51 protein-coding genes and 1 tRNA gene (1 of these 52 only partly in view) are annotated in these 55,740 nt (G+C 70.8%); 23 read left to right on the top strand and 29 right to left on the bottom strand.

Annotated features, from left to right (window positions below):
- Positions 1-44 precede the first annotated feature (44 nt).
- From glpR to galU, 6 genes are all read right to left on the bottom strand, one after another.
- Positions 45-1,298 carry a gephyrin-like molybdotransferase receptor GlpR gene (glpR, locus tag AB0Q90_RS18395; RefSeq protein ID WP_363164091.1) on the bottom strand — a complete coding sequence of 418 codons (1,254 nt, stop codon included), beginning with the start codon at positions 1,296-1,298 and terminating at the stop codon, positions 45-47.
- 184 nt (positions 1,299-1,482) lie between these two features.
- Entirely contained in the window at positions 1,483-2,151 is a 669-nt protein-coding gene (locus tag AB0Q90_RS18390; protein WP_363164150.1) for a GNAT family protein, read from the bottom strand.
- On the bottom strand, positions 2,148-2,696 hold the full coding sequence (locus AB0Q90_RS18385) for a MogA/MoaB family molybdenum cofactor biosynthesis protein (RefSeq protein WP_363164092.1): 549 nt from the start codon (positions 2,694-2,696) through the stop codon (positions 2,148-2,150). Before AB0Q90_RS18385 ends, AB0Q90_RS18390 begins: the two co-directional genes overlap by 4 nt.
- Positions 2,693-3,172 (bottom strand): cyclic pyranopterin monophosphate synthase MoaC, encoded by a 480-nt coding sequence (moaC, locus tag AB0Q90_RS18380; RefSeq protein ID WP_188289784.1) that lies wholly within the window; start codon positions 3,170-3,172, stop codon positions 2,693-2,695. Before moaC ends, AB0Q90_RS18385 begins: the two co-directional genes overlap by 4 nt.
- Before the next feature lie 130 nt (positions 3,173-3,302).
- Positions 3,303-4,625 (bottom strand): gephyrin-like molybdotransferase Glp, encoded by a 1,323-nt coding sequence (gene glp / locus AB0Q90_RS18375; protein ID WP_363164093.1) that lies wholly within the window; start codon positions 4,623-4,625, stop codon positions 3,303-3,305.
- A 5-nt stretch (positions 4,626-4,630) separates the two neighbouring features.
- Positions 4,631-5,533: a UTP--glucose-1-phosphate uridylyltransferase GalU gene (gene galU / locus AB0Q90_RS18370; RefSeq protein WP_363164094.1), complete on the bottom strand. Its 903-nt coding sequence runs from the start codon at positions 5,531-5,533 to the stop codon at positions 4,631-4,633.
- 132 nt (positions 5,534-5,665) lie between these two features.
- On the opposite strand from galU, the gene AB0Q90_RS18365 reads away from it, so the two are divergent.
- Entirely contained in the window at positions 5,666-6,268 is a 603-nt protein-coding gene (locus AB0Q90_RS18365) for a 5-formyltetrahydrofolate cyclo-ligase (RefSeq protein ID WP_363164095.1), read from the top strand.
- A 185-nt stretch (positions 6,269-6,453) separates the two neighbouring features.
- Here the strand turns inward: AB0Q90_RS18365 and AB0Q90_RS18360 are convergent, their stop codons facing one another.
- Entirely contained in the window at positions 6,454-9,234 is a 2,781-nt protein-coding gene (locus tag AB0Q90_RS18360; RefSeq protein WP_363164096.1) for a penicillin acylase family protein, read from the bottom strand.
- Positions 9,235-9,462: 228 nt separating this feature from the next.
- Here AB0Q90_RS18360 and AB0Q90_RS18355 point away from each other — a divergent pair, with 228 nt between their 5' ends.
- The 6 genes from AB0Q90_RS18355 (at position 9,463) to mscL (ending at position 15,288) form a co-directional block, all read left to right on the top strand.
- Positions 9,463-11,013 carry a potassium/proton antiporter gene (locus AB0Q90_RS18355; RefSeq protein WP_363164097.1) on the top strand — a complete coding sequence of 517 codons (1,551 nt, stop codon included), beginning with the start codon at positions 9,463-9,465 and terminating at the stop codon, positions 11,011-11,013.
- Positions 11,014-11,349: 336 nt separating this feature from the next.
- Positions 11,350-12,642 (top strand): MFS transporter, encoded by a 1,293-nt coding sequence (locus tag AB0Q90_RS18350; RefSeq protein ID WP_363164098.1) that lies wholly within the window; start codon positions 11,350-11,352, stop codon positions 12,640-12,642.
- A gap of 67 nt (positions 12,643-12,709) precedes the next feature.
- Positions 12,710-13,012 carry an FmdB family zinc ribbon protein gene (locus tag AB0Q90_RS18345; RefSeq protein ID WP_363164099.1) on the top strand — a complete coding sequence of 101 codons (303 nt, stop codon included), beginning with the start codon at positions 12,710-12,712 and terminating at the stop codon, positions 13,010-13,012.
- Positions 13,013-13,111: 99 nt separating this feature from the next.
- Positions 13,112-13,945, top strand: a complete 834-nt coding sequence (locus AB0Q90_RS18340; RefSeq protein ID WP_363164100.1) for an S-methyl-5'-thioadenosine phosphorylase — start codon at positions 13,112-13,114, stop codon at positions 13,943-13,945.
- A 176-nt stretch (positions 13,946-14,121) separates the two neighbouring features.
- The gene (locus AB0Q90_RS18335) at positions 14,122-14,673 is read left to right on the top strand and encodes a hypothetical protein (protein WP_363164101.1); all 552 of its coding nucleotides are present in this window, start codon (positions 14,122-14,124) and stop codon (positions 14,671-14,673) included.
- A 138-nt stretch (positions 14,674-14,811) separates the two neighbouring features.
- Positions 14,812-15,288: a large conductance mechanosensitive channel protein MscL gene (gene mscL / locus AB0Q90_RS18330; RefSeq protein WP_363164102.1), complete on the top strand. Its 477-nt coding sequence runs from the start codon at positions 14,812-14,814 to the stop codon at positions 15,286-15,288.
- Between the two features lie 52 nt (positions 15,289-15,340).
- Here the strand turns inward: mscL and AB0Q90_RS18325 are convergent, their stop codons facing one another.
- The 3 genes from AB0Q90_RS18325 to pflB are packed head-to-tail and all read right to left on the bottom strand — an operon-like array spanning position 15,341 to position 18,710.
- On the bottom strand, positions 15,341-15,523 hold the full coding sequence (locus tag AB0Q90_RS18325) for a hypothetical protein (RefSeq protein ID WP_363164103.1): 183 nt from the start codon (positions 15,521-15,523) through the stop codon (positions 15,341-15,343).
- 52 nt (positions 15,524-15,575) lie between these two features.
- Complete coding sequence (gene pflA / locus AB0Q90_RS18320; protein ID WP_363164104.1) at positions 15,576-16,400, bottom strand: pyruvate formate-lyase-activating protein; 825 nt, start codon at positions 16,398-16,400, stop codon at positions 15,576-15,578.
- 12 nt (positions 16,401-16,412) lie between these two features.
- Positions 16,413-18,710, bottom strand: a complete 2,298-nt coding sequence (pflB, locus tag AB0Q90_RS18315; protein WP_363164105.1) for a formate C-acetyltransferase — start codon at positions 18,708-18,710, stop codon at positions 16,413-16,415.
- A gap of 228 nt (positions 18,711-18,938) precedes the next feature.
- On the opposite strand from pflB, the gene AB0Q90_RS18310 reads away from it, so the two are divergent.
- The 4 genes from AB0Q90_RS18310 (at position 18,939) to AB0Q90_RS18295 (ending at position 23,806) form a co-directional block, all read left to right on the top strand.
- Complete coding sequence (locus tag AB0Q90_RS18310) at positions 18,939-20,198, top strand: low temperature requirement protein A (RefSeq protein ID WP_363164106.1); 1,260 nt, start codon at positions 18,939-18,941, stop codon at positions 20,196-20,198.
- An 8-nt stretch (positions 20,199-20,206) separates the two neighbouring features.
- Entirely contained in the window at positions 20,207-21,244 is a 1,038-nt protein-coding gene (locus AB0Q90_RS18305) for a P1 family peptidase (protein WP_363164107.1), read from the top strand.
- Positions 21,245-21,681: 437 nt separating this feature from the next.
- Positions 21,682-22,902 (top strand): Ig-like domain-containing protein, encoded by a 1,221-nt coding sequence (locus AB0Q90_RS18300; RefSeq protein WP_363164108.1) that lies wholly within the window; start codon positions 21,682-21,684, stop codon positions 22,900-22,902.
- Positions 22,903-23,059: 157 nt separating this feature from the next.
- Entirely contained in the window at positions 23,060-23,806 is a 747-nt protein-coding gene (locus tag AB0Q90_RS18295; RefSeq protein WP_363164109.1) for a DUF6227 family protein, read from the top strand.
- 20 nt (positions 23,807-23,826) lie between these two features.
- Here the strand turns inward: AB0Q90_RS18295 and AB0Q90_RS18290 are convergent, their stop codons facing one another.
- The 5 genes from AB0Q90_RS18290 to AB0Q90_RS18270 form a co-directional block, all read right to left on the bottom strand.
- Positions 23,827-24,081: a hypothetical protein gene (locus tag AB0Q90_RS18290; RefSeq protein ID WP_363164110.1), complete on the bottom strand. Its 255-nt coding sequence runs from the start codon at positions 24,079-24,081 to the stop codon at positions 23,827-23,829.
- Positions 24,082-24,194: 113 nt separating this feature from the next.
- Positions 24,195-26,345: a fructose-specific PTS transporter subunit EIIC gene (locus AB0Q90_RS18285; RefSeq protein WP_363164111.1), complete on the bottom strand. Its 2,151-nt coding sequence runs from the start codon at positions 26,343-26,345 to the stop codon at positions 24,195-24,197.
- 223 nt (positions 26,346-26,568) lie between these two features.
- Complete coding sequence (gene pfkB, locus AB0Q90_RS18280) at positions 26,569-27,516, bottom strand: 1-phosphofructokinase (protein ID WP_363164112.1); 948 nt, start codon at positions 27,514-27,516, stop codon at positions 26,569-26,571.
- Entirely contained in the window at positions 27,513-28,274 is a 762-nt protein-coding gene (locus AB0Q90_RS18275; protein WP_363164113.1) for a DeoR/GlpR family DNA-binding transcription regulator, read from the bottom strand. Before AB0Q90_RS18275 ends, pfkB begins: the two co-directional genes overlap by 4 nt.
- Before the next feature lie 229 nt (positions 28,275-28,503).
- Positions 28,504-30,054, bottom strand: coding sequence for an MFS transporter (locus AB0Q90_RS18270; RefSeq protein WP_363164114.1), 1,551 nt, complete (start codon positions 30,052-30,054; stop codon positions 28,504-28,506).
- A gap of 62 nt (positions 30,055-30,116) precedes the next feature.
- Between AB0Q90_RS18270 and AB0Q90_RS18265 the strand changes: the two genes are divergently transcribed.
- The gene (locus AB0Q90_RS18265) at positions 30,117-31,082 is read left to right on the top strand and encodes a YafY family protein (protein ID WP_363164115.1); all 966 of its coding nucleotides are present in this window, start codon (positions 30,117-30,119) and stop codon (positions 31,080-31,082) included.
- An 87-nt stretch (positions 31,083-31,169) separates the two neighbouring features.
- Here the strand turns inward: AB0Q90_RS18265 and AB0Q90_RS18260 are convergent, their stop codons facing one another.
- Together AB0Q90_RS18260 and AB0Q90_RS18255 are read right to left on the bottom strand one after the other, a co-directional pair.
- Positions 31,170-31,790, bottom strand: coding sequence for a TetR family transcriptional regulator (locus AB0Q90_RS18260; protein ID WP_363164151.1), 621 nt, complete (start codon positions 31,788-31,790; stop codon positions 31,170-31,172).
- A gap of 496 nt (positions 31,791-32,286) precedes the next feature.
- Positions 32,287-33,285 (bottom strand): sigma-70 family RNA polymerase sigma factor, encoded by a 999-nt coding sequence (locus AB0Q90_RS18255; protein WP_363164116.1) that lies wholly within the window; start codon positions 33,283-33,285, stop codon positions 32,287-32,289.
- A 167-nt stretch (positions 33,286-33,452) separates the two neighbouring features.
- Here AB0Q90_RS18255 and AB0Q90_RS18250 point away from each other — a divergent pair, with 167 nt between their 5' ends.
- The gene (locus tag AB0Q90_RS18250) at positions 33,453-33,983 is read left to right on the top strand and encodes an N-acetyltransferase family protein (protein ID WP_363164117.1); all 531 of its coding nucleotides are present in this window, start codon (positions 33,453-33,455) and stop codon (positions 33,981-33,983) included.
- Between the two features lie 26 nt (positions 33,984-34,009).
- On the opposite strand, the gene AB0Q90_RS18245 is transcribed toward AB0Q90_RS18250, so the two are convergent.
- Entirely contained in the window at positions 34,010-34,795 is a 786-nt protein-coding gene (locus AB0Q90_RS18245; RefSeq protein ID WP_363164118.1) for a class III extradiol ring-cleavage dioxygenase, read from the bottom strand.
- 108 nt (positions 34,796-34,903) lie between these two features.
- Between AB0Q90_RS18245 and AB0Q90_RS18240 the strand changes: the two genes are divergently transcribed.
- The gene (locus AB0Q90_RS18240) at positions 34,904-35,419 is read left to right on the top strand and encodes a MarR family transcriptional regulator (RefSeq protein WP_363164119.1); all 516 of its coding nucleotides are present in this window, start codon (positions 34,904-34,906) and stop codon (positions 35,417-35,419) included.
- 106 nt (positions 35,420-35,525) lie between these two features.
- On the opposite strand, the gene AB0Q90_RS18235 is transcribed toward AB0Q90_RS18240, so the two are convergent.
- Both AB0Q90_RS18235 and AB0Q90_RS18230 read right to left on the bottom strand, forming a co-directional pair.
- The gene (locus AB0Q90_RS18235) at positions 35,526-37,064 is read right to left on the bottom strand and encodes an MFS transporter (RefSeq protein WP_363164120.1); all 1,539 of its coding nucleotides are present in this window, start codon (positions 37,062-37,064) and stop codon (positions 35,526-35,528) included.
- 156 nt (positions 37,065-37,220) lie between these two features.
- Positions 37,221-37,871: a TetR/AcrR family transcriptional regulator gene (locus AB0Q90_RS18230; RefSeq protein WP_363164121.1), complete on the bottom strand. Its 651-nt coding sequence runs from the start codon at positions 37,869-37,871 to the stop codon at positions 37,221-37,223.
- Positions 37,872-38,123: 252 nt separating this feature from the next.
- Between AB0Q90_RS18230 and AB0Q90_RS18225 the strand changes: the two genes are divergently transcribed.
- From AB0Q90_RS18225 to AB0Q90_RS18210, 4 genes are all read left to right on the top strand, one after another.
- Complete coding sequence (locus AB0Q90_RS18225; RefSeq protein ID WP_363164122.1) at positions 38,124-39,401, top strand: M6 family metalloprotease domain-containing protein; 1,278 nt, start codon at positions 38,124-38,126, stop codon at positions 39,399-39,401.
- A 251-nt stretch (positions 39,402-39,652) separates the two neighbouring features.
- Entirely contained in the window at positions 39,653-41,212 is a 1,560-nt protein-coding gene (locus AB0Q90_RS18220) for a helix-turn-helix domain-containing protein (protein ID WP_363164123.1), read from the top strand.
- 57 nt (positions 41,213-41,269) lie between these two features.
- A tRNA-Arg gene (locus AB0Q90_RS18215) sits at positions 41,270-41,342 on the top strand.
- Positions 41,343-41,748: 406 nt separating this feature from the next.
- Positions 41,749-42,489 (top strand): class I SAM-dependent methyltransferase, encoded by a 741-nt coding sequence (locus AB0Q90_RS18210; RefSeq protein ID WP_363164124.1) that lies wholly within the window; start codon positions 41,749-41,751, stop codon positions 42,487-42,489.
- 46 nt (positions 42,490-42,535) lie between these two features.
- Here AB0Q90_RS18210 and AB0Q90_RS18205 read toward each other — a convergent pair whose 3' ends face one another.
- Entirely contained in the window at positions 42,536-43,069 is a 534-nt protein-coding gene (locus AB0Q90_RS18205; protein ID WP_363164125.1) for a hypothetical protein, read from the bottom strand.
- A 141-nt stretch (positions 43,070-43,210) separates the two neighbouring features.
- Between AB0Q90_RS18205 and AB0Q90_RS18200 the strand changes: the two genes are divergently transcribed.
- Positions 43,211-43,420, top strand: a complete 210-nt coding sequence (locus tag AB0Q90_RS18200; RefSeq protein ID WP_363164126.1) for a hypothetical protein — start codon at positions 43,211-43,213, stop codon at positions 43,418-43,420.
- Positions 43,421-43,442: 22 nt separating this feature from the next.
- Here the strand turns inward: AB0Q90_RS18200 and AB0Q90_RS18195 are convergent, their stop codons facing one another.
- The 3 genes from AB0Q90_RS18195 to AB0Q90_RS18185 all read right to left on the bottom strand — a co-directional run bounded on the left by AB0Q90_RS18195 (position 43,443) and on the right by AB0Q90_RS18185 (position 47,921).
- A complete protein-coding gene (locus tag AB0Q90_RS18195; protein ID WP_363164127.1) occupies positions 43,443-44,783 on the bottom strand; it encodes a ferredoxin reductase family protein in 1,341 nt (446 codons plus the stop codon).
- 346 nt (positions 44,784-45,129) lie between these two features.
- On the bottom strand, positions 45,130-46,170 hold the full coding sequence (locus AB0Q90_RS18190) for a helix-turn-helix domain-containing protein (protein ID WP_363164128.1): 1,041 nt from the start codon (positions 46,168-46,170) through the stop codon (positions 45,130-45,132).
- Positions 46,171-46,271: 101 nt separating this feature from the next.
- Positions 46,272-47,921, bottom strand: a complete 1,650-nt coding sequence (locus AB0Q90_RS18185; protein WP_363164129.1) for a cellulase family glycosylhydrolase — start codon at positions 47,919-47,921, stop codon at positions 46,272-46,274.
- A gap of 154 nt (positions 47,922-48,075) precedes the next feature.
- Here AB0Q90_RS18185 and AB0Q90_RS18180 point away from each other — a divergent pair, with 154 nt between their 5' ends.
- Positions 48,076-48,522 carry a MarR family transcriptional regulator gene (locus AB0Q90_RS18180; RefSeq protein ID WP_363164152.1) on the top strand — a complete coding sequence of 149 codons (447 nt, stop codon included), beginning with the start codon at positions 48,076-48,078 and terminating at the stop codon, positions 48,520-48,522.
- On the opposite strand, the gene AB0Q90_RS18175 is transcribed toward AB0Q90_RS18180, so the two are convergent.
- Both AB0Q90_RS18175 and AB0Q90_RS18170 read right to left on the bottom strand, forming a co-directional pair.
- On the bottom strand, positions 48,512-49,702 hold the full coding sequence (locus AB0Q90_RS18175; protein ID WP_363164130.1) for an FAD-dependent oxidoreductase: 1,191 nt from the start codon (positions 49,700-49,702) through the stop codon (positions 48,512-48,514). The genes AB0Q90_RS18180 and AB0Q90_RS18175 overlap by 11 nt on opposite strands.
- A gap of 61 nt (positions 49,703-49,763) precedes the next feature.
- Positions 49,764-50,957: an MFS transporter gene (locus tag AB0Q90_RS18170; protein WP_363164131.1), complete on the bottom strand. Its 1,194-nt coding sequence runs from the start codon at positions 50,955-50,957 to the stop codon at positions 49,764-49,766.
- A 111-nt stretch (positions 50,958-51,068) separates the two neighbouring features.
- On the opposite strand from AB0Q90_RS18170, the gene AB0Q90_RS18165 reads away from it, so the two are divergent.
- The 3 genes from AB0Q90_RS18165 to AB0Q90_RS18155 are packed head-to-tail and all read left to right on the top strand — an operon-like array spanning position 51,069 to position 53,497.
- On the top strand, positions 51,069-52,058 hold the full coding sequence (locus AB0Q90_RS18165) for an ArsR family transcriptional regulator (protein WP_363164132.1): 990 nt from the start codon (positions 51,069-51,071) through the stop codon (positions 52,056-52,058).
- 10 nt (positions 52,059-52,068) lie between these two features.
- On the top strand, positions 52,069-52,575 hold the full coding sequence (locus tag AB0Q90_RS18160) for a glutathione peroxidase (RefSeq protein ID WP_363164133.1): 507 nt from the start codon (positions 52,069-52,071) through the stop codon (positions 52,573-52,575).
- A gap of 55 nt (positions 52,576-52,630) precedes the next feature.
- On the top strand, positions 52,631-53,497 hold the full coding sequence (locus AB0Q90_RS18155) for a MerR family transcriptional regulator (protein WP_363164134.1): 867 nt from the start codon (positions 52,631-52,633) through the stop codon (positions 53,495-53,497).
- 257 nt (positions 53,498-53,754) lie between these two features.
- On the opposite strand, the gene AB0Q90_RS18150 is transcribed toward AB0Q90_RS18155, so the two are convergent.
- The 3 genes from AB0Q90_RS18150 to AB0Q90_RS18140 form a co-directional block, all read right to left on the bottom strand.
- Entirely contained in the window at positions 53,755-53,961 is a 207-nt protein-coding gene (locus AB0Q90_RS18150) for a DUF397 domain-containing protein (RefSeq protein WP_363164135.1), read from the bottom strand.
- A gap of 230 nt (positions 53,962-54,191) precedes the next feature.
- On the bottom strand, positions 54,192-55,049 hold the full coding sequence (locus AB0Q90_RS18145; RefSeq protein WP_363164136.1) for a helix-turn-helix transcriptional regulator: 858 nt from the start codon (positions 55,047-55,049) through the stop codon (positions 54,192-54,194).
- A 316-nt stretch (positions 55,050-55,365) separates the two neighbouring features.
- Positions 55,366-55,740, bottom strand: the end of a protein-coding gene (locus tag AB0Q90_RS18140) for a GPP34 family phosphoprotein (protein WP_363164137.1). 381 nt of this gene lie beyond the right edge of the window; 375 of the gene's 756 nt are visible here — the last part of the coding sequence; its start codon lies beyond the right edge, outside the window; it ends in the stop codon at positions 55,366-55,368.

The raw sequence follows: 55,740 nt of genomic DNA, 5'->3' as shown, positions 1-55,740 counted from the left end.
CAGTCACGCCGCCGGCACGCCACGGGAGGGGGCGCCCCGGACGCCTACTCGTTGGCGGCCCGCGGCCGCCCCCCGTCCTCGTACTGGTCGAACAGCGGCGTACGCCCCCGCTCCCGCGCCCGCCGGGCAGACGCCGCCCGACGGGCGTCACTGCGCCCGCCGCCGTCCGCCCTCTCCTCGGCCTCTGCCCCTTCACCCTGCTCGCCGGATGCGGCCCGGTCGCCTCCGTGGGCCTCCCGCCCGTCGGCAGCGGCCCCCGCCTCCTGCTCCGGCGCCACCGAACTGGACCGCGCCGAACTCCACGCGTCCGGCGCACCAAGATCCACATCCGCGGTCGCCCGCGGCGCGACCGGCGCGGTCACATACGTCGGCAACGGCACCGGCACCGGATCCCAGCTGTCCCCGCGCCCCGGCCGCCGCTGCCGCTCACGCTGCTGGTCGACCCACTCGGCGTGATCGGTCTGCTCGACGAGCGCCCGCCGGTCCGCGGCGAGCGCCGACAAGCCAGGGTCGGTCTCCGGTTCGGGCCCTTCGTCGGGCTCGTCGCTGTCCGCGCCGGCGTCCGCGGGTACACGCCGGCGCGACTGACGCGCCGCGCGCTCCCGCAGCCGCTGCGCTGCTGCCTCGGCCCGGCGGCGGTCCATCTGGTAGGCGAAGCGGCGGCGCTCCTGGGAGCGCAGGTACACGATGTAGGCGCTGAGCAGCACGGCGGGCACGCCGGGCGCCCACAGGAACGTGAGCCCCCCGACGGCGGCGACGATCGCGCCGAGCGTGAAGGCGAGGAAGAGCAGCACGGTGGTGCGCCGACGGCGCGCGAGCACCTTCGTGCGCCGGGCGCGCGCTGCTGCCGCCTCTTCCGCGGGTGTGGGGGGCGTGCGCCGCGCGGCGGGCACCCGTTTGCGCGCCTTCTGCGCCGACGCGGGACCGGGCTCGCGCTCCGGCGCGGCCGCCTGTGCGCGCGCCGGTTCGGGCCGCTCCTTCTCCTCCGGGCGCGCCGGCACCACCGCCTGCGTCTGCGGACGGGTCGGAGGCATGGCGAAGGCCCGGACGTCCACCGATTCGGTGACGCCGTCCGGGTCGTCGGCGCTGGGCTCCCCCTCGTCGGCGGAGCGTGCGCGGAGGTCCTTGGCGTACCGGCGCTCCATCCCCGCCCGTCCGGACAGCAACCGGATGGCTGTGCTGAAGCGTTCCGTCGGACGGGCCTCGTTCAGCTCGTCCTGCCTACGGAGCCACATCGGCACCAAGTAGGCGGCCCAGGCCCCGACAATGACTGCGTAGATGAGGCCGCTGCTGCTCACGCCTCACACGGTAGAGGGGTTTGCGTGAGGCCATCTGCCAATTGAGCCGGTGTGTCGCACGATCTGGCTGATATTTCGAGCTTTTTTTGTGACCGATGCGATCAGCTGGCCACACAGGCCCCGAATTCAACGCTCCGAGACGGTCACGAGCCGATCAATTTCGAACACTTATTCAATTCCGGGGCTACGCGGGATTCCCCGGCGTGTTCTGCGGGTTCCGCGGACCGTCGTGCGACCTCCCCTGGGAGCGTGCCCGGTGCCAGCGGCTCAGCAACCCGTCGGGCACTTCTTCCGCGGTGAGCGCGAAGACGAGGTGGTCGCGCCAGGCACCGTCGATGTGGAGATAACGGGGCCTGAGCCCCTCCTCACGGAATCCGAGTTTCTCCACCACCCGGCGGCTGGGCCCGTTCTCCGGGCGAATGCAGACCTCGATGCGGTGCAGCCCGACGGTGCGGAAACAGTGGTCCACGGCCAGCGCCACGGCCGTCGGCATCACTCCCCGGCCGGCCACCGCCTCGTCCACCCAATAGCCCACGTGCCCCGAGCACATCGAGCCCCACGTGATCCCGGCAACCGTCAACTGACCGACCAGCCGCCCCTGGTACTCGATGACGAACGGCAGCATCCGGCCCGCGTTCGCCTCGGACCGCAGGTGGCGGACCATCTGGCGGTAGGTCGGCCGGTGCGCGATCGGCCCACTGGGCGTGGGCGGCGGAATGGTCGCCTCCCACGGGCGCAGCCAGTCCCGGTTGCGCCGGTTGACCTCGCGCCAGGCCCGCTGGTCGCGCAGCTTTATCGGCCGGAGGACGACATCGCCGTCCGCCAGTACGACGGGCCAGGATGGGCTGTTCAGCTCGCACCCCCACTGCTGGCGCCGGGTCTCGGGTGGTCACCGCCGCGAATCTGGTCGACGGCGTGCACCAGCAGGGGCTCCAGGACGGCCAGCCCGTCCTTCACCCCGCCGGTGGAACCCGGCAGGTTGACGATCAGCGTGCTCCCCGCCACCCCGGCCAGTCCCCGGGAGAGCGCGGCGGTCGGCACCTTCTCCCGTCCGAACGCCCGGATCGCCTCCGCGATGCCCGGCACCTCGTGGTCGATCACCTTGCGGGTCGCCTCGGGCGTGCGGTCGGTGGGCGAGATGCCGGTGCCCCCGGTGGTGACGACGACGTCGTACCCGGCCTCGACGGCGGCGCGCAGCGCGGCCTCCACCGGGTCCCCGTCGGGCACGATCTGCGGCCCGTCGACGGCGAAGCCGAAGCCCTTCAGCCCGTCGGCGATCAGCGGGCCGCCCTTGTCCTCGTAGACGCCCGCGGAGGCGCGGTTGGAGGCGGTCACGACGAGGGCGGCGTACGGCCCCACGAGGGCGCCCCCGAGCGGCGGCTCGACCGGCGCCGTCATGCCCGGCTCCAGTCGCCCGACTTGCCGCCCGTCTTCTCCTCCACACGTACGTCCGTGATGACCGCTCCCTTGTCGACCGCCTTGACCATGTCGATCACGGTGAGCGCGGCGACGGAGACCGCGGTGAGGGCCTCCATCTCGACGCCCGTGCGGTCCGTGGTCTTGACGGTGGCCCGGATCTCCACGGCGTCGTCCGCGACCGACAGATCCAGTTTCACACCCGACACCGACAACGGGTGGCACAGCGGGATCAGGTCCGGGGTGCGCTTGGCGCCCATGATGCCCGCGATCCGCGCGGTGGCCAGGGCGTCGCCCTTGGGGACCCCCTCGCCCCGCAGCAGCTCGACCACGCGGGGCGAGACCAGGACACGGCCGCTGGCGCGGGCGGTGCGCGCGGTCACGTCCTTGTCGGATACGTCGACCATGCGGGCGGCGCCCGCCTCGTCGATGTGCGTCAGTCGGTCCTGCGTACTCATGCTGTGTGGCGCTCCCGGTCCGGGCCCGTCGCGGTGCGGCGCATGGGCCTGCTGTGCGCGACACGGTACCGCCAAGTCGGCGCGCGCACCGGCGCAGGACCGCCCCGCGGACCGGCACGCGCGCGTGCGCTCAGCCGAGCAGGACGACCTCGACGTCGGTACCGGGCTCGACGGCCTCGACGTCCTCGGGTACGACGATCAGCGCGTCGGCGTGCGCGAGGGCGGCGACCAGGTGCGATCCGGCGCCCCCGACCGGCGTCACGGTGCCCTCTGCGTATGTCCCGCGCAGGAACTGTCTGCGGCCCTTCGGCGAGGTCAGCGCCTTGTCCGCCGTGAGGGTCGCGGTCGTGCGCGGCCGGTGGACGTCTTCGAGGCCCATGAGGGTGCGGATCGCGGGGCGCACGAAGAGTTCGAAGGAGACGTACGACGACACGGGGTTGCCGGGGAGGGCCAGCAGCGGGGTGTGGTCGGGGCCGATGGAGCCGAAGCCCTGGGGCTTGCCCGGCTGCATGGCGAGCTTGCGGAAGTCGATGCCGCTGCCCGCCTCGTCCTCGTCGGCGACGGATTCGAGCGCCTCCTTGACGACGTCGTACGCGCCGACGCTCACGCCGCCCGTGGTGACCATGAGGTCGGCGCGGACCAGCTGGTCCTCGATGGTGGAACGGAGGGTCTCGGCGTCGTCGGCGACGGCACCGACCCGGTAGGCGATGGCGCCGGCGTCACGGGCGGCCGCGGTGAGGGCGAAGCTGTTGGAGTCGTAGATCTGTCCGCTGCGCAGTTGCTCGTCGGGCTGGACGAGTTCGCTGCCGGTGGACATCACCACCACGCGCGGGCGGGGGCGTACCCGCACGGTGCCGCGGCCGATCGCGGCGAGCAGGGCGATCTGCGGCGGACCGAGAACGGTGCCGGCCTCCAGGGCGCGATCGCCCGCCTTCACGTCGCTTCCCTTGGCCCGCACGTGCGCGCGTGCCTCGGCCGGGCGGTACACGTGCACCTGCCCGGAGGCACCCTCGGGGGCGAGGCTGCGGGCGCGCATCCCCGTCGCGGGGCCCTCGCCGAGGCCGCCGTCGGTCCACTCCACGGGCACGACGGTCTCGGCGCCGGGCGGCAGCGGGGCGCCGGTCATGATGCGGGCGGCCTGGCCGGGGCCTACGTGGAGCAGCTCGGCCTGGCCCGCCGCGACGTCCCCGACGACCTCCAGGACGGCGGGGAACTCCTCGCTCGCGCCCGCGACATCGGCGACCCGCACCGCGTACCCGTCCATGGAGCTGTTGTCGAACGGCGGCAGGGACACCGGCACCGTGACGTCGTCGACCAGGACGCAGCCCTGGGCGTCGAGCAGTTGCAGCTCGATGGGTTCGAGGGGGCGGACGGTCGCGAGGATGTCCTCCAGGTGTTCGTCCACCGACCAGAGGTGGTCCTGGCCGGTGGTGCGGGGCGCGGCGCTGCTCAAAGTGGCTACATCTCCTCGGCTACGTAACTGCGAAGCCAGGTCCGGAAGTCCGGGCCCAGGTCTTCACGTTCGCATGCGAGTCTGACAATGGCACGCAGATAGTCGCCACGGTCGCCGGTGTCATAGCGGCGGCCCTTGAAGACGACGCCGTGCACCGGGCCGCCGACCTTCTCGTCCGCCGCGAGCTGCTGGAGGGCGTCGGTGAGCTGGATCTCGCCGCCGCGGCCGGGCTCGGTCTTGCGCAGTATGTCGAAGATGTGCGGGTCGAGGACGTAGCGGCCGATGATCGCGTAGTTCGACGGGGCGTCCGCCGGGTCGGGCTTCTCGACCAGGCCGGTCACCTTGACGACGTCACTGTCGTCGGTGACCTCCACGGCAGCACAGCCGTAGAGGTGGATCTGCTCGGGCGCGACCTCCATGAGCGCGATGACACTGCCGCCGCGCTGTTCCTGGACCTCGACCATGCGCTGGAGCAGCGGGTCGCGCGGGTCGATCAGGTCGTCGCCGAGGAGGACGGCGAAGGGCTCGTGCCCCACGTGCGGAGCGGCGCACAGCACGGCGTGGCCGAGGCCCCTGGGGTCGCCCTGGCGCACGTAGTGCATGGTCGCGAGATCGCTGGACTCCTGCACCTTGGCGAGCCGACTGGCGTCGCCCTTCTTCTGAAGGGCGGACTCCAGCTCGTAGTTGCGGTCGAAGTGGTCCTCCAGCGGGCGCTTGTTGCGGCCCGTGATCATGAGGACGTCGTCGAGCCCCGCGGACACGGCTTCCTCGACCACATACTGGATCGCCGGCTTGTCGACGACCGGCAGCATCTCCTTGGGAGTGGCCTTGGTGGCCGGCAGGAACCGGGTGCCGAGACCTGCTGCGGGAATGACAGCCTTGCTGATCCGAGGGTGCGACTGAGTCATGCCCGCAACCTTATCCGGTGCCTTTGTAGGGAATCTGTGGCTCCGGTTAATTGGCTCTCATATGAGCGTATTGAAAGGGTACGGGTACGACCATTGAGTCACATCGGACGTCCGGCAGAGCCTGACAAGCGAATGTTGCGGCGAGAGTTCCTCGCGGTGAGGAACAGGTTGACGGACGATGACGTGCGGGGGGCCGCCGTCGCACTGGCCGGGCGCGCGCTCGACCTGCCCGAGCTGGCACAGGCGCGCACGGTGGCGGCGTACGTCTCGGTGGGGAGCGAACCCGGCACGCTCGCGCTGCTGGACGCGCTGCGCGCGCGGGGCGTGCACGTCCTGCTCCCCGCGCTCCTGCCCGACAATGACCTCGACTGGGGCGCGTACACCGGCGAGGACTCCCTCGCGCGGGTCCAACACGGCGGAAAGATGGCCCTCTTCGAGCCGGCCGGCGAGCGCCTCGGACCGGATGCCGTGACCACCGCCGACGCGGTGCTGCTGCCCGGCCTCGCGGTCGACGCGCGCGGCATGCGCCTGGGGCGGGGCGGGGGTTCGTACGACCGCGTGCTCGCCCGCCTGGAGCGCGCGGATGCGCACCCCGCGCTGGTGGTGCTGCTGTACGACTCGGAGGTCGTCGCGCGCGTGCCGGCGGAGGCGCACGACCGGCCGGTGCACGCGGTGGTGACGCCGTCGGGCGTACGCCGCTTCCGAACAGCGCCCGAGCGGCGAACGGGAGCCTGATCCGCCGAAGGGGCGGCCGAACACCAAGGGGGCGCGCGGAACATCCCGCACGCCCCGCACCTGCACGTCCCGCCCAGCGCGCACAGCCGCCTCTCCTTCCTCATGAGAAAGGGGCCCTCCACGCGCGTGCGTGCAGGGCCCCTTTCAAACGACGGTCCGAAGCGCTCGCCTCAAGCGCCCGGCTGCTACGGCTTCAACACCAGCGTGTCGCTCGTGCTCTTCTCCACAGCGTCGTCGGAGAAGGACCAGTCGAGCAGCTCGCCCTTGGCCCACTTGCTCGTCTGGTCGGTGTAGTGGGCGCTGTAGGCGTGCCCGGAGGCTCCCGTGAGGTTGATCCACTTCGACTTGTCGAGGTCGCCGAGGTTGACCACCATCCGCATCGACGGCACCCACACGACGCCGTAGCCGCCGGCGGCGTTCCAGCCGGAGGCGTTGACGGTCGCCTCGCCGCCGCTGAGCTTCCAGGGGCCGCGGTTGAGGATGTACTGCAGGAAGCCGGGGCCTTCGGTTCCGAGGGTCTGGTTCTTCAGGAACAGGCGGTGCAGCCGGCCCCAGCTCCAGGTGTCGATGTCCTTGCCGAGCTTGGCGGTCAGCTCCCAGCGGGCGTCGATCATGGCGCGCTTGAACAGCTCGTCACGGTTGTCGGCGCCGGGACGGGTGCCCGACTTGGGCGTCTGCCACCAGTCGCTGTCCTCGTCGTCCATGAGCGTGCGCACGACCTCGAACCAGCGGTCGCCGCCGTCCGGCTGCGCCTGGTCGGCGTCGCGCTGGCCGCACTCGCGGACCTCCTCCACCTCGTCGGCGGGCCCGGTGGTGTTGACCGGGTCGACCCACAGGCACTGACCCTTGACCCGCAGCTCCTTGGGCAGCTTGTTGCCGAAGGCGAGCTTGAGGATGTTGCGCCAGACCGAGTTGAAGTAGGCGGCGGCCGCCGAGTCCGCGTCCTGGGTGTAGTCCCAGCCCTCAAGCAGCTTCTGCGCCTCGCGGACGTCCTTGTCCTCGATGTCGATCTTCAGCAGCTTGGGCACGATCAGCTTGGCGATCTCACTGCTGTTGTCCAGCTGCATCTGGCGCATGTCGTCGGTGGAGATCTTGCCGCCGTCGTCGATCTTCGACTTGATCAGGTCGGTGATGCGCTGGCTGCGCGTGCCGTAACCCCAGTCCGCGGTGAGGGTGTAGGGGTATTTGTCCCCGTCTATCACGGCCTGGTTGGCGGTGACGATGTACCCGCGCGCGGGGTCGTACTCGTAGGGGAGCTTGTTCTGCGGGATGTAGCCGGTCCAGCGGTACTTGGAGTCCCAGCCCGGCTGCGGGACCGAGCCGTCGACTCCCGCCGCGCGCGTGGGGATCTTTCCGGGGAGGGTGTAACCGATGTGGTCCTTGGTATCGGCGTAGATCAGGTTCTGCGAGGGCACGTCGAACAGGGCGGCGGCCTCGCGGAAGTCGTTCCAGTCGGTCGCCTTGTCCATCGCGAAAACGGCGTCCATGGAGGTGCCGGGTTCCAGGGCGGTCCAGCGCAGGGAGATGCCGTAGCCGTCGCCGCGGTCGGGGGCGGCCGTGTCGACGGAGGCCTTCTTGCCGACCTTCACCAGTTCGTCGCTGCGGTCGGACAGCAGGGGACCGTTGTTGGTCTCGCGGACGACGATGGTCTTGGACTTGCCGCCGGCGACCTCGATGGTCTCGTCGCGCGTGGTGAACGGCTTGACCTTGCCGTCGTACAGGTAGCCGTTGCCGGTGAGCTTCTCCAGATAGAGGTCGGTGACGTCGACGCCGGAGTTGGTCATGCCCCAGGAGATGTCCTGGTTGTGACCGATGATCACACCGGGCATGCCCGCAAAGGTGTACCCGGAGACGTCGTACTGGCACTTGCTGGAGATGCTGCGGCAGTGCAGGCCCATCTGGTACCAGACGGACGGCAGCGACGCCGACAGGTGCGGGTCGTTGGCCAGCAGCGGCTTGCCGGTGATGGTGTGGTCGCCGGAGACGACCCAGGAGTTGGAGCCGATGCCGTTGCCGTTCACGCCGACGGCCGCGGGAAGGTCCTCCAGAACCTCGTAGAGGCCCGACAGCTGGCTCTGGAGGGCCGTGGTGCCCGAGGCGGACGCGGTGTCCGTGGAGCCGCTGGTGGCCGTGCCGGCCGCCCCGGCGGTGGACGTGCCCGTGCCCGACGTGCCGTCGCCCTGCTCGAACGCCTGGGTGAGCTCGTCGTACCGGCCCTCCTGGACGATCGTCTTGTTCCGGTCGTACGGGTAGTCCGGGTACAGGTCCTCGATCTGCTTCGGCCCGAGGCGGCTGGTCATCAGGGCGCGGTCGATCTCGTCCTGCATGTTGCCGCGCAGGTCCCAGGCCATCGCCTTCAGCCAGGAGACCGAGTCGACCGGCGTCCACTGCTGCGGCTTGTAGTCGTTGCTGAAGCCCAGGGCCGCGTACTCCAGGGAGATGTCCTCGCCTTCCTTGCCCTTCAGGTAGGCGTTGACTCCCTTGGCGTACGCCTGGAGGTACTTCTTCGTGGAGTCCGACAGCTTGGTGTCGTACTCCTCCTTCGCGATGCGGTCCCAGCCCAGGGTGCGCAGGAACTCGTCGTTGTCGACCTGCCCCTCGCCGAACATCTCCGACAGACGGCCGGAGGTCATGTGCCGGCGCACGTCCATCTCGTAGAACCGGTCCTGCGCCTGGACGTAGCCCTGCGCCATGAACAGGTCCTCGTCGGAGGAGGCGTAGATCTGCGGGATGCCGTAGCCGTCGCGTTTCACGTCGACCGGGCCCGACAGGCCGTCGAGCGTTATCGATCCCTTGGTCTGCGGGAAGGAGGCGCGGACGGTGCTGATGGACCAGTACGCCCCGTACGCGACGCCACCGATGATGGCCAGGACGAGCACGAGGACGATCAGACGGGCTCTGCGCCCCTTCTTCCTGCCGGACTTGCCGGGCTGCTGACCCGTAGAGGCGGTGGTGTTGGGGGGCATCGCTGTCCTTGCTGTCCTAACGCGAGCGGCAGGCGGTCCTGGAGTGCTGGAGCAACCATAGGCGCAGGGCCCCTCGCCACTTGACGCGGAGTCGGGAACCAGCGCGCACGAGCGTTCGATCATGCCTGGAGAAGCGTCAAGAAATCGTCAAGAGTTAGGTAAGGTAACGAAGTAGTTGGGTGCGGAGAACCGCCACTTCGTGTCCTATGTACGTGAGCTCACGCGCGCGTGCCCGTGAGCCAGGGAAGGGAACGGCCGCTGACTGTCCACCACCTCAACCAGCTTCTGCTCGTCTGCTCGCTCGTCCTGCTCGTCGCCGTCGCAGCGGTCCGGATCTCCTCGCGCAGCGGGCTCCCCAGCCTGCTCGTGTACCTGGGGATCGGCGTCGCCATGGGCCAGGACGGCATCGGCGACATCAAGTTCGACAACGCCGAGCTGACGCAGGTCATCGGATACGCGGCCCTGGTCGTGATCCTGGCCGAAGGTGGTCTGGGCACGAAGTGGAAGGAGATCAAGCCGGCCCTGCCGGCCGCCTCCACCCTGGCGCTGGCCGGGGTCACGGTGAGCGTCGGGGTCACGGCCACTGCGGCGCACTACCTGACCGGGCTGGAGTGGCGCCAGGCGCTCATCATCGGGGCGGTCGTCTCCTCCACGGACGCGGCAGCCGTCTTCTCGGTCCTGCGGAAAATCCCCCTCCCCGCGCGCGTGACGGGCACCCTGGAGGCCGAGTCCGGCTTCAACGACGCCCCTGTGGTCATCCTGGTGGTCGCCTTCTCGCACGCGGGTCCCGTCGAGCACTGGTACGTGCTGCTGGGCGAGATAGCGCTGGAACTGGCCATCGGCGCCGCCATCGGCCTCGCCGTGGGCTGGCTGGGCTCCTGGGGGCTGCGGCATGTGGCGCTGCCCGCCTCCGGCCTGTATCCGATCGCCGTGATGGCGATCGCCGTCGTGGCGTACGCGGCGGGCGCCCTGGCGCACGGCAGCGGCTTCCTGGCGGTCTACCTCGCCGCGATGGTCATGGGCAACGCCAAGCTGCCCCACTGGCCGGCCACACGCGGTTTCGCCGACGGACTCGGCTGGATCGCCCAGATCGGCATGTTCGTCCTGCTCGGCCTCCTGGTCACGCCGCACGAGCTGGGCGACGACATCCTGCCCGCCCTCCTCATCGGCCTGGTGCTGACCATGGTGGCGCGCCCGCTGAGCGTCACGCTGTGTCTGACCCCGTTCCGGGTGCCGTGGCCGGAGCAGACGCTCATGTCCTGGGCTGGCCTGCGCGGCGCCGTCCCCATCATCCTGGCGACGATCCCCATGGTGAACGGCGTCGAGGGCAGCCGCCGGATCTTCAACATCGTCTTCGTCCTGGTCGTCGTCTACACCCTCGTCCAGGGCCCGACCCTGCCGTGGCTCGCCCGCAAGCTGCGGCTCGGCGGGGACGCCGAGGCCGCCGCCGACCTCGGCATCGAGTCGGCCCCACTGGAGCGGCTGCGCGGACATCTGCTGTCGGTGGCGATCCCCGAGGGGTCGAAGATGCACGGCGTCGAGATCAACGAGCTGAGGCTGCCGCCCGGGGCCGCCGTCACCCTCGTCGTGCGGGACGGAAAATCGTTCGTGCCCCTGCCCACGACGGTGCTCCGGCGCGGCGACGAGCTGCTCGTGGTGGCCACGGATCCCGTACGGGACGCGGCGGAACGGCGGCTGCGCGCCGTGGGACACGGCGGCAAGCTGGCCGGGTGGCTCGGGACCAACGGAGAGGGCGCGGCCCCGGACTCGGGGCGCTGAGCGGGACTCGCGAGCCGGGCCGTGGGTGGTGCGCGACCCGTACCAGGGGCGCGCATGGTCGTTAAGGGAGCGTTTCTTACCGTTCACACCCCCTGCAATCGCAGGCGCCGCACCGCACGGTGCTCGTTTTCACAGGCGCACCGGACTTTGATCCCTGTACGATAAAGGCGCACGTTGATCGAACCAACTCTGCCTGACGCAGAGCTGGCGCGACCGTATGGCGGCCGGGACGCCTCTCCCGCAGTGGGCGCCGGTATCTACCGCAGTTCCGCGCAAGAGGACAGCTCTCGGCGCCCCCGCACGGGCGCGCTACCAGGCGGCAGAAAGGCACGGGCCGTGGAATCCACGGTCACCACCGAGCCGTCGAAGACCTCGCCGGCTTCCTCCCGCCCGGGATACGGACAGCTGCTGCGCACCCGCGGCGCCTGGACGTTCCTGCTCCCCGGTTTCGCGGCGCGCCAGCCGTTCGCGATGCTCACCATCTCCATCGTGCTGCTCGTGCAGCACACCACCGGCTCGTACGGCGCCGCGGGCGCCGCCGCGGCCGTCACCGGCGTCTCGATGGCGCTGTTCGCGCCGTACAGCGGCCGCCTCGCCGACCGGTACGGGCAGCGCACCGTCCTGATCCCCGGGGTCCTGCTGCACACGGCATCCGGCCTGACCCTGACGGCGCTCGCGCTGGCGGACGCGCCCCTGTGGGCGCTGTTCGCGGCGGCCGTGCCCACCGGCGCCTCGGTCCCGCAGGTCGGGCCCATGGTCCGTGCGCGCTGGGGCGTGAAGCTCCAGGGCTCTCCTCTGATGACCACCGCGGCGGCCTTCGAGTCCGTCACCGACGAGCTGACCTTCGTCGTCGGCCCGCTGCTCGCCACCGCCCTGTGCACCGCCGTCGACCCGGCCGCGGGCCTGGTCACGGAGGCCGCGCTGACGTTGATCGGCGGCCTGCTCTTCGCCGCGCAGAAGAGCACGCAACCTGCTGTCGCCGTCGACGGGCACGCGCGCGTGGAGCACGCGTCCGCGCTGCGCATCCCCGGCGTGCGCGTGCTGATCGTCACCTTCCTGGGCATCGGTTCCGTCTTCGGCGGCATGCAGGTCTCGCTGGCCGCGTTCACCGAGTCGATCGGCGAACCGGGACTCAACGGCGTCCTGTACGGCGTCTTTGCCGCCGGCAACATGCTCTCCGGCATCGCCTGCGGTGCCATCGCCTGGAAGGTGGCCCCGCAGCGGCGCCTCGTCCTCGGCTACGCCGCCCTCGCGCTGGCCGCGTCCGGACTGTGGGCCGCGCACTCCGTGCTCGTCCTGGCCGGCCTCGGACTCCTCGTCGGCATGTGCATCGCGCCCGCGCTGATCACCGGCTACACGCTGGTCGAGAGCCTGGTACCGGCCGGCGCCCGCACCGAGGCCTTCACCTGGCTGACCGGCGCGGTGGCGCTGGGCCAGGCGGCCGCCGTCACGGTCGCCGGACAGCTGGAGGACCGCTTCTGGGACGGTGCCGGATTCCTGGTCCCCCTGGGCGGCACACTGCTCGCCCTGGTCACCTTGCTGGCGCTGCGCTCGCGGCTGGCGGCGCGGCCCCACAGCCGTACCGTCGCACGTGGCGTCGGTCACCGCGTGCCGGTGACGGTGGACTGATCCCGAGGAATACGTCACTATGGACCGTCGTTAGCACTCATCGAGTGAGAGTGCCAGGAGGAAGACAGTGCCGACCTACCAGTACCAGTGCACCGAGTGCGGCGAGGGCCTTGAGGCGGTGCAGAAGTTCACCGACGACGCCCTCACCGAGTGCCCCAACTGCAGTGGCCGCCTGAAGAAGGTGTTCTCCGCGGTCGGCATCGTCTTCAAGGGCTCCGGCTTCTACCGCAACGACAGCCGCGGCTCCTCGTCGAGCAGCTCGCCGGCATCGTCGAAGCCGTCGACGTCCTCCTCGGCGTCCTCGACCTCGACGTCCTCGGACTCGAAGTCGTCGGGCACCAGCACCTCCAGCAGCAGCTCCGCCGCGTAACCACGCGCTCACGGGACCCTGACGTCGTACGACGTCGGGGTCCTCGGTGTTTTCCGGAGCCGGTCTCTGCGCCGCTCGGCCGCCGGATACTGTGACGGCATGGCGAACGCAGAGATCGGTGTCATCGGCGGTTCCGGCTTCTACTCGTTCCTCGACGACGTGACCGAGATCCAGGTCGACACCCCGTACGGGCCGCCCAGCGACTCGCTCTTCCTCGGCGAGATCGCGGGCCGACGGGTGGCCTTCCTGCCCCGGCACGGACGCGGCCACCATCTGCCGCCGCACCGCATCAACTACCGGGCCAACCTGTGGGCGCTGCGTTCGGTCGGCGTGCGCCAGGTCCTGGGCCCCTGTGCGGTGGGCGGCCTGCGGCCCGAGTACGGCCCCGGCACCCTGCTCGTCCCGGACCAGCTGGTCGACCGTACGAAGTCCCGGGCGGGAACGTACTTCGACGGTCTGCCGCTGCCCGACGGCACCGTGCCGAACGTGGTCCACGTGTCGCTGGCCGACCCGTACTGTCCCGCCGGGCGGGCGGCCGCGCTGAAGGCGGCGCGCGGGCGGGACTGGGAGCCGGTGGACGGCGGAGCGCTGGTCGTGATCGAGGGGCCGCGCTTCTCGACGCGTGCTGAATCGTTGTGGCACCAGGCGCAGGGCTGGTCGGTAGTGGGGATGACGGGCCACCCCGAGGCGGCGCTGGCCCGCGAACTCGAACTCTGCTACACGTCGTTGACGCTGGTCACGGATCTCGACGCGGGCGCCGAGACCGGCGAGGGCGTCTCGCACGACGAGGTGCTGCGGGTGTTCGCGGCGAACGTCGACCGCCTGCGGGATGTGCTCTTCGACGCGGTGGCCGCACTGCCCGCGAACGCGGAGCGGGACTGCCTGTGCACGTCGGCTCTGGGCGGGATGGACCCGGGTTTCGAGCTGCCCTAGCGCCGGGACGGGGCCACACCTGTGGACGGGCGACGTGGAGCCAAGGGGCGGAACTTTCCGTTCGAGTGAGGGAGTTGTCCACAACCCCGAGGTGGTCCACCGGCCTCTGCGGGCGGCTGCGAGAAGCCTCATCGTGGGTTCGCAAGCCGATCCCTCGATTCAGGTGGTGGTTCCCCGTGTCCGTTCTTCCGTCCCCGTTCCCGCCCGCATCCTCCTCGCCCCTTGTTCCACACCCGCGGGCGGACACTCCGCCCACGTGCGAGGTGCCGCACTTCGCACCGGTGCGTGTGCGCGGCGGCCGCTATCAACTGCGCCGGCTCGTACGGCACCGACGGCGGGCCGTCGCCGTGGGTCTGGCGGTCACCGCGGCCGCGCTCGCGGCGGCGGGCCCGCGGGACACCGATCGGGCACGCGGGCATCCGACGGCGGAGCCCGTACGGGAGCAGCGCGCCGTTCGGACGGTGTCCGCGCCGGTGCGGATCGCCGACGGGGCCACGGTGCGGCTGTTGCGCCCCGGTGACCGAGTGGACGTCATCGCGGCCGAGGCGACGGCGACGGGCGGGGACGCTCGTGTGATCGCGCGCGGGGCGCGGGTGGCGAAGGTGCCCGAGCCCGTGGACGACGCGGTCGGCAGCGGTGCGCTGGTCGTGCTCACGGTGCCGCGCTCCACCGCGGCTCGTCTCGTGGGCGCGAGTGCGACGGCTCGGCTGGGGGTGACGCTGTGCTGAGCCGGGTGATTCGCCTCCTGCGTGACTGCCTGTCAAGTCCCTCGTTCGAGCTACCTGATTGGACAGGGCGGCCCAGCGCTGACGTAGGTTGCGGAGCGGTTTGTTCCACAACTGGCGCGTGTGAGGAGAGTCCCCGAGGTGAGCGAGAAGAAGGAGCCGGGCGTCTGGCAGGGCTTCAAGGCCTTCCTGACACGCGGGAACGTCGTCGATCTGGCAGTTGCGGTGGTGATCGGCGCCGCCTTCACCAACATCGTCAACTCGGTGGTGAAGGGCGTCATCAACCCGCTCGTCGGAGCGATCGGGACGAAGAACCTCGACAGCTACAGCTCGTGTCTGAAGGGTCCGTGCGAGAAGGCCGCGGACGGCACGGTCACGAGCGGAGTGATGATCCTTTGGGGCTCCGTCCTGGGGGCGACGCTCAGCTTCGTGATCACCGCGGCGGTGGTGTACTTCCTGATGGTGCTGCCCATGTCGAAGTACCTGGCGAGGCAGGCTGCCCGGGAGAAGGCGAAGGAGGGCGCGCACGAGGTCATCGAGGTGACCGAGCTGGAGGTCCTCAAGGAGATCCGCGACGCGCTGGTCGCGCAGCGGGGCTCCGGCCACGACGAGCGGTAGCGCAAGCGCTGAGCGGGGCCTGGCAGGCGGCGGCCGGCTGGGCCCGTCGGGCTCAGAGGTGGTGGGGCGGCTTCTCGTCGAGGAAGCGCTTGAGGTCGGCCGCGCTGTCACTCGTGGCGCTCGGCCGCTCGCCCCACCCGTGGTCCGTGTCGTCCGAGGACTGCTGGTCCAGCGGGTCGTCGAAGATCAGCGCGGCCTTCGGCTCGCGCGGCTCGGGGTCGGGGGCGGTGCTCATGCGTCCAGGGTACGGGCCCCCGGCCGAACCTGGCGCCGGGCCGGCCGAGGACTCACACCGCGTACAGACCGTGGGCGGTGAAGACGCTCCTGGCCAGGGCGGTCTGCTCCGGGGTGGGGCAGGGGGTGTCGTGCAGGGCGAAGGGCCGGCCGAGCGCCTGCCACTTCGCCTCGCCCAGCTTGTGGAAGGGCAGGACGTCGACGCGCGAGACGTTGCCGAGCGAGGCGGCAAAGGCGGCGACGCCATCGATGTTTGCCGGGTCGTCGGTGAGGCCGGGAACGAGCACGAAGCGGACGTGGACCTCCTTGCCGAGGTCGGCCAGACGTCGTGCGAAGTCGAGGGTCGGTTCCAGGGGGCGGCCGGTGACCTTGCGGTAGGTCGCGCGGTCCCAGGACTTGATGTCGAGCAGGACCAGGTCGGTGTCGCGCAGCAGCGCGTCGGTGGCCCGGACGCCGAGGAAACCGGAGGTGTCCAGGGCGGTGTGCAGGCCGAGTTCGTGCTTGAAGCGGTGCAGCAGTTCACCGGTGAACACCGGCTGCAGCAGGGGCTCTCCCCCGCTGACGGTGGCGCCGCCGCCTGCCGCCGCGATGAACCGCGTGTACTTGGCGGCTTCGGCGACGACTTCGTCGGCCGTGGTGCGCTTGCCGTTGCGCATCCGCCAGGTGTCGGGGTTGTGGCAGTACAGGCAGGTCAGCGGGCAGCCGGACAGGAAGGTGACGAACCGGGTGCCCGGGCCGTCGACGCCGGTCGACAGGTCCCACGAGTGGACCGACCCCACGGCCGGGCGGCGGGTCGCCGCGGCGGCCGGGGTGGTCGCCGTAGCGGCGGGGCGGCCCCGCGCCGGCGTGGCCGGCGCGGGCGGAAGAAGCGTGGTCATCGCCCCTCCCCCTTACAGCGATCCGTGGAAGGTGCGGTTGATGACGTCCAGCTGCTGCTCGCGCGTGAGCCGGACGAAGTTGACCGCGTAGCCGGAGACCCGGATGGTCAGCTGCGGGTACTTCTCGGGGTGCTCCATCGCGTCCTCCAGGGTCGCCCTGTCGAGCACGTTGACGTTCATGTGGAAGCCGTCGCTCGCCATGAAGCCGTCCAGGACGCCGGAGAGGTTGGCGATGCGCTCCTCGGGGGTACGGCCCAGGGCGTCCGGGGTGATGGTGTTGGTCAGCGAGATGCCGTCCTCCGCGTCGTCGTACGGGAGCTTGGCGACGGAGAGCGCCGAGGCGATGTAGCCGTGTTCGTCGCGGCTGTTCATGGGGTTGGCGCCGGGTGCGAAGGGGGCGCCGGCGCGGCGGCCGTCGGGCGTGTTGCCGGTCTTCTTGCCGTAGACGACGTTCGAGGTGATCGTCAGGACCGACTGGGTGTGCACCGCGTCGCGGTACGTCGGGTGCTGCCGGACCTTCTCCATGAAGTCGTGGACGATCCAGCGGGCGAGCTCGTCGGCCCGGTCGTCGTTGTTGCCGTACGCCGGGTAGTCGCCCTCGACGACGTAGTCGACCGCGAGGCCGCTCTCGTCGCGGATCACCTTCACGCGTGCGTGCTTGACGGCGGAGAGGGAGTCCGCGGCGACCGACAGGCCGGCGATGCCGCACGCCATGGTGCGCAGGATCTCCCGGTCGTGGAGGGCCATTTCGAGGCGCTCGTAGGCGTACTTGTCGTGCATGTAGTGGATGACGTTGAGCGCGTGGACGTAGGTCTTCGCGAGCCAGCCGAGCATGGCGTCGTAGCGGGCGAGGAGGGTGTCGTAGTCGAGGTACTCGTCGGTGATCGGCTCGAAGCCCTCGACGACCGTCTTGCCGGAAACCTCGTCGCGGCCGCCGTTGATCGCGTACAGCAGGGCCTTGGCGACGTTGACGCGGGCGCCGAAGAACTGCATCTGCTTGCCCATGGCCATCGCGGAGACGCAGCAGGCGATGGCGGTGTCGTCGCCGTACTTGGGCCGCATCAGCTCGTCGGACTCGAACTGCAGGGCGCTGGTGTCGATGGCGACCTGGGCAGCGTACTTCTTGAAGGCCTCGGGCAGGCGCGGGGACCAGAAGACGGTGAGGTTGGGCTCGGGGGCGGGGCCGAGGTTGTAGAGGGTGTTGAGGGCGCGGAAGGAGGTGCGGGTGACCAGGGGGCGCCCGTCCTCGCCGAGGCCCGCCATGGACCAGGTGACCCAGGTGGGGTCGCCGGAGTAGAGCTCGTTGTACTCGGGGGTGCGCAGGAAGCGGACGATGCGGAGCTTGATGACGAAGTCGTCGATGAGCTCCTGGGCCTCGGACTCGGTGAGCAGGCCGCGCTCGATGTCCCGCTGGAGGTAGATGTCGAGGAAGGCGTCGATGCGGCCGATCGACATGGCGGCGCCGTTCTGTTCCTTGACGGCGGCGAGGTAGGCGAAGTACAGCCACTGGACGGCCTCGTGGCCGGTGCGGGCGGGGCCGGAGATGTCGAAGCCGTAGGAGAGGGCCATGACCTTGAGTTCCTCAAGGGCGCGGATCTGCTCGCTGGTTTCCTCGCGTTCCTGGATGACCTGCACGGAGGGCCATTCGGCGTCGAGGAGAGCCTTGACCGCCTTTTTGGCCGCTATGAGCCGGTCGACGCCGTAGAGGGCGACGCGGCGGTAGTCGCCGATGATGCGGCCGCGGCCGTAGGCGTCGGGAAGGCCGGTGATGATGCCGGAGGAACGGCAGGCGCGGATCTCGGAGGTGTAGGCGTCGAAGACACCGTCGTTGTGGGTCTTGCGGAGCTTGGTGTAGATCTCCCGGACGGCCGCGTCGGCTTCGTACCCGTAGGCGTTGAGGGCGCCCTCGACCATCCGCCAGCCGCCGTTGGGCATGATGGCGCGCTTGAGCGGAGCGTCGGTCTGGAGGCCGACGATCAGGTCGAGGTCGCGGTCGACGTAGCCGGGCGCGAAGGCGTCGATGCGCGACGGGGTGGTGACGTCGACGTCGTAGATGCCGCGCTCGATCTCGGTGGGGAACATCGAGAGGAGCTTGTTCCAGACCTGGATGGTGCGCTCGGTGGGGCCGGCGAGGAAGGAGCCGTCGCCCCCGTAGGGGATGTAGTTGCTCTGGACGAAGTCGCGGACGTCGATGGCGTCGCGCCACAGGCCGCCGCTGAAGCCCGCCCAGGCGTCCGTCTGCACCGACGCTTCCGGGGCCGTTCGGGCAACAGGAGTGGCGGTCGTGGTCTCCGCAGGGCTGGCAGTCATGGCGCGCACCTTCCGCTTGGCTTCGCCGGTTCGACTCCATTGCACGCCCGCGGCGCGGATGCCGGGCCCCGCGTTGGTCCTCGTTTGCGGGCCGAAGGTCCCGGCGGTACGCGGCCACACGGGCGGAAGAGTCGTCTGACCTGCCGTTTTCATCGAGTCTTCGGACCCTCGCGGATTTGTGAATCCGTTCACAAGAAATTGGGCGCGGTATCTGCTGTGCTTGGACGCATGACGTCCAGTTCACCGTCCCCCAGCGCGTCCGAAAACCGTGGTCCCCTGCGCAGACTCACGGCACGCGGCCGCGACGAGGCCCACCGGGCCGCCACCCCGCTCGAACTCTTCTTCGACCTGTGCTTCGTCGTGGCCATCGCCCAGGCCGGGGTGCAACTCGTGCACTCCGTCGCCGAGGCGCACACCGGCGAGGGCATCCTCAACTACGCGATGGTCTTCTTCGCCATCTGGTGGGCGTGGATGAACTTCACGTGGTTCGCCTCCGCCTACGACAACGACGACGTCCTCTACCGGGTCGTCACCCTGGTCCAGATCGCCGGCGTGCTGGTGCTGGCCGCCGGAATCTCCAGGGCCTTCGAGGACCACGAGTTCCTGGCCGTCTGGCTGGGCTACGCGATCATGCGCCTCGCGATGTCGGCGCAGTGGCTGAGAGTCGCCCGATCGAGTCAGGGCCCCGAGAGAACCATGGCCCTGCGCTATGTCGCCGGCGTGCTCCTCTGCCAGGTCGGCTGGCTGGGCCTGCTGTTCCTGCCCGAGGACGCCCGGCCGTGGGTGTTCCTGGTGATGGCGGTGCTGGAGATGTGTGTGCCGCCGTATGCGGAGAAGGACCACCCGACGCCCTGGCATCCGCGACACATCGCCGAACGGTACGGACTGTTCACGATCATCGTGCTCGGCGAGACGATCGCCGCCGCCACGGTCGCCGTGAAGTCCGGCATCGACGAGAACGACGCGCTGGGCGAGCTGGTGCCGATCGCCGCGGGCGGGCTCCTGATCATCTTCGCCGCTTGGTGGATCTACTTCGTGGTCCCGATCCACGGACATCTGCGCTCCAACAAGCAGGCCTTCCTGTGGGGCTACGGCCACTACCTGGTCTTCGCCTCGGCCGCCGCGATCGGCGCGGGCCTGGAGGTGGCGGTCGAGCAGGCCGTCGGCAAGGCGCACATCTCCACGCTGTCGGCGTCGGCCGCCGTGACCCTGCCGACCGCGCTGTATCTGCTCACCGTCTGGGCGTTGCACTCACGGCACTTCAAGGTGGGCATCGCCCAACAGCTGGTCCTGCCCACGACGGCGCTGCTGGTCATCGCCTGCACGTTCCTGGGCGACTGGGCAGTGCTCGCGGCGGGAATCGTCTCGGCACTGGCGGTGGCGACCGGGACGACGCTGACCTCGCGCATGGTCGCCCGGGAGAGCAGGACGACAAATCGCAGCGACAACGACCGTCTGACGTCGCCGGACGGCGTCGACTGGACATGATTGGCCTCATGACAGTTGACGCTTTGACCGACGTCGCCGGTGTGCGGGTGGGGCACGCGACGCGCATCGGCGACGGTTGGCGCACCGGCACCACCGTCGTCCTCGCTCCGGAGGGCGGGGCCGTTGCCGCGGTCGACGTGCGGGGCGGCGGCCCCGGTACCAAGGAGACCGACGCCCTCGACCCGCGCAACCTCGTGCAGAAGGTCGAGGCGATCGTCCTGACCGGCGGCAGCGCGTACGGGCTCGACGCCGCCTCCGGCGTGATGGCCTGGCTGGAGGAGCAGGGGCGCGGAGTGCGCGTCGGGGCCGACCCGGCGCACGTCGTCCCGGTGGTGCCGGCGGCCTGCGTCTTCGATCTGGGACGGGGCGGCGACTTCCGGGCCAGGCCGGACGCGGCCACCGGGCGGGCCGCGGTCGAGGCGGCCGCGGCGAGCGCGTTCGGCGCCCGCGTGCAGGAAGGGTGTGCGGGTGCGGGTACGGGAGCGGTGGTCGGCTCCCTGAAGGGCGGAGTCGGCGCCGCGAGCGCCGTCCTCGAATCAGGTGCCACCGTGGGCGCGCTGGTGGTGGCGAACGCGGTGGGCGATGTGATGGATCCGGAAACCGGCGTTCTCTACGGCGAGTTGTTCCAGGGGCGCGTGGACTACCCGCCGGCGCACACCCATGAGGCCGCGCGCCGGCGCCTCGCCGAGACCACCGCGAAGAACGCGCCTCCCCCGTTGAACACAACGCTCGCGGTGGTCGCCACCGATGCAGACCTCTCCAAGGCGCAGGCGCAGAAGCTGGCGGGCACGGCGCACGACGGCATCGCGCGCGCCGTGCGGCCGGTGCACCTGCTGCACGACGGGGACACGGTGTTCGCGCTGGCGACGGGGGCGCGCCCGCTCGACCCCGATCGCCCGCTCGCGCTGAACGAGATCCTCGCCGCGGGCGCGGATGTGGTCACGCGCGCGATCGTCCGGGCGGTGCGCGCCGCGGAGTCCGTGGACGGGCTGGGTGGAGTGTGGCCGTCGTACGGGGAGTTGTATGGGGGCGGCGCAGGGGCCTGAGAACGGGGGCGGGGGTGTAGTCGGCGCGCGTCGTGTGTGGGGTGGTGGGGTGGCGCGCGGTTGTCGGCTGCCGCCGGGGGCGCACGTATGCACCGAGCTGCGAGCCGGGCGCCGGTGCCGACGTCGTGTGCCGGGTGGCGCCCGCCGACAACCGGTGCGCGGGGTGCGGGCTTTGCGCACCCGGCTGGCCGTGCGCCACGCTCCTCAGCCTCCGCGCTGCCCGCCCAGGCAGGCCCGGCCCCGCCCCCTCGTGCACCACACGCGCCCCTGCCACCGCACGCCGCGTCCACTCCCCGCGGGCGATTGTCCCGGTTCTGTCACGTGATGGCGTTCACCGGAAACGGAGGGAACCCGACCTGTCGGGGACTCCCTCTTTCTGCACGGATTCAGCACGGACCACAGCGGATCACGCACATCACGCGAACATGGAGCAGACTGTGACAACGCCGAACAAAACAGCACGGCGCACACTCGGGGCCTGTGCCGTCCTGATGGTCGGCGCCCTCACCCTCAGCGCCTGCAGCGGCAGTGCCAGCGCCGACAACGACGACGACAAGGGCGGCACCGGCTCCGCCAAGACCTCCGCCGCGAAGATCCTCATATCGGCGAAGGACGGCTCGACGGGCGCGTCGATCAACACGACCGGTGTGAAGGTGAGCGACGGCAGGCTGACCGACGTGAGGATGACGGTGGCCGGGACGGGTGAGGCCGTACCGGGGGCGATTTCGGCGAGCGGCAGCAGCTGGAAGCCGAAGGAGCAGCTGGAGCGCGGGACGAAGTACGAGATATCGGCGACCGCGAAGGATGGAAACGGCAAGACCACGGCCGCCGACTCCACCTTCACGACGGTCACGAAGGCGAACAGCTTCATCGGGACGTACACGCCGGACGGGGGCACGACGGTCGGCGTCGGGATGCCGGTGTCGTTCAACTTCGACAAGGCGATCAGTGACAAGAAGGCCGTGCAGTCGCACATCACGGTCACGTCGAGCAGTGGGCAGGAAGTGGTCGGGCACTGGTTCGGGGAGCAGCGGCTCGACTTCCGGCCCGAGGCGTACTGGAAGGCCGGCTCCAAGGTCACGATGAAGATCGACCTGGACGGGGTCGAGGGCGCGAACGGCGTCTACGGGGTGCAGCAGAAGACCGTCACCTTCACCATCGGGCGTTCGCAGGTCTCCACGGTCGACGTGAGCACGCAGACCATGACGGTCCAGCGCGACGGGAAGACCATCAGGTCCGTCCCCATCTCGGCGGGCAGCGCGGAGTTCCCAACGTACAACGGGCAGATGGTGATCTCCGAGAAGCTGATCGAGACGCGGATGGACAGCCGGACGGTGGATCTGGCCAACGCGTACGACATCCCGGACGTGCCGCACGCGATGCGGCTGACGCAGTCGGGGACGTTCATCCACGGCAACTACTGGTACAACAAGGGCAACCCGCCGTTCGGGCAGCAGGGCACCAGCCATGGCTGCGTGGGCCTGCAGGATGTACAGGGCGCGCAGGGCGACACGACCGCCAAGTGGTACTACGACAACTCCCTTGTCGGGGACGTGGTGATCGTGAAGAACTCGCCCGACAAGTCGGTGACGCCGGACAACGGGCTCAACGGATGGAACTTGCCGTGGAGCGAGTGGATCTCCGGAAGTGCTGCCTGATCAGCGGATTTTGACGGTTCGTCGGGTCGCGCGGGAACCATCCGCGCGGCCCGCGCGTTTTACGTGCGTACGTTTTCTCGGTTCCCGGACATGATGTCCGACCGAGGGGCTACGGTATGCACCCACAAGGTGACATGCAGCAACGCCGGGAGAAGCCTTGAGCGTTCCGTACGAGACGACAGCGTACGAACCCCACGAGTCGCCCGAGTCTCCGGAGGAGCACCTCGCGCGACTGCTCGGCCGTGCCCTGAACTCCTTCGAGCTGCCCGACGAGGCGATACGGCGCCTCGACTGTGCGCTGGCGCACGACAGTTCGCTGCACTCCGCGCACCACAGCGCGGGCCTGCACCGCGAGACGTACCGGCACACGTGGCTGCTTTCCGACGGCTCGGCGCTCACCCTCTGGGAGCTCGTCCACAACACCGCGCCGGGCAGCGCCCCGCAGCACGAGGTGTACGTCGACGAGGAGGAGCTGCGGGCGGCCACCGCACGCCTGCCGTTACCGCCGGACGCGCCGGACTTCGAGCTGCCGGTGACGGTGCAGCTGTCGCCGATCCACGCGCCGCGCCACGCGTACGTGCCGGACGACTCGGCGGACCACGCGCGCCGGCTCCTGCGCCGGGCGGAGAACGCGGACCGGCCGGGCACGGAGACGGCCGCGCTGCTGAGCACGGCGTTCGCCCACCAGATCACGCAGGCCTTCGGCCGTCCCTGCCGTGCGGGGCGCAGCGGGCTGTCCTACGCGCTCTACGAGCACGCGTTCCTGCTGCGCGACGGCGAGGAGATCTCCCTCTGGGAGGTCGAGCACACGGCGACGCCGGACGGACGGCACATGTGCGAGGTGTACGTCAGCGAGGACGCGGCCCGGGAGGCGATGGAGAGGCGTGCGGCGGGGGTGTCGTGAGGTGAGCCGGCGCGGCGCGCTCAGCGGCCGTCGACGAGCTGTCGTACCAGGCCCGCGAACGCGTCCTGTTCGGCCGGAGTGAGCTGTACGGCCTCCAGTTGCGGGCCGGCCTGACGCTGGTGCGGGAGGGCGGACAGGGCGGGGTCGGCGTGCCACAGGGCCGCCCCGGGGCGGCTGCGGCGCAGGACACGGGCCAGGCCGACCGCCCAGGCGACGGTCACCAGGGCGAGAACGGCCACGCCCAGCAACTGGAAGATCGAGACGTGCTCAGGCATGCGCCCCAGTAGACACCACGGTCCGGGACTTTGGTCCCGGACCGTGACGTATCTCGCAGGTGCCGTGAACTACTCACAGCTCCTCAATAGGACACCGCTGGCGTCTCTGGGTATTACGCCGCCACCGGCTGCTTCGACTCCGCCGCCGGGGCCGCCGCGCCCGCGCCGCCGTCCGTGGGCATCGCGCCGGGGACCGGCTTGCGCAGACCCTTCAGGACGATGACCAGAGCCGCGGTGACGCACACGCCCGCCGCGATGGCGACCAGGTAGAGGAACGGGTTGCCGATCAGCGGGACCACGAAGATGCCGCCGTGCGGGGCGCGCAGGGTGGCGCCGAAGGCCATCGACAGGGCGCCGGTGACCGCGCCGCCCGCCATGGACGCCGGGATGACGCGCAGCGGGTCGGCGGCCGCGAACGGGATGGCGCCCTCGGAGATGAAGGAGGCGCCCAGCACCCAGGCGGCCTTGCCGTTCTCGCGCTCGGTCTGGGTGAAGAGCTTGCCGCGGACCGTGGTGGCCAGGGCCATCGCCAGCGGCGGGACCATGCCGGCGGCCATCACGGCGGCCATGACCTTCATCGCGGAGTCGCTGGGGTCGGCGACCGCGATGCCGGCCGTGGCGAAGGCGTACGCGACCTTGTTGACCGGACCGCCGAGGTCGAAGCACATCATCAGGCCGAGCAGGATGCCGAGCAGGATGGCGTTGGTGCCGGAGAGGCCGTCGAGCCAGTCCGTCATGGCCTCCTGGGCCTCGGCGATGGGCTTGCCGATCACGACGAACATCAGGAAGCCGACGATCAGCGTGGAGATCAGCGGGATCACCACCACCGGCATGATGCCGCGCAGCACCGGCGGGATCTTCACCCGTTGGATCGCCATCACCACGCCACCGGCGATCAGACCGGCCGCCAGACCGCCGAGGAAGCCGGCGTTGATGGTCAGTGAGATCGCGCCGCCGACGAAGCCGGGCACGAGGCCTGGCCTGTCCGCCATGCCGTAGGCGATGTAGCCGGCCAGGACCGGGACGAGGAAGCCGAAGGCCACGCCGCCGATCTGGAAGAGCAGGGCGCCCCAACTGTCGACCTGGGTCCAGTCGAAGTGCTCCATGACCGAGGGAGCCTTGTTGATCTCCCAGCCGCCGATGGCGAATCCGAGGGCGATCAGCAGACCACCCGCGGCGACGAACGGGACCATGTAGCTCACGCCGGTCATCAGCCACTTGCGGAGCTTGGTGCCGTAGCCCTCGCCGGGCTCACCGGCGCGCTCCACCGGCGTGCCGGAGGCCGCGGGCGCTCCCGCGCTCACCTCTCCGCGTGCCGCCTTCGCGCGGACCTCGGTGATGAGTTCGGCGGGGCGGTTGATGCCCGCCTTCACGCCGACGTCGACCGTCGGCTTGCCGGCGAAGCGGTCCTTGTCCCGTACGGGCACGTCGTGCGCGAAGATCACGCCGTCCGCGGCCGCGATGACGCCCGGGTCGAGGCGGGTGAAGCCGGCCGAGCCCTGCGTCTCGACGACGATCTCGATGCCCGCGTCGCGGCCGGCGTTCTCCAGGGACTCGGCCGCCATGTACGTGTGGGCGATGCCGGTCGGGCAGGAGGTGACGGCTACGACACGGAAGGGGCGCTCGGCGGTGGCGCCCGGCGCCGGGGCGGTTGCGCTGTCGGCGTCCGCGCCCGGCGCCGGGGCCGTGCTACCCGCTGCGGCGTCGGCGGAGGCCGCCCCCGACACCGCAGCGGAGTCCTTGGCGGCGCTCTGCGCGCCGTGCGCGCTCCCGGAAGCGCTGCCAGAAGCGTCGTGCGCCTGCGCGCCGCCCGCCCCCGGCACCTCGTCCCCGCGGATCAGCGCCGCCGCCGACGCCGCGTCCCCCACCGACCGCAGCGCGTCGGTGAACTCGGCGTTCATCAGCTGCCGCGCCAGCGACGACAGGATCGTCAGGTGGGCGTCGTCCGCACCGGCGGGCGCGGCGATCAGGAAGATCAGGTCGGCGGGGCCGTCCGCCGCGCCGAAGTCGATCCCGGCGGCACTGCGCCCGAAGGCGAGCGTCGGCTCCGTGACGTGCTCGCTGCGGCAGTGCGGGATGCCGATGCCGCCGTCGAGGCCGGTCGGCATCTGCGCCTCGCGGGCGGCCACGTCGGCGAGGAAGCCCTCCAGGTCGGTCACCCGGCCCAGTGCGACCATGCGCTCGGCGAGGGCACGCGCCGCCGCTTCCTTGGAGTCGGCGGACAGGTCGAGATCGACCAGGTCCGCGGTGATCATGTAGCTCATCGCGGGCTCCTTCGCACGCGTATCGCCCGGCACGTGGGGTGGGCGGAAAGGGGGACGGGGGTGCAGTGGGGGGTGGAGACGGAGGTGGAGGAGGCGGGGCCGGGGAAACCCCGCCTCCCCTGGGCGGCAGGGCGGCTCATGCGGCCCTGCCTCCCTTCGGCCGCGGCGAGTAACGGGGAGGCTCGCCGCGTGAGGTCCGGTGCAACAGGAACAGCGGGGTGGGTCATGACACCGGCTCCTTCAGTACGCGGTCCACGGGCACCTCGGCCGTGACCGTCACCGCCGACGGGTCCAGGTCGGCCGGCGTCGGCATCACACTGCCGGGCAGCTGGACGGCCGCCGCGCCGTGCGCGACCGCCGAGGCGAGCGCGTCCGGGCCGCTGCCGCCCGCGATCAGGAAGCCGGCCAGGGAGGAGTCTCCGGCGCCCACGTTGGAGCGCACGGCGTCCACGCGCGCCCCGGCGAACCAGGCGCCCGCGTCGTCCACGAGCAACTGCCCGTCGGCGCCCAGGCTCGCGAGCACGGCGCGCGCGCCCATCGTGCGCAACTCCTCGGCCGCCTTCAGCGCGTCGCCCACCGTCGCCAGGGGGCGCCCGACGGCCTCCGCGAGCTCCTCGGCGTTCGGCTTCACCACGTCGGGCCGCGCGCGCAGCGCCTCCAGGAGCGCACGCCCCGAGGTGTCCAGCGCGATCCGCGCGCCCCCAGCGTGCGCCCGCGTGACCACATCGGCGTACCACGACGGCTCAAGCCCCCGCGGCAGGCTCCCGCAGCACGCGATCCAGTCCGCGTCGCGCGACTGCTCGCGCACCGTCTCCAGAAGGAGCTCCTGCTCCTCGGCCGACAGCTCGGGGCCCGGCGCGTTGATCTTCGTGAGCACCCCGTCCGGCTCCGCGAGCGCGATGTTGGAGCGGGTGGCTCCGGCGACCGGTACCGGCGCGACCTCGATGCCCTGCGCGTCGAGCAGATCCGCAACGAGCGCCCCCGGCGCACCACCCAGGGGCAGAACCGCGACCGTGCGCTGCCCGGCGGCCGCGACGGCGCGCGAGACGTTCACACCCTTGCCGCCCGGGTCCATGCGCTCGCCGGTGGCGCGGATGACCTCGCCGCGGTCGAGCGAAGGGACCTCGTAGGTGCGGTCCAGCGACGGGTTGGGGGTGACGGTGAGGATCATGCGCGCACTACTTCCGTGCCGCCGCGCTCGATGGCAGCGGCGTCTTCAGGGCTCAGCCCGCTGTCGGTGATCAGCAGGTCCACATCGCTCAGGTCGCCGAAGCGGGCGAAGTGCTCCTGGCCGTACTTGGAGGAGTCGGCGAGCAGCACCACGCGGCGGGCCGCGGCCACGGCCGCGCGTTTCACCGCGGCCTCGGCAAGGTCGGGGGTGGTCAGGCCATGGTCGGCGGAGAAGCCGTTGGCCGCCACAAAAAGGACATCGGCCCGGATCTCGCCGTATGCCCGGAGCGCCCAGGCGTCCACGGCGGCGCGCGTACGGTGCCGTACGCGCCCCCCGACGAGATGGAGCTGGATGCCGGGGTGGTCCGCGAGGCGGGCCGCGATCGGCAGGCTGTGGGTGACGACGGTGAGCGAGGCCTCCAGCGGGATGGCTCCCGCGACGCGTGCCACGGTCGTACCGGCGTCGAGGATCATCGTGCCCTCGCTCGGCAGCTCGGCGAGAGCGGCCTTGGCGATGTGGTCCTTCTCGTCGGCGGCCGTGGACTCGCGTTCGGCGAGGTCCGGCTCGAAGTCGAGGCGGCCGACCGGGATGGCTCCGCCGTGCACCCGGCGCACCAGGCCGGCGCGGTCGAGGGCCTTCAGGTCACGGCGGATGGTCTCCGCCGTCACCTGGAACTCCTCGGCGAGGGACAGCACGTCCACCCGGCCGCCGTCACGCGCGAGTCGGAGGATCTCCTGCTGCCGCTCCGGTGCGTACATGTCCGTTCGCCTCCGACCTGTGCCCGAACTTGTGGTTTCGCTTGGAGGCTACGCCTGCATTTCTGGAAAGTAAACAGGTTCGGGCTTTATTCGGGCATGAACGGACGTAGGTCCCGGACCCAGGCAGACATGAACGGACTTCCGTCCCAGGTGGGAGGGGCAGGCGGAGCACGACGAAGGGCCCGACGCCAGAAGCATCGGGCCCTTCGATCAGCACACTCAGGCTCACTCAGGCAACGGACACCGGCTCCCGCCCCTCGGCCTGGAGCCCGGACGGCTCGTCCGCCCCCTCCACATGCTGGGCCGGCCGCCGCGGCAGCGCGAACATCAGCAGGAAGATGACGGCCATCACCGCGGCCACCCAGCCCAGCGCGTGCTGGAAGCCGTCCACGAAGGCCTGCCCCACGCCGGCCCGCGAGGCGGCCCCGCCCTCGGCGAGCCGGTCGTCGACGACACCGAAGAAGACCACCGACACCAGCCCGAGCCCCAGCGCATTGCCCATCTGCTGCACGGTGTTGATCAGCCCGGACGCCGAACCCGCGTGCTCACGCGGCACCTCGGAGAGCACCGCGTCCGTCAGCGGGGCGACGATCAGGCCCATGCCCGCGCCCATCACGACCAGCGGGAGCGCCATCTGCCAGGGGGCGATGTCGAGGCCGTAGTGTCCGGACTCCCAGATGTAGAGCAGCACGCCCGCGGCCAGGACCAGCGCGCCCGTCTGGAGCACCTTGCGGCCGAAGCGGGGCACGAGCTTCTGCACGGAGATGCCCGCCGCCGTCGAGACGGCGATCGAGAACGGAATCCCGGTCAGCCCCGCCTTCAGCGGCCCCCAGCCCAGCCCGATCTGCATGTACATCGTCCACACCAGGAAGAAGATGCCGAGCCCGATGCCGAAGACGGTCTGTACGGCGATACCGGCGGCGAAGCTCTTCACCTTGAACAGCGACAGCTCGATCAGCGGGGAGCCGTCCCGCGCGGTCTTGCGCTTCTCGTACACCACCAGCGCCACCAGGATGACGAGCGCGCCGGCCATCGACAGGTACCCCCACAGCGGCCAGCCCAGCTCACGGCCGCGGGTCAGCGGGTAGAGGAGCATCAGCAGGCCGAGCGTCACCAGCGCCACGCCGACCAGGTCCAGCTTCGGGGCGCGCGGGGCCTTGGACTCGGCGATGAAGCGGCTGCCCAGGATCAGTCCCGCGATGCCGACCGGCAGGTTGATGAGGAAGATCGGGCGCCACTGGAGGTCGAACAGGTTCCACTCCGTCAGCAGTGCGCCGAGCAGCGGTCCGGAGACCGCGCCGAGCCCCACGACGGCGCCGAACAGACCGAACACCTTGCCGCGTTCGTGCGCCGGGAAGGTGGCGTGCACGATCGACAGGACCTGCGGCACCATCAGCGCGGCCATCGCGCCCTGGAGGATGCGGGAGGCGACCAGCATCTCCGGGTTCGCGGCGAAGCCGCACAGGGCGGAGGCGAGGGTGAAGCCGCCGATGCCGATGAGGAAGAGCCGCTTGCGGCCGTGGATGTCGCCGAGACGGCCACCGGTGATCAGGCCGGCGGCGAAGGCGAGGGCGTAGCCGGCCGTTATCCACTGGATCTGGGTGTCGGAGGCGCCCGCGTGCTCCTGCATCGACGGGATCGCGATGTTGACGATCGTGACGTCTACGAGGTCCATGAAGGCCGCGGTCATCACGATGGCCAGAGCGAACCAGCGGCGGCGGTCGCCCACGGCGGGCTGCGCGTCGTTGGCGCCCGAAGAAGTGGTCTCGGTGGAGGTCATGATCTGAAGTTAGACCTCAACTAGGTCAGATCGCGTCCTATTTCTGCGGCATCCTCGAACTCATGACGACGGACACACCGGCCCGGCTCCTACAGCTCCTCTCCCTCCTCCAGACGCCCCGTGAGTGGCCCGGCGGCGAGCTGGCCGAGCGGCTCGGGGTGTCGCGCCGTACCGTGCGGCGGGACATCGACCGGCTGCGCGAGCTCGGCTATCCGGTGCAGGCGACCTTGGGGGCGGACGGCGGCTACCGGCTGGTCGCGGGCAAGGCGATGCCGCCGCTCGTCCTGGACGACGAGGAGGCGGTGGCCATCGCGGTCGGCCTGCGCGCGGGCGCCGGGCACGCGGTGGAGGGCGTGGAAGAGGCCTCCGTACGGGCGCTCGCCAAGCTGGAACAGGTGCTGCCGAGCAGGCTGCGGCACCGGGTGTCCACGCTTCAGGCCGCGACGACGCCGCTGACCAGCGGGGACGGGGCGAGCATCGCCCCGGAGACGCTGACCGTGATGGCGTCCACGGTGGCCGGGCAGGAACGGCTGCGGTTCGCCTACCGCGCGGGGGACGGTACGCAGTCGCGGCGGCTGACGGAGCCGTATCGGCTCGTCTCCACCGGGCGGCGCTGGTACCTCGTCGCGTACGACCTCGACCGTGAGGACTGGCGGACGTTCCGGGTCGACCGGGTGAGCGAGCCGTTCGCGACGGGGGCGCGGTTCGCGCCGCGGGAGCTGCCGACGGGGAGTGCGGCGGAGTATCTGCGGCAGTCGGTGTACCGGCGGCAGGAGACGTACGAGTTCTCGGTGACGTTCGCGGCGCCCGCCGTCTTCATCGCGGCCCGGCTGCCGGCGTGGCTGGGGGCGCCCGAGCCGCTCGACGAGCACACCTGCCGGATGCGGGCGACGACCGCGGACTCCGTGGAGTGGCTGGCGGTGCGGCTGGCCATGATGGACTGCGAGTTCACGGTGCACCATCCGGAGGAACTGGTGCGCTGCGTACGCGACTTGGGCGGACGGCTGAGCCGGGCGGCGGGCGGCTGAACCGAGCGCGAGGGCGCTTCTACGTCCCCACCCGGCGCCCCCGGCGAGCTCCTACGCCCCCACCCGGCGCCGCCTCCCACAGCACCCTCACCCCGCCACTTCCCCCCAAGGAAAGTCCCGCAGAGCCGACAGGTTCCGCAGGGCCAGCGCGGCCGGCCCCTCCGGTCCCTCCGGGCGGGCGTCTCCCGCGGCCCATGCCTCGACCGCCACCCGCACGGCCGCGCTCGCCGTGGCCGCGGCGAACCGCACCTCGGAGCTCAGGGCGCCGTCGGCACTGGCAACGTTGTCGCCTTTGCCTTCACCCTCACCGCCGAGCCGCCCGACCAGCACCTCCCCCAACGCCCGCTCCGACGCATGACACACCTCCGCCCAGACCTTCCCCAGCGCCGGGCTGGCGTCGGCAAGGCGGATCAGCGTCCGCACCCACTCCCAGGAGGCCGCCGAAACACCCGCGCCCGGCGTCAGCGTGTGCCGTACCGCCTGCTCCAGCGCCTCGGGAACGGTCAGGTCGGCGGCGGCCTCGTGCACCGCCTGCATCCAGCGCTCGGCGCCCGCCGCGTAGAGCGGGGCGACGGCCTCTTCCTTCGTGGCGAAATACCGGTAGAAGGTGCGCGGCGCGATGCCCGCGGCCTGGGCGATGTCCTCGGCTCGGGTGGCCCGCAGGCCCTGCTTCACGAAGAGGCCGGCCGCGGAGCGTGCGATCTGCATCCGCGTCTCCGCCTTGCGCCGCTCGGTCAACGACAGCGGTGCGGAGGAGGCGGAGGAGGCGGCAGAGCTTGGTACTGGGGTGGGGCTACTCACGTTCGGCAGGCTATGCCCATGTGACAGAATCTGCCATCCGGCGGGCCACCCCGGGGTTCAGGTACGGGGTGGCCCGCCCTCCAACATGCCCCGAACCGCGCTCCAACGTGCCCCCGAACCGCCCACCTGCGGCTACGAAGAGGCCGGGCCCCGGCGCCCAGGGGGGGAGGGCGCCGGAGCCCGGCTCGGGGAGAGTCCCGGCGCCGGGGGGGATTGCGTCGGGACTTGGTTCAGGCGGGCCTGCGAGGGGGGGATTCGCAGGCCCGAACTCCTGGACCCTGAAGGTTTGTTCCCAAGGGTCCGTCGGTTGAAGCGGCGTTACACCGCCATGTTTGCGCGGTCTTTCGCCACCCGGCGTACGCGGCGGGGGCGTTCGCACGCCCCCGGGCTCACGCCCCCGGACTCACGCCGCCGCGTCGAACCCGGTCTGGTGGGCCAGCTTCTTCAGCTCCAGCAGCGCGTGCTTCTCGATCTGCCGGATGCGCTCACGCGTCAGGCCGTGCTCCTTGCCGACCTCGGTCAGCGTGCGCTCGCGGCCGTCCTCGATGCCGTACCGCATCTTGATGATCGAGGCCGTGCGCTGGTCGAGACGGCCGATCAGGTCGTCCAGCTCCTCGCTGCGCAGCAGGGTCAGCACCGACTGCTCGGGCGACACGGCCGAGGTGTCCTCGAGCAGGTCGCCGAACTGAGTCTCGCCCTCGTCGTCCACCGACATGTTCAGCGAGACCGGGTCGCGGGCCCAGTCGAGCACGTCGGTGACACGCTCCGGCGTCGAGCCGAGCTCGGCGGCGATCTCGGCGGGCTCCGGCTCGCGGCCGTGCTCGCGGTTGAACTCGCGCTGCACGCGCCGGATCCGGCCGAGCTCCTCCACCAGGTGGACGGGGAGCCGGATGGTGCGGGACTGGTCGGCTATCGAGCGGGTGATCGCCTGACGGATCCACCAGGTCGCGTACGTCGAGAACTTGAAGCCCTTGCGGTAGTCGAACTTCTCCACCGCGCGCACCAGGCCGGCGTTGCCCTCCTGGATCAGGTCGAGCAGCGGCAGACCGGCACGCGGGTAGCGGCGCGCGACCGCGACGACCAGTCGGAGGTTGGAGCGGATGAAGACGTCCTTGGCCCGCTCGGACTCGGCGACCAGCGCCTCAAGCTCCTCGCGGGAGGCGTCCGCCTTGGACTCCTCGTACCCGTCGAGGACCTGCCGCGCGAACACACCCGCCTCGATGATCTGGGACAGCTCGACCTCCTTGGCGGCGTCGAGCAGCGGTGTGCGCGCGATCTCGTCGAGGTACATGCCGACCAGGTCGCGATCGGCGATCTCGCCGCCATGGGCGCGAACACTGCTTGCCGCGGCGTCCGTCTCGCCGGTGGCGGACTGACGACGGGCGACGGCACGGGTTGCCATGCGTGCTCCCTTGCGATTGGGCTGGCGGGTGGTCCTGGATGCCGGGAACTCTGCTCGGGTCCCCTGCATCCGATGGAAACAACGACTGGAATCAGGACAGAATTCCCAACCCGCACCCCTATTTTTCTGATCATGCAGTACCCTGTGCCGCCACACGAGGAGGACCGATGCCTGCGGAACGTACAGAGGTGCAGGTCAGGCCGGGAGTCGAGAGTGACCTCGAAGCCCTCACGGACATCTACAACCACTACGTACGTGAGACGCCGATCACATTCGACACCGCGGTCTTCACGCCGGAAGAGCGCCGCCCTTGGCTGCTCTCCCACCCTGAAGACGGACCGCACCGGTTGATGGTTGCTGTGGAGAGTGGCCTCGAAGGGAACTCACAGCGAATCCTGGGCTACGCCACATCCAGCGCCTTCCGGCCGAAGCCGGCCTACGGGACCTCCGTCGAGGTCACGATCTACCTCGCGCCGGACGCCGGCCGCCGCGGCATCGGCACGCTCCTCTACAAGGCCCTGTTCGAGGCCCTGGCCACCGAGGACCTGCACCGCGCCTACGCGGGCATCGCCCAGCCGAACGAGGCCTCCGCCCGCCTGCACGAACGCTTCGGCTTCCGGCACGTCGGCACCTACCGCGAGGTGGGCCGCAAGTTCGGCCGCTACTGGGACGTGGCCTGGTACGAGAAGGAGTTCTGAGCCCAGGCTCCATGCCCCGCCGAGCCTCAGCCGAACTGCACCGACCGCTTGGCCAGCCCCATCCAGAACCCGTCGATCACCGACTTCTGCGTGTCCAGCTCGCCCCCGGCCTCGGCCGCGCCCATCGTCACGAACAGCGGGGCGAAGTGCTCGGTGCGCGGATGGGCGTAGCGGCCGGCCGGGGACTTGTGGAGGAAGTCCAGCAGGGCGTCCCAGTCCTGGTTCTCCAGCGCCCGGCGGCCCCAGTCGTCGAACTCCGCCGACCAGGCGGGGATGCCGCCCTGGCGCAGGGCGGCCAGGTTGTGGGTGAAGAAGCCGGAGCCGACGATCAGTACTCCCTCGTCGCGCAGCGGCGCGAGCCTGCGGCCGATCTCCATGAGCCGGACCGGGTCGAGGGTCGGCATGGAGATCTGCAGGACGGGGATGTCGGCGGCCGGGAACATCTCCACCAGCGGGACGTAGGCGCCGTGGTCGAGCCCGCGGTCCGGGATGTCCTGCACGGGCATGCCGGGCGCGCGCAGGAGTTTGCGTACGGAGTCGGCGAGGCCGGGGGCGCCGGGAGCGTCGTAGCGCACCTGGTAGTAGTGCTCGGGGAAGCCCCAGAAGTCGTAGACCAGCGGGACGGTCTCCACCGCGCCGAGCGCCAGTGGGGCCTCTTCCCAGTGGGCGGAGACCATGAGGATCGCCTTGGGGCGCGGCAGTCCGGCGGACCAGGCCGCGAGTTCGCCGGGCCAGACCGGGTCGTCCGCCAGGGGCGGGGCGCCATGGCTGAGGTAGAGCGCGGGCATGCGTTCCTGGGTGGCGGCGGACATGGCGGCGACTCCCTCCGGGCGGCTACTTGAAGTCTAAAACTTCTGGATACGAGTGAGCATACGCATCCATTGTTTAAACTTCAAGGACACCTCTCGTACAGTGGACGCATGAACACGGCACCCGCGTCCGCGCCCACCGAAGAGCCCCGCTGGCTCACCGACGAAGAACAGCGCATCTGGCGCTCGTATCTCCAGGCGACCACGCTGCTGGAGGACCATCTCGACCGCCAGCTCCAGCGCGACGCGGGCATGCCGCACATCTACTACGGCCTCCTCGTCAAGCTCGCCGACTCCCCCCAGCGGCGGCTGCGGATGACCGAGCTGGCCATGGACGCGAAGATCACCCGCTCCCGGCTGTCGCACGCCGTCGCCCGGCTGGAGAAGAACGGCTGGGTACGGCGCGAGGACTGCCCCTCGGACAAGCGGGGCCAGTTCGCGGTGCTGACGGACCAGGGCACGGCGGTGCTGGAGCGCACCGCGCCGGGCCATGTGCGCGCCGTGCGCGCCGCGCTGTTCGACCGGCTCACCCCGGAACAGCAGAAGTCCCTCGGCGAGATCATGCAGATCGTCGCCGAGGGACTTCAGCCCAACGAAGCGGGTGCGGACCTGCCCTGGCTCCGCTGAGCCGCTCACTCAGCGAGGCCAGGGCAGATCCTGGGGTCGTACGTACGGGCGTCCCCATCCGCGTACGTACGAGTCGGAGTCGTCCCGAAGAGGTACGCGGTCGTCGTCAGTGGGCGACGACCGGCACCGCCAGGTCCTGCTCGGCGCCCTCTTCGGAGGAGGCGACCGCGCCGACGTCGGGCTTGCCGGCGTTGACGAGGGTCACGACGATCACCGCGGCGAGCACCAGCATGCCGACGGCGAACCAGATCGCGTTGGTGTAGCCGTGCACCTGGCCCTGCAGCTGGACCAGCTGCTGCTGCGACTTGGAGGTCGCGGAGCCGATGTGGTCGGCGATGTAGGAAGTGGTGGCCGACGCGGCGATCGTGTTCAGCAGGGCCGTACCGATCGCGCCGCCCACCTGCTGCGAGGTGTTGACCATCGCGGAGGCGACACCGGCGTCCCGGGGCTCGACGCCCAGGGTGGCCAGGGACATGGCGGGCATGAACGCCGTACCCATGCCGAGACCGAGCAGCAGCATCGCCGGCAGGACGATGGAGTTGTACGACGAGTCGATCTCCAGCTGGGTCATCAGGAGCATGCCGATCGCGGCGACCAGGAAGCCGGGACCCATGAGCATGCGGGCCGGCAGGCGGGTCATCAGTCGGGTACCGATCTGGGTCGAGCCGACCATCATGCCGACGATCATCGGCATGAAGGCGAAGCCGGTCCTGATCGGCGAGTAGCCCTTGACGATCTGGAGGTAGTAGGTCAGGAACAGGAACGTGCCGAACATCGCGATGATCGCGATACCGAGCGAGAGGTAGACACCGCCGCGGTTGCGGTCGGTCACCACGCGCAGCGGCAGCAGCGGGGCCTTGACCTTGGCCTCGGTGACGACGAAGGCGAGCAGCAGGACCGCGGAGGCGACGAACATGCCCACGGTCACGGAGTCGCCCCAGCCGTCGGACTCGGCGCGGGTGAAGCCGTAGACCAGCGCGACCAGGCCCAGGGTGGAGAGCAGGACGCCGGGGATGTCGAGCGGGTTGCGGTTGCGGCCGCCCTCCGGCTCACGGATGACGAAGTACGCGCCGAGCGCGGCGACGATGGCGAACGGGATGTTGACGAAGAACGTCCAGCGCCAGTCCATGTACTCGGTCAGCACACCGCCGAGGATGAAGCCGACGGCGCCGCCGCCACCGGCGATCGCACCGTAGATACCGAACGCCTTGGCACGCTCCTTGGCGTCCGTGAACATCACGGCGAGCAGGGAGAGCGCGGCGGGCGCGAGCAGGGCACCGAAGACACCCTGGAGGGCGCGGGCGCCGAACATCATCGTCTGGTTGGTGGCCGCGCCGCCCAGCGCGGAGGCGAGGGCGAAGCCGATCAGGCCGACGACGAAGGCGTTCTTACGGCCCCACAGGTCGGCTATGCGGCCGCCGAAGAGCAGCAGACCACCGAAGGCGAGGGCGTAGGCCGTGACGACCCACTGCCGGTTGCCGTCGGAGATGCCCAGGTCGGTCTGGGCGGAGGGCAGTGCGATGTTCACGATGGTCGCGTCGAGGACGACCATCAGCTGGGCGAGCGCGATGAAGACGAGCGCTTTCCAGCGGTTGGCGTCGCCGGTGTTCTCGGCGGCGCGAGCCTTTGAGGCTGTTTCAGACATGGGGGTACCCACTTCGGGACTTCGTGACGGAAAAGACGTGGAAAAGACGTGGAAACGGTGTGCCAGTGGGGACTGGTCCAGGGCGCTGGACTAATCGGTCAGTCGGTCAGTCGGTCAGTCGGTCTCAGTCGGTCAGTCGGCGAGACGGTGAATCGGTCATTGGCAGGGCTGACGCAGCTCCTCCAGGTTCACGGCCGTGCCCGGCAGTTCGGAGCGGGCCGGGGCCCGCAGTCCGTCCAGGAACAACTGGATGTGGCGGTGGACGAAGCGGTCGGCGCTGAGGCAGGCCGTGCCGGCCGGGGGCCGGCTCAGCTGGGACGCGGCGACGAGGACATCGCCGACGCCGACATCGGCGCGGAGCTGCCCGGCCGCCTTGGCCCGGTCCATGACCTCCGTGACGATCTGCTCGACCCGCTCGCGCGCGGCCTCCAGATCCGGGTGGTGCTTGTCGAAGGTGCTGGAGACCATCGGGCACAGCGCGCTGATCCGCTCGTCGGCGGAGACGTGCACGAAGCGCTCCAGCGCCTCGAAGGCGTCCCCGTTCTGTACGAGCGCGCGCTCGGCCGCCTGCACCATCCGGTCCAGGACGGAGCAGACGACCTCGCGGACCAGTGCGTCGCGGTCCGGGAAGTTGCGGTACACCGTGGCGTTGCCGACACCGGCCCGGCGGGCGATGTCGTCGAGCGGTACGTCGGGACCGTGCTCGACGAACATCTCCCGGGCGGCGGTGACGATCCGCTCCCGGTTGCGCAGGGCGTCGGCGCGCGGCCGGGTCACCTTGCGCTGCACAGGGGCTGCGGTCTGCACGGCGTACTCCTCGAAGACGTGAGATGCGATCCGGGGAGACGTTCCCCGTTTCGCGCGAACACAGGTCTAAACGGGGAGACGCTCCCCGGTTATTTCGGGTTGAGGGAGAATCTTCATGTGACCTGAGTCACAAGCCTCTGAGCAGGAAACCCACGTTCGGGCTCCTCCAGCGCGCGCCCGCGCTCCCCTCGGCCGAGGGTGATCGCAAGGGTGCAGCCAGACCGGCGGCTGCCGCGGACGAAGGGCCCCTGCATGCAGCCGTCCAGCCGTCGGATACGCCCCCGCCGAGTCGCCGCGCTCGCCTCCGTGACCGCGCTGACCCTGGCGGTCAGCACCTCGGCCGGCACCGGGCACCTCACGGCGGGCGGTACGACCGCGAAGGCCGGACCGATCGCCCTCGCGCGCACCTCCGCACTCGCCCCCTGCATGATCAGCGGCGGCCCCGCCGTCCAGATGTCGGAGGGCGTCCCCACCCCCGGCGGCTACTCCCGCTCCACCGGCACCGTCCGCGCCCTGACCCTGATGGTCGACTTCTCCGACGCCCGCAGCCAGGGCAGCGCCATGGCCCGCTTCCACGAGTTCTTCCCACAGACCCAGGACTGGTTCCGCACCAGCTCCTACGGCCGCCTCGACTACCGCGCCGAGACCCCGCTGCGGAACTGGCTGCGCATGCCGAAGCCGTTCGAGGACTACGGCATAGAGCGCGGCGCCCCCTTCGACCCCGGCTACCACGACCTGGTCCAGGACATCGTGCGCGCGGCCGACCCGAAGGTGGACTTCCGGGCCTACGACTTCCTGAACGTGCTGGTGACACCGAACGCCGGCCCCTCGGCCCTGGACACCGTCCTGTCGGTGACCTTCGCGGGCAACACCGACGCCCCGGTCGCCGACGGCGTCCCCGTCGCCAACGCCTCCTTCGTCTATTCCCGCCAGGACGACGGCTCCGGCTCCTACGACCTCACCGGCTACCGGGTACTCCCCCACGAGAACGGCCATGTCTTCGGCCTGCCCGACCTCTACACCCAGGAGGGCGGCGGCGCGGTCGGCCACTGGGACATCATGAGCGAGGACTGGGGCGCCAACAACGACCTGCTCGGCTGGCACAAATGGAAGCTCGGCTGGCTCGACGCCTCGCAGATCGCGTGCGCCGCCGCCCCCGGCACCACCGAGTACACACTGACGCCGCTGGCCCGCCCCGGCGGCCCGAAACTGGTCTTCGTCCCGCTGAACGGCCGCACCGGCTACGCCGTCGAACTGCGCACCCGCGAGGGCAACGACGAGACCGTGTGCCGCCCGGGCGTACTGATCTACAAGGTCGACGCCGACATCGACACCGGCCAGGGCCCGGTGAAGGTCTACGACTCCCGCGACGACAGCGGCGGCTGCACCCGCAGCCCCAACGTCCACGCCGAACTCTCCGACGCCCCCTTCACCCCCGGCGAGGACTTCAAGGACCCACGGCACGGGCTGCGGATCGCGGTGTCGGCGGATCTTTCGGGGGATCATGTGGTGCGGGTTACTCGGGGGTGAATGGGGTCTCGGGGGCGGGGGGTGGAGGGCGCCCGCCTGCGGTGTCCGGCAGGCGCTCGGTCCCAGAACACCCCGCCCGCAGCGTCCGGCAGGCACCGAGCCCGAGGACACCGACACCCCGCCCGCAGCGTCCGACAGGCCCCTGGTCCCAGGCCCCCTCAGCGTCCGACAGGCACCGGGCCCCGAATCCAGGGACACCCACCCGGCATTACGGTAGGCCTGCCGAGATCGCCGTACCGGAGAACCGACCGATGCCCGCACAGACCACGACCGCCGCACCCGCGTCCGAGGTGGTCGCGCCGTTGATGCGCGGGGTCGCCGTGCTGCGGGAGCTGACGGAGGCCGGCGGGACGATGAGCCCGAGCGGGCTGGAGCGGGCCACGGGCCTGGCCCGTTCCACGGTCGACCGGATCACCGCCACCCTCGCCCGCATGGGGTACGTCCGGCTCGACGGCCGGGACGCGGTCCTGACCCCCCGTCTGATGGAACTCGGCAACGCCTACCTGGCCTCCCTGCGCCTGCCCTCCCTCCTGCGCTCGCACGCGGACGCGCTGGCCGACGAACTGGACGAGTCGGTGTCGCTCGCGGTCCCCGACCTCGACGGCATCCGCTTCATCCACCAGGCCACCCGCCGCCGCGCGATGTCCCTGAGCTTCCGCATCGGCGACCTCCTCCCGGCCGAACGCACCGCCCCCGGCCCGCTGTTCGCGACGCAGTGGACGGACGAGGAGTGGCGGGCCTGGCGCGCACGCCGGGCGGCGGATCCGGAGGACCGGGGCTTCCCGGCCGTACCGCCACGGGAAAAGGCGGCCGCAGAACGGGAGTTCACCCAACAGGTCGAACGGGCCCGCCAGAGCGGCTGGGCGTTGGACGACCAACTGATCGAACCTGGCCTGGTGGCCCTGTCCGTCCCCGTAAGGGAACCCGGCACGCACCACATCACCTGCGTGGCGAGCGTGGTGAGCCACACCAGCCGGCACACCGCGGCGGACCTGCGCAAGGCGCTGCTGCCGCGGCTGCGGACGGCGGTGGCGGCGATGGAACGGGAGCTGCGCGAGGCGCCGGCCCCCGAACCGTCGGCACAGCCCTCGGGCCTCGCCGCCTGGACGGGCGCGTCGAAGCAGGAGCTGGGCAGGGGTTTCATCGAGTCCCTGGCCCGCGGTCTGACGGTCCTCACGGCCTTCGACGAGGGCAGGGCGCACCTGACCCTCACGGCGGTCGCCGAGGCCACCGGCCTGGCCCGGGCGACGGCCCGCCGCGCGCTGATCACCTACGAGCACCTGGGCCTGGTACGCCGCCTGCCCGACGACCGCACCTTCGCCCTCACCCCCCGGGTCCTGTCCCTCGGCTTCCCCCCGCTCTCCCGCACGACGCTCTCCCAGCTGGCGACCCCGCACCTGACGGCCCTCACCGCCCGGATCCACGAGTCGACGGCGCTGGCGGTCCTCACCCCCTCCGGCGACGAGATCCACTGCACAACCACGGTCACGGCCCCCCGCGTGATGAGCGTCCACATCCCACCCGGCACCCGCCTCCCGGCCCCCTCGACCTCCCTGGGCCGCGTCCTACTGGGCCACACCCCGCACGTCCTCCTAGACGAGGAACGCGAACAGGGCCTACGTACCCTTGCCGTCCCGATCCACGACCGCAGAGGCCGCGTGATCGCCGCGGCCGGCACAGCCATGCACGCCGCCCGCCACACCCCCGAGGACTGCGAATCCCACATCCTCCCGGCCCTCCAGTCCACGGCAACCGCCATCACCTCAGACCTCCACGCAGCATCCCGCTTCACCCACGTCCCCATGTCCTGACCCCGCACCGAACAGATCCGGTACGCTGACGCCTGTGGCCTCACGGGGCCACCGTCCGCCTTCGTAGCTCAGGGGATAGAGCACCGCTCTCCTAAAGCGGGTGTCGCAGGTTCGAATCCTGCCGGGGGCACACGTTGAAAGGGCCAGTTCAGGGGCATGATCCCCTCGAACTGGCCCTTTGCCGTAGTCACGGCCGTTGACCACGTGCTGGTGGATCAGGGCAGCTCGGGGTGTGCTGTGGCCCATCCTGGTCATCGGCTCACGCAGGCTCGCGCCGGACGCGGCGAGGGTGTTCCCGGTGTGTCGAAGATCGTGGAAGTGACGTCTGCGGTGATGCCTGGGAAGACGTGAACATCGCGGCCGGCTCCGGCGCAGGCGAGGCGTCGAGGTGGTGCTTCACGTCCGGCAGGAGTTCGGACGGGAAGGCCACCGGGCGGACGACGGCACTGGGCCGAGCCAGGGCCGGACCGAGGCCCGGGCCGGCCGGTGCCCTAATCGTGTTGACCGCCCCCGGCGGGCAGTGCTGGAGTCGGCACGTGGACAGCATCCCCGCCAACCGGCGGCTCTGGAACAGGATCAGCGGCGCCTACCAGGACAAGCACGACCCGCAAATCGGCGCCGCACCCCGGCTGTGGGGCATGTACTCCATCCCCGACGCGCACCTGCACGCCCTGGGCGACGTCGCCGGCAAGCGGGTCCTCGAACTCGGCTGCGGGGCCGGCCAGTGGTCCAGGGTGCTCGCCGCCGAGGGCGCCAGCGTGGTCGGGGTCGACCTGTCCGAAGCCCAACTCGCCGCAGCGGCCGGCGCGATGGGAGCGGCCCACTACCCGCTGGTGCAAGGCGCCGCCGAACAACTCCCCTTCGCCGCCGGCAGCTTCGACCTGGTGTTCTGCGACTTCGGTGGGCTCAGCTGGGCGCCCCCGCACCTGGCCGTCCCGGAGGCCGCACGTGTCTTGGGCCGAGGCGGGCGCCTGGTGTTCAACGTCGCCAGCCCATGGTTCGAAGCCTGCTACGACGAAGCCGCCGGCCGCGTGACCACGACGCTGCAGCAGGACTACTTCGGGCTGAGCACCATCGCCGAAGGCGACGGCGCGACCAGCTATCAGCTCACCTACGGCGACTGGGTCAGGGTTCTGCGCGGCGCGGGTCTCGTCATCGACGACCTCATCGAGCCGCGGCCCGAACTCGGAACGCCCAACGGCTACAACGAAACCGACCCACCCGACTGGGCACACCGCTGGCCGGCGGAACTGCTCTGGGTGACCCACAAACCGTAAGTTCCGCCTCGCTGGGCAGGCCTGGGGCCTGCCCGGCGGATCGGGCTTAAAGGGCCACGGTCAGGGTGATCGGGCCGCCTACGGACGTCAGTCCCTCCGGGGTGAGGCAGGCGGTCAGGTCTGTGTTCAGGAGGACCTTCGTCTGTACGACGGTGGCGCCGGTGAACAGGCCCGACTCCACCGTGCCGGTGAGCACCAGGACGGTGACGCCGTTCGGCTTCACGTTGATCGCGGCGGTGCCTGCGACCGTGCTCGTCTGCCCGTTGCTCCAGTGGTATGTGGTCCGGTTGGAGACACCGCCGGCGAGGCAGCTCGCCGTACCGCTGCCACTGGCCGTGAACGAGGCACCGGCGATGCCGTTCCCGCTGAGGTCCACGCAGCCGGACACATTGCCCGACGCGGTGAATGACACCTGGCGCGGCTCGTACGTCAGGCCCGGGGCGTAGGTGCCGACCTGGCTGCCGACCGGGCAGCTGATGTCGACCGGATCAGCGGCCGAGGCGGTCGACACGGGAACAAGTGCGCCGAGAAGGACTCCGAGGGTGACCAGGGCGGCATCCCGCAGGCGGGGAATCATCATCGACTCGCTTTCTGTGGAGGGGCTGTCCGTGCCGGGGAATCCGTAGCGGACGGGATTCCGCATAGGGCTTGACCCCGTATCCCGGTCTCAACCTCCAGAACCCCAAGTGCACCTGATCGAGTGGACGCATCCCGGCCATCCATGGCCGCACCGTCACGCAACCCCGGGAAGTCAGGGCCCGGCACTGCTGTCACTGGCCCTCGCTACTCCGGCCGGTTCGGCCCCGACCCGCAGCACAGCGCGGCGCCCGGGCAGCCACAGCAGTGGACGTTCCTGGACTTCGCCGCCGAGGAAGCCGACGCCGAGCGTCTGTCCGAGCAGCTGGCTGCCTACCTGGCCCGAGATGCGTGAGCGGCGTTGCCCCCCTTCCAGGTCAGGCCAGGCCGAAGTTCTCGGTGTGGATCTGGCGGGCGGGGACCCTCAGGTGTCGCAGGGCGGAGAGGGCGGCCCTGGTCATGGCGGGTGGGCCGCAGACGTAGACGTCGCGTTCGGTGAGGTCGGGGACCAGCTGGTGCAGGTTGTCCGGGGCAAACGGAGGGGTGCTGCACTCGTTGGTTCTGCCGGTGAGGAGGTGGAGGCGGCCGCCGCGGAGCGCGACCAGGTGGCGGACTTCGTTCAGCAGCACCGCGTCGGACTCGCTGCGTACCCGGTACAGCACGACGACGTCGCCGGTCGTCTCTTCCTCCAGCATGGCGCGTACGGGGGTGATTCCGACGCCGCCGGCGATCAGCAGGGTGCCGGGGCGGCTTCGGTGCAGCGAGGTGAACGCTCCGTACGGTCCCTCGACGAAGGCTCGGCTGCCGACCGGGACGTTGCGCAGGCCCGCACTGGTGGCGCCTGCCGCCTTGGCCGTCAGGCGCAGCCCTTGTCCACCCGGTGCCGCCGACAGGGAGAAGGGGTTGGCCAGCCACCAGTGGTTGTGCCCGGGGAACCGCCAGATGCAGAACTGCCCTGCCCGGGCCGGGAGTTTGTCGAGGTGTCGGCCGGTGACGTACACGGAGACGACGTTGTCCGACTCCGGTACGACGGCCGCCACGCGGAATTGGTGGTAGGCGTTGCGCCACAGCGGTACGGCGAGACGTCCGGTCAGCAGGGCGCCGAAGGCGAACAGCCAGAGGATCCACCAGTAGGCCGTGGCGAACGCGGAGGACGTGAACGTCGTGGTCTCCTGCAACTGGTGGACGAACGACAGGCCCAGGGCCACGTAGAGCATCAGGTGCAGGCCGTGCCAGACCTCGTACCGCAGTCGCCGCCGCAGGGGCCGGGTGGAGATCGCGCCGATCACGACGATGACGGCCGCGGCGAGCATGCCCAGCAGGGAGGCCGGCACCCCGCTCAGTGCGACGAACGTCTTCCCCATGGACGTGTCGTCGAGCGTCGCGTACCCGAGCACCACCAGCGTGGCGTGGGTGAGGACCGTCCAGAGCAGGGTGAAGCCGACCCAGCGGTGCCACACCGTGAGCCGGTCCATCCCCGTGCGCCGGTCCAGCCAGGGCAGCCTGGCCACCAGCAGCAGTTGGAACAGCATCAGCAGGGCCGCGTGCAGTCCGAAGAACTTGGCGGTCGTCAACACCCCGTTCTTGCCCGAACCGGCGCTGAGGAACAGCGCCTCGACGATCACCGCGTTGACGGTGACGAAGGTCCACATCGCCCAGCGCGCCGCGTCCACCGGAAGTACGGCGCCTCTGCGCACCGTGTTGCTCGCCGTCGCCATGGTCGTCGCCTCACATCCCCCGGGGCCGCTGCACTCGCGACCCGTATGCCCAAACCCCATGAAGATCGAGCGGTTCGTCCGGATACGCGCCTCGATCGGGTAGATAGACATACGGAGCGACGGTCCGATCCGTTCACGCTCGAATCGTCGAATGTGGTGAAGGTCGACCAGTACGCCACGACAGGCATCGGCTTCGGCATGAGCCGGATCGTGAAAGGCCCCGGACCGGGTGAGGTCCAGGGCCCTTGCGCACGGCACCCCAGCACATCAGCTCCCCCCCGACGGTGCCTCTGAGGTCACTGGGGTGCCGTGATCTCACTGTCGCCCGGGGCGGGCTGTCGGGTCGTTAGCCGGGCGTGCGGGGTTTCTTTGCAATCGGTGCAGCCGTGCGGAGTTCGCTCGGCGGGATGCCGTAGGTGTTGCGGAAGGTGCGGCTGAAGTCGGCGGGGTGGCGGAAGCCCCAGCGGGCGGCGATCTCGCCGATGGGCAGGTGGCGCAGGGCGGGGTTGGTGAGGTCGGCCCGGCAGTGTTCCAGGCGGCGGTGGCGGATGGTGGTGGCCACGGATTCCGGTTCGTCGCGGAAGAGCTGGTGGAGGGTGCGTACGGAGATGTGGTGGTGGGCGGCCAGGGCAGCCGGGCGCAGCTCCGGGTCGGCCAGGTTGTGGTCGATGAAGGCGTTGATACGGGCGAGGAGGGTCGCCCGGCGGGTTTCGGCGGGCAGGCGGTCCGTGGCACCGAGGTGCGCGGCCAGGAGGGAAGCTGCCAGGTCCAGGCCGATGGCGCCCAGCCGGGACAGCTCCGGCGGGTCGCAGCCGCGGACGGCCTGGGCCAGGCCCGTCAGGTAGGGGGCGAGCAGGGCACCGGAGCCGGTCCGGGTGGAGAGCGGGACTGACAGCAGGCCGTCCGCTCGGCCGGCCGCGAGCGGCAGGAGGGTGCGGGGCAGTCGCATCTGCGTCGTTCGGCAGGGGGTGCCGTGGTCGATGAACTCGCAGGTCATTGGGTGAGAGGAGGAGAACAGGGCCATGTCGCCGGCATCCAGGCAGGCAATGCCGCGGCCCTGCTCCAGCCGGATCGAGCTGCCCTCCCCGACCATGACCAGGAAGAAGTCCTCCGGGTCCTCGCGGCGGATCTGGACCGGGGTGCGCCAGGCCGACATCGGGGAGTAGACGTAGGCGCCCACCTGGGTGTGCGGCAGTTGTACCGACTGTGCCCGTCCCTTGAAGTGGGGCGCGTGCGGGCTCTGGATGGTGACCGGCATGACTTCCTGGCCCACCATGTCGCTCCACCAGCCGAACCGGTCCGCCGCCGGGATCGAGTCGGTGTCCACCGTCACCACCGGTCCCGTCGCCGTGCTGTTCAGCTCTGCCGTGTTCCTGAGGAGGGACATACGACGATGATGCCGGGAGCGGGAGTTGGCCGAGAAGGGTGGTTTTGGCCCGGCCCGGCGGCCGCGCCTGTGGGCACAATCGCCGGGCCGGGTGCGGGAGTTCAGGACGTGGTGCAGGTCGCGCCGTTCAGGGTGAAGGTCGTCGGGGAGGCGTTCGTCGTGCCCTTGGTGCCGGTGAAGCCGACCGTGACCGAGCCCGCCGCGGGGATCGTGCTCGTCCAGGACGCGGAGGCGACCGAGACCGCGCTGCCGTTCTGGGTCGGGGTGCCGCCCCACATGTTCGTGATCGTCTGGTCGTTGGGGAAGGTGAAGGCCAGGGTCCAGCCGTTGATCGCCGTCGTGCCCGTGTTGCGGATGGTCAGTTCGCCCTGGAAGCCGCCCGGCCATTCGTTGGTCACGCGGTAGCCGACCGCGCAGGTGCCGGCGGGCGTGTTCTGGGTGGTGACGTTCACCGTCGCCGAGCGCGGCGAACGGTTGCCGGCCGCGTCACGGGCGTAGACCGCGAAGGTGTACGACGTGTTCGCCGTGAGGCCGGTGACGTTCGCGGTGGTCGTCGTGGAGGAGGCCGCCACCGTCTCCGTACCGCCGCTCACCCGCACCACGTCGTACGCCGTCACGCCAACGTTGTCAGTGGCCGCCGGCCAGGTCAGGGTGGCCGAGGTGGCCGTCACCGTGGCGGCGGTCGGGGTTCCCGGGGCCGTCGGGGCCTGGGTGTCGTTGCCCGTGCCGCCGAAGATCGTGGCTTCCTTGGAGGTCTGGGCGATGCCGTTGGCGCCGTGGAAGATGCGCTGCCCCCAGGAGCTGAGCTGATTCGGGTCGAAGCCGATGGCCAGGTCGAGGACGGGGTCGGTGTTGCCGCTCCAGGACCAGGCCAGATAGCCGAGGTCGAGTTGCTCGGCGGTGGCCATCATCGTGTCCTCGTCCGGGTCGCCCCACTGGTCGGCGGGGCCGCCGAACTCGCCGATGAGAATGGGGAGTTCGGCTGTCACGAAGGCGTTCAGGTAGTCGGTGATCTCCGCCGCCGTGTCGAAGACGCTGTACATGTGGATCGAGAAGATCAGGTTGCCGGTGGTGTCGGCGTCGTAGACCGCCTGGGCGTTGGCGCGCATGACGCCCTGCCAGTCCTGGCCCCAGTTGGGCGCGTCCACCATGATCGTGTGCTCCAGGCCCGCGGCCCGCAGCTTCTTGATCGCGGCGATCGTCGGGTCGGTCCAGCCGGCCGGGTCGGTGTTGCCCCAGGGCTCGTTGCCGATGTTGACGACGACGTAGTTCTCCTGGCCGGCCAGGACGTCCTTCAGGCTTATCCAGTAGTCGGCCGCCGAGTCGAGCGTGGCGGCCGCGGCCTCCTCGCCGTAGCCGGTGGTGTCGTGCACCTCCAGGACGCAGATCAGGCGGTTGGCCTTGCAGTTGGCGATGACGGCGGCCACGTCCTCGGCGCTGTTCCTGGTCCAGCGGTGGCCGTTGGAGAGGACGACGCGCACGCTGTTGGCGCCGAGCGCCTTGATGTCGGCCAGCGACTGCGTCTGGTTGGCGTACCAGGTGTGGGCGTGGTTCACGCCGCGCATCACGAAGTCGTTGCCGTTGGCTTCGAGGAGGCGGCCGTTGCTGATGTGCAGGCCGGTGGCCCGGGTGCCGGGTTCTTCGGCCGCGTGCGCGGGGAGCGTGCCCAGGACCAGCAGGCCGAGGAGCGTGGCCAGCAGTGCCGCGAGCAGCGCGATCGGGGGGCTCTTTCTCGTGCGTTCTCTTCTCACTGCGACTCCAGAAGGTGAGCGCGGGAAACGTGAGCACCAGCAGGAACATGGGAGCGCTCCCATGAACCCACTCAGGCAGGGACACGTCAAGACGTCGCGCAGGCTTCCGTGCGCTCGGTACTCTGGCCGAATGGGCGAAGCCGCAGGTGGGCAGATGGGGGTCGTCACCGCGTTGGTGCGGTCGGCGTTCCTGGTGAATGCCGTGTATGCCGAGTCGGGCCGGGAGTTCGGGATCACTCCGCAGCAGGGGCAGCTGCTGTGCGTGCTGATGCCCCAGCCGTACGGGATGAGCGAGCTCGGCGCGATGCTCGGGCTGGCCAAGTCCAGCCTGACCGGGCTGGTGGACCGGACCGCGCAGCGCGGGCTGGTGCGACGCGAGGCCGATCCGCGGGACGGGCGGGCCGTGCGCGTCGGACTGACCGAGGAGGGCGCCGCACTCGCCAAGGAGTTCTACGCGGCGACCTGCCGGCGGGTAGAACTGCTCCCCGCCGGTCTCGGCGCCGACGAGCGCGACCGGCTCGCCGCCCTGCTGGCCCGCGTCGTGGACGACAACGAGGTGCCGGTGGTGTTCAGCGAGCCGGACGACGTCGTCACGCCTTAGCGGCGGAGGCGTCCGAGCCGTCGGGAGCATCGGAAGCGTCCGAGCCGTCGGAAGCGCCGGACGTCCCGAACAGCTCCTCGAACCGCCCCGTGAACAGGTCCGCGCCCTTGTACTGCGCCACCACCTGCGCCGGCACCACGGCCGGTACGGCGGGGTCGTCCTCGGAGGGGAACTGGCCGACACCGCGCTCCGGGCCCAGCGGGAGCAGCACGGACGGGACCGGGGCGGGGCGGTAGACGGACTCCGGGGTCTCCCCGCGCAGTTGGGCGGTGATGTTGGCGGCCACGACCTGCGCGTGCTGCATCGCGTAGCCGGCCATCTTCGCCTCGGCCACGTCGGTGATGTCGCCGAGGGCGTAGACATGGCCGTAGTCGTCCACGGTGAGGCTGTCGGTGACGCGGACCCGGCCCCGGGCGTCACGGGTGGTCAGGCGTCCGTCGGAGAGGTAGTCGCCGTTCGTGCGCACCCCGTGGGCGCGGAACCAGATGTCCGCCGTGACCGCGTCGCCGGACGTGGTGGCCGCCGTGAACGTCTTCGCCCGCCCCGGCTCGGCCGGCGGCTCCTCGGCGAGGGCGGTGGACAGCCGCAACTCGATGCCGAGCTCCTCCAGTTGGCGGAGCAGGTCCGCGCGGAGGGACGGGTCGAAGCCGGGCAGCAGTTCCGGTGCCGGGTCGACGATCACGACCGACTTGCCGGGCCACACGTGCTTGATCTCACCGGCCAGCTCCAGGCCGACCGGCCCCGCTCCCGTCACCAGCACCCGCTCGGCGCCCGCGAGTTCCTCGTGCGTCTCGCGCAGTCGGGCCAGGGCCTCGGCGGCCTCGTCCACGTCCGCCTTGGCGGGGAAGGGGTAGCCGGAGCCGGTGGCGAGGACCAGGTAGTCGGCCTCGATCCGGCGGCCGTCGGACAGGGTCACGCCGGCCGGGTCCACGGAGGCCACCCGCTGCCGTACGACCGAACCCCGGTCGAGCAGGCGGTCGTAGGAGAAGAAGACGTTCGGTGCCCAGTCCGGGCGTACCAGCGCCCGGAGTGATCCGGCCGCGTGCTCGAAGGCGTCCTTGGGTTCGACGAGGACGACGTCGGCCTCGGCGTCCAGCGCCTTGGCGGCCGCGGAGCCACCGTATCCGCCGCCGACGATCACGACGGTACGGCCGGTCGCTGCTGTTGTTTCCACTGCCATGACGGGTCAACTCCCCCTGTTGCCACGGACCCCGAGTGGGTCGTTCGTGTCACGAACTTTATTAGTTCGCGGTACGAACTTCAACCCCCTTCTCCCGGACCCCACCCGTCCGCAGCCCCGGCGCCAGGCACGCCGTCACCGCCAGCGACGCTCCGGCCATCACCGTCATCGCCGTTGCGGGAGAGGTCAGTTGGGCCACGGAGCCCGCCAGCGTGGCGCTCACGCCCTGCAGCGTGAGCATTCCGGCGGAATGCAACCCCAGGGCGTGGCCGCTCAGTTCGTCCGGGGTCAGTTCCATCAGGCGCTCCTGCTGGACCAGGCTCGCGCCGAAGCCGACGGAGGCGAGGGCCACGGCGGCCGCGGCCACCGGAACCGCCGGGTTCAGGAAGAACAGGAGATACGGCGCCGCCAGCAGGCAGAGCAGCGGCACCCCGAGCCGCGGGCGCCGCGCGGGCCGGACCAGACGGCCGATCGTCACGTCGCCGGCGAGCATGCCGAGGGCGGCGCAGGCGAACAGGGTGCCCGCGGCGTCGGGGGCGTAGGAGACGTAGAGCGACTCGCAGCCCACGACCAGGCCGTTGGGGATCCACAGGGCCAGGTAGACGGTCCTGCGAGGGCGGGAGGACCACAGCAGGGCGTTGGTGCGCCAGGTCGCGGCGACGGACGGGCGACCCGAGGCGCGCGGGGCGCGGGGGGTGAGGCCGAGGCGGACCACGGCCGCCGCCAGGGCGTACAGCAGCGCCGCCAGCAGCAGGCAGAGCCGGGGGGACAGGACCGCGACCAGCACCCCGCCCATCCCGTACCCGGCGATCTGCATGATGCCGCTCATCATGTTGAAGACCGAACGCCCCGGCAGATAGCCGTCCTTGGCGAGGATCTCGTTCAGCAGGCCCCAGCGGACTCCCCCGCCGAGCGAGGCGATGAGCCCCTGGGCGAGCAGGACGGCGAAGACGGCCCCGATCGGCAGGCCGGGGACGGCCAGGAGGGCCGTCGTCGCCGCGAAGGCCAGCGAGATGCCGGCCAGGGTCGTTCTCGGGGGCAGCCGGTCGGCGCCCGACAGGAAGAGGGACGCCCCCAGCACCTGGGCCAGCGAGGGCCCGAACATGCTCACCGCCGACAGCAGCGGTGAGTCCGTCGCCCGGTACACCAGGGTGGCGAGCGCCAGGCCACCGACCGTGTGGGCCGCGATGTGGGCCGAGGAGGAGAAGAACAGAGGGGTGAACTCGGGGGTGCGGAAGAGGAGTCGGTAGCGCATGAGCGGAGTCTCGGGCGGTCGCCGAAGGGGTGGTTAATGTTTCGCGCTGTCGCGAAAGTTCGCTGACGGTCGCTAAAGGTGGCTGAAGGTCGCGAAAGGCGGGGACGGGTCATGGGCTGGTGGCAGATCAACGCGGACACGCTCGCGCGCAGCCGGTTCGTGCTCTCCCCGCTCGCCGAGACCTTCGCGTGCCTGAAGCTGCTGCACACGGGCGTGGGCGGGCATCCCGGGGAACGGGACTGGCTGCGCGCCCACCTGCCCGGCTACCGGGCCCTGCTGGCCGCCGACCCCGTGACCGCGCTGCTGGTGCGCGCCGGACTCGGGCGGGACTGGATCGCCGACTTCCTCACGCCCACACCGCGCGACGGGGAGTCCTTCGAGACGGGCCTCGCCCGGGTGCGCGCCGCCCGGCCCGAGGACGCCCGCGCCCACCTCCGCGTCTCCCTCGCCGGCCCGCTCCCCGCCCAGCTGGAACGGGACGACCTGCCCGAGCGGGCGGCCGCGCTCCTCCAGTACGTCTGGCAGGAGACCGTACGACCGGACTGGGAGCGCCGCCGACGGGTCCTGGAGGCGGACGTGGTCGCCCGGACCGTACAGGTGAGCCGGAACGGCTGGGCGGCGGTGCTGGACTCGCTGCGGCCGGGGACCCAGTGGCTCGGGGAGAGCCGCTTCCAGGTCAATCTCCACGAGTACCCGCCCCGGGAGATCTCGGGCGCCGAGCTGGTGTTCGTGCCGGTGACACCGAAGTCCGGCTGGGTGTCGTGGGAGGGACGGGAACGGTACGCCGTCGTCTACCCGTGTGCCGGTGTGCTCGCCGAGGAGGGCCGGCGGCCCGTACCGGCCGGACTCGGAGCACTGGTCGGCGGCGCGCGGGCCGGGGTGCTGATGCTGCTGGGCTCGCCCCTGACCACGACCCAGCTGACGGCCCTGACCGGGCAGGGCCTCGGCTCGGTGGGGCGGCATCTGCGGGTGCTGCTCGACGCGGGACTGGTGGAGCGGCGGCGGGCGGGGCGGGCGGTGCTGTACTCGCGGACGGCGGCGGGGGATGTGCTGGCGGAGGCGGCGGGAGGGGGATCCGGGGCCGGCATCTGCCGGAGCTAGGCTCCGGTGCATGACTGCTGACACGAACGCGTCCCCCCTCGACGTCGAGATCGGCGCCCTTCAGGGCGGTTCCGCGAACCTCTCCCAGTACGCCGGCCAGGTGGTCCTCGTCGTGAACGTGGCCTCCAAGTGCGGCCTGACCCCGCAGTACACGGGCCTGGAGAAGCTGCACGAGCAGTACGCCGAGCGCGGCTTCACCGTGCTGGGCGTGCCCTGCAACCAGTTCCTCGGGCAGGAGCCGGGCAGCGCCGAGGAGATCGCCGAGTTCTGCTCCGCGACGTACGGGGTGAGCTTCCCGATGACGGAGAAGGTCGAGGTGAACGGTACCGGGCGGCACGACCTCTACGAGCGGCTGGTCCCCTTCGCCGACGCCGAGGGGCACAGCGGGGACATCCGCTGGAACTTCGAGAAGTTCCTGATCGGGCGGGACGGGCAGGTCGTCGCCCGGTTCTCGCCGCAGACCGAGCCGGAGGCGGACGAGGTCGTCGCGGCCATCACCGGCCGGCTCGCCGGTTGACCTTGCCCCTGGGGCAGGGCCGAGCGTCCTTGTCACCGGGCGGACCGTCCGCTCGGTGACGGAGGATGCTGAGGTGGACGAAGAGCTGCTCACCATCGGTGCGTTCGCCGCGCGCTCGCGCCTTTCGGCCAAGGCCCTGCGGTTGTACGACCGGCTCGGGCTGCTGGCACCCGCGTATGTCGACGAGGCCAGCGGATACCGCTACTACCGCGCCGAACAGGCCGCACAGGCCCGGCTCGTGGCCCTGCTGCGCCAGCTCGACATGCCTCTCGCGCGGATCGCCGAGGTGGTGGCGGCGGGCGGTGCCGAGGGCGCCGATCTGCTCGCCGCGTACTGGGCGGACGTGGAGACGCGGGTGGCGGCGCAGCGAACGCTTGCCGAGTACCTCCGTGGACGGCTGTCCGGGAGGAATACCGAGATGTACGAGAAGTTCGTGGTGGAGACAGTGGAGGTGCCGGCGCAGGTCGTCGTCACCGAGAAGCGGCACACGCTGGCGGACGAGCTGCCGGCGTGGATCGGGGCGTCGCTCGGACGGCTGGAGGCGGCGGCCCGGGAGTGCGGGGGCGTGGTGGGGGCGCCGTTCGTGGTCTACCACTCCGAGGTGTCCATGGAGAGCGACGGGCCCGCGGAGTCCTGTGTGCCGGTGGCGGACGAGGCGGCGGCCCGGGCGTGGGCCGAGGCGCGGGGGCGGACCTGGGAGACGAAGGTGCGGGTGGAGCCGGCGCGGAGGCTGGCGTACACGCGGATCTCCAAGGCGCAGGTGGCCCATCCGCAGATCCTGGCCGCCTTCGAGGCGGTGGAGGCGTGGATGCGGGCGGAGGGGCTGCAGATGGCGGGCCCCTGCCGGGAGGTGTACTTCGCGGACTGGGACGCTGCGGGGCCGTCGGATCCGGTGTGCGATGTGGCGTTTCCGGTGCGGTGAGCGGGGGCGGGGGAGGGTTCACGTTGCCCGGCGCTTGGGGGGGCCGCCGGTTGTCGCCGGCGGGGGTGGGTCGCGCGGCCCGGCGCTTACGGGGTGCCGCCTGCGCCCACCCGTGCCGCCCTGGGCGGCACGCATGCCCGCAGGATCAGCGGTGACACGGCTACGTGGACACCACCGAGCCCCCTCGGCAAGGACGGCGGGCTGGTCGAGAGGGCTCTTTCTGTGGTGCTTATGGAGTTGTGGGAGGCGTCGATGCATCAGTGGAGGTCGAACGCTCCCCTGCCGACCTCGGCCACGAAGGTGTTCCACGACCGCGCCGGGAAAGTCAGCGTGGGTCCCTCCGGGACCTTCGAGTCCCGCACGGCCAGGGCCGTGAGCGGTGACCGGACCTCGACGCACGCGCCGTTGCCGGTGGAGTACGAGGACTTGGTCCACGTGTCCGTGGCGCCCTGACGAATTGCCATGTTTGCTCCGAACTACCCGTTGTTGAGTTGCTGTCGCCGTCCCGGGTGCCCCGCTGGGGACTCACGGAACGGTTCGCGCCAACCTTGTTGCTTGATGGCGTGATCGACGCTACTCGCCAACATCGGCGTACGAAGCGACTATTCACTCGACTGGATGGCATATTCCAGTGGGGTCTTCCATCCCGACCGGGAGAAGGTGTACCGTCCGCCCACTCCCGGTCGGAACGGGCTCAGCGCGCGTACTCCTTGGCGATGTCCGCGATGAACTGACGCGACTGGTCCACGTTCAGCGCCTGGGCCCGGAGATGCTCGTACATCACGCTGTACTTCTGCACGTCGTTCGGCTTCTCCAGGTAGAGGTCGCTGGTGACCCCCTCGATGTACACGACGCTGGAGTCGGCCGCGTCCGGGAACTCAAGGATCGCGTACTGGCCGTTTATCCCCGGGTGCGCCCCCATGTCGAAGGGGATCACCTGCACCGTGACGTGCGGCAGTTGGGACTGCTCGACGAGGTACTCCAGCTGGTCGCGCATGAGGGAGCGGCCGCCGACCACCCGGCGGAGCGTGGCCTCGTCCATGACGGTCCACAGCCGGAGCGGGTTCTCCTCGGTGGAGATTCGTTCCTGTCGGCGCAGCCGCACCTGAACGCGCTTCTCGATCTCGGTCGGCGCGGTCTCCGGCAGCGCCCCCGCGATGAGCGCCTCGGCGTACTGCCGGGTCTGCAGCAGACCGGGGACGACCTGGGGGTCGTAGACACGAAGGCTCGCCGCGTCCGTCTCCAGGCCGATGTACACGCTGTACGGGACATCCCCGAACGCATGCCACCAGCCCTGCTGGCGGGAGTCCTTGGCCATCTGCATCAGGGAGTCGACGATCCGGTGGTCCTCGACCTCGTACACCCCGCACAGATCGCGGACGTCGCGCTGGCTGATGCTGCGCCGGCCGTTCTCCAGGCGACTGATCTTCGACTGCGACACCAGAAGCCGCTCGGCCACCTCTTCGGCCGTCATGCCCTTGAGTTCGCGGAGTCGGCGCAGCTCCTGGCCCAGCCGGCGTCGCCTGACAGTGGGATTGACATTGGACGCCACGGGACGTGCACCTCCGGCTGCGTGCCTTCATTGACACTTTGCGTATCTGCTGTTGAGCAGACTGCCACCAAGGTGCTTACTACCGCTGGGAAACGGTGGATATGCGCTGCGTACACGCCAGTTCTGGGTTTCTGCCGGTTCTCGCCCCTACATGCGGCCGCGCGGGGTGGCGGGACCGTGTCGTCGTCCGGACACATACGGTCCCGCCACCCCGCGCGGACCAGCGGCTCCCGTACCGGGTCTTGGGGACTGCGGTGCGGCGGCTTGCGGCGGTGCGGGTGGTGCGGGTGGTGCTGTTGCCGTCGTGGGCTCCGGCTCAGTGGGCCACGACGCGCGCCATGGGTCCGCGGCGCGGTTGCATCGGAACGCCACGAGCGGGTTCCGCTGCCGCCCTGCCTCCGGCGGCCGGCTGGCGGCCCACGGGTGCGGGGCTGCGGCGCGGCTGGGCCGCCACGCCGTTCTGGACGTCCATCACGGCGTGCGCGACGAGTCCGCCCATGGGGTCGTGCCTGATCAGGTCCCGCAACCGGGATCGGGACGAGCGTCCCTCGTTACCCGGGTACAGGTGCTTGCCGAGGCCGACCGCGTGTGCCAGTGCGGCGAGCGCCGCGGTCCGCGGGTCCGGCGGTACGCCGGTGCGGATCGCGGAGTCCAGCCGTGACCTGATCTCACGGCTGATGGCGGTGTCCGT

The organism is Streptomyces sp. NPDC079141, assembly GCF_040686775.1.
In the GTDB taxonomy this organism is placed as follows: Bacteria; Actinomycetota; Actinomycetes; order Streptomycetales; family Streptomycetaceae; genus Streptomyces.
Note: the sequence above shows the minus strand (reverse complement) of the source record. Positions and strands in the feature narration are given on the sequence as shown.

Bases quoted from the DNA above. Each gene is read 5' to 3' on its own strand.
- AB0Q90_RS18385 (WP_363164092.1), bottom strand. From the start codon at position 2,696: ATGACGGCGCCGGTCGAGCCGCCGCTCGGGGGCGCCCTCGTGGGGCCG.
- moaC (WP_188289784.1), bottom strand. From the start codon at position 3,172: ATGAGTACGCAGGACCGACTGACGCACATCGACGAGGCGGGCGCCGCC.
- galU (WP_363164094.1), bottom strand. From the start codon at position 5,533: ATGACTCAGTCGCACCCTCGGATCAGCAAGGCTGTCATTCCCGCAGCA.
- AB0Q90_RS18365 (WP_363164095.1), top strand. From the start codon at position 5,666: ATGTTGCGGCGAGAGTTCCTCGCGGTGAGGAACAGGTTGACGGACGAT.
- AB0Q90_RS18360 (WP_363164096.1), bottom strand. From the start codon at position 9,234: ATGCCCCCCAACACCACCGCCTCTACGGGTCAGCAGCCCGGCAAGTCC.
- AB0Q90_RS18340 (WP_363164100.1), top strand. From the start codon at position 13,112: ATGGCGAACGCAGAGATCGGTGTCATCGGCGGTTCCGGCTTCTACTCG.
- AB0Q90_RS18325 (WP_363164103.1), bottom strand. From the start codon at position 15,523: ATGAGCACCGCCCCCGACCCCGAGCCGCGCGAGCCGAAGGCCGCGCTG.
- pflA (WP_363164104.1), bottom strand. From the start codon at position 16,400: ATGACCACGCTTCTTCCGCCCGCGCCGGCCACGCCGGCGCGGGGCCGC.
- pflB (WP_363164105.1), bottom strand. From the start codon at position 18,710: ATGACTGCCAGCCCTGCGGAGACCACGACCGCCACTCCTGTTGCCCGA.
- AB0Q90_RS18310 (WP_363164106.1), top strand. From the start codon at position 18,939: ATGACGTCCAGTTCACCGTCCCCCAGCGCGTCCGAAAACCGTGGTCCC.
- AB0Q90_RS18305 (WP_363164107.1), top strand. From the start codon at position 20,207: ATGACAGTTGACGCTTTGACCGACGTCGCCGGTGTGCGGGTGGGGCAC.
- AB0Q90_RS18290 (WP_363164110.1), bottom strand. From the start codon at position 24,081: ATGCCTGAGCACGTCTCGATCTTCCAGTTGCTGGGCGTGGCCGTTCTC.
- AB0Q90_RS18285 (WP_363164111.1), bottom strand. From the start codon at position 26,345: ATGAGCTACATGATCACCGCGGACCTGGTCGATCTCGACCTGTCCGCC.
- pfkB (WP_363164112.1), bottom strand. From the start codon at position 27,516: ATGATCCTCACCGTCACCCCCAACCCGTCGCTGGACCGCACCTACGAG.
- AB0Q90_RS18275 (WP_363164113.1), bottom strand. From the start codon at position 28,274: ATGTACGCACCGGAGCGGCAGCAGGAGATCCTCCGACTCGCGCGTGAC.
- AB0Q90_RS18270 (WP_363164114.1), bottom strand. From the start codon at position 30,054: ATGACCTCCACCGAGACCACTTCTTCGGGCGCCAACGACGCGCAGCCC.
- AB0Q90_RS18265 (WP_363164115.1), top strand. From the start codon at position 30,117: ATGACGACGGACACACCGGCCCGGCTCCTACAGCTCCTCTCCCTCCTC.
- AB0Q90_RS18260 (WP_363164151.1), bottom strand. From the start codon at position 31,790: ATGCAGATCGCACGCTCCGCGGCCGGCCTCTTCGTGAAGCAGGGCCTG.
- AB0Q90_RS18255 (WP_363164116.1), bottom strand. From the start codon at position 33,285: ATGGCAACCCGTGCCGTCGCCCGTCGTCAGTCCGCCACCGGCGAGACG.
- AB0Q90_RS18250 (WP_363164117.1), top strand. From the start codon at position 33,453: ATGCCTGCGGAACGTACAGAGGTGCAGGTCAGGCCGGGAGTCGAGAGT.
- AB0Q90_RS18245 (WP_363164118.1), bottom strand. From the start codon at position 34,795: ATGTCCGCCGCCACCCAGGAACGCATGCCCGCGCTCTACCTCAGCCAT.
- AB0Q90_RS18240 (WP_363164119.1), top strand. From the start codon at position 34,904: ATGAACACGGCACCCGCGTCCGCGCCCACCGAAGAGCCCCGCTGGCTC.
- AB0Q90_RS18235 (WP_363164120.1), bottom strand. From the start codon at position 37,064: ATGTCTGAAACAGCCTCAAAGGCTCGCGCCGCCGAGAACACCGGCGAC.
- AB0Q90_RS18225 (WP_363164122.1), top strand. From the start codon at position 38,124: ATGCAGCCGTCCAGCCGTCGGATACGCCCCCGCCGAGTCGCCGCGCTC.
- AB0Q90_RS18220 (WP_363164123.1), top strand. From the start codon at position 39,653: ATGCCCGCACAGACCACGACCGCCGCACCCGCGTCCGAGGTGGTCGCG.
- AB0Q90_RS18205 (WP_363164125.1), bottom strand. From the start codon at position 43,069: ATGATGATTCCCCGCCTGCGGGATGCCGCCCTGGTCACCCTCGGAGTC.
- AB0Q90_RS18200 (WP_363164126.1), top strand. From the start codon at position 43,211: ATGGCCGCACCGTCACGCAACCCCGGGAAGTCAGGGCCCGGCACTGCT.
- AB0Q90_RS18195 (WP_363164127.1), bottom strand. From the start codon at position 44,783: ATGGCGACGGCGAGCAACACGGTGCGCAGAGGCGCCGTACTTCCGGTG.
- AB0Q90_RS18190 (WP_363164128.1), bottom strand. From the start codon at position 46,170: ATGTCCCTCCTCAGGAACACGGCAGAGCTGAACAGCACGGCGACGGGA.
- AB0Q90_RS18180 (WP_363164152.1), top strand. From the start codon at position 48,076: ATGGGGGTCGTCACCGCGTTGGTGCGGTCGGCGTTCCTGGTGAATGCC.
- AB0Q90_RS18175 (WP_363164130.1), bottom strand. From the start codon at position 49,702: ATGGCAGTGGAAACAACAGCAGCGACCGGCCGTACCGTCGTGATCGTC.
- AB0Q90_RS18170 (WP_363164131.1), bottom strand. From the start codon at position 50,957: ATGCGCTACCGACTCCTCTTCCGCACCCCCGAGTTCACCCCTCTGTTC.
- AB0Q90_RS18165 (WP_363164132.1), top strand. From the start codon at position 51,069: ATGGGCTGGTGGCAGATCAACGCGGACACGCTCGCGCGCAGCCGGTTC.
- AB0Q90_RS18160 (WP_363164133.1), top strand. From the start codon at position 52,069: ATGACTGCTGACACGAACGCGTCCCCCCTCGACGTCGAGATCGGCGCC.
- AB0Q90_RS18150 (WP_363164135.1), bottom strand. From the start codon at position 53,961: ATGGCAATTCGTCAGGGCGCCACGGACACGTGGACCAAGTCCTCGTAC.